Source organism: Phenylobacterium sp., from assembly GCF_041691455.1.
Taxonomy (GTDB): domain Bacteria; phylum Pseudomonadota; class Alphaproteobacteria; order Caulobacterales; family Caulobacteraceae; genus Phenylobacterium.
This window is the reverse complement of record NZ_JBEPUO010000017.1, coordinates 1-55182: the sequence shown is the minus strand read 5'-3', so window position 1 is coordinate 55182 and position 55182 is coordinate 1. Positions and strand designations below refer to the sequence as shown.

Sequence of the window (55182 nt, the reverse complement as noted above, 5' to 3'; positions counted from 1 at the left end):
TAGGCCTCGCCCTCCCAGCCCAGGCCGTTCAGCCCGAAAGCCTCGATCATCAGCTCGTTGCGCTCGTGGGCGATCTTGGCGCCGGCGTACTTCATGATCGCCGCGGTGTTCGACGGCCCGTTGGAAGACCGCGCGTCGTCGGCCGCCCGCTTCATGGTCAGCTGGAAGGCGCGGTTCTCCATCAGGTGGTCGGTGATCCGCCGCCGCAGATCCGCATCGGCGAGCCGGCCGTCCTCCTCCACGCCCAGCGCGGCCTTGGCCGCCTCCGGGATCGTCGGCATGGCCACGGTCTGGCCGATATTGCCCGCGCCGAGGGAGCCCGCGATCGAGTCCCGCTCGAACTGCATCAGCCGCTTGGCGATCGTCCAGCCGCCGTTCAGGGGCCCGAACAGCTGGTCCTTGGGCACCTTCACATCGGTGAAGAAGGTCTCGCAGAACGGCGAGGCGCCGTTGATCAGCAGGATCGGCCGCACCTCGACGCCCGGCGCCTTCATGTCGATCAGCAGGAAGCTGATGCCCTCATGCTTCTTGGCCGTGTCGGTCCGCACCAGGCAATAGCAACGGTCGGCATGCTGCGCGCCAGAAGTCCATATTTTTGAACCATTTACGAGGAAGTGATCGCCCATGTCCACGGCCCGGGTTTGCAGGCCCGCCAGGTCCGACCCGGCGCCCGGTTCGGAGTAGCCTTGGCACCACCACACCTCGCCGTTCACGATGCCGGGGAAGTGCTCTTTCTTCAGCGCCTCGGAGCCGTACTCCATGAGCGTCGGGCCGAAGAACGAGATGCCCATGCCGCCGATCGGGCTGCGGGCGCCGATCGCGGCCATCTCCTCGGCCAGCACCTTGGCCTCGGCGCGGCTCAGGCCGCCGCCACCGACCTCCTTGGGCCAGGTGGGCGCGCCCCAGCCCTTGGCGCCCAGGGCGAGCCGCCAGGCCTTGGCCTCGGGACTTTCCGGCCGCGCCTGCAGCTTGGCGAGCTGACCCATCGGGTCCTTCGCTAGGCCCTTGGGAAAGTTCGTCCCCAGCCACGCCCGGGCCTCGGCCCGGAAGGCCTCAACGTCGCCGCCAAAATCCGCCATCGAAATTCTCAGTCCTAAAAATCAAAAGTCCCGGCGCCGCTCGAAATAGAACGCCGCCGCTGTCGCCCTACTTGGGATCGGGCAGGCCCAACACCCGCTTGGAGACCACGTTCAGATTGATCTCCGAGGTGCCGCCCTCGATCGAATTGGCCTTGGCGCGCAGCCAGCCGTGCACCGCGGCGGTCTCCGCCGGGCTGAAGACCTCGCCCTCCCAGCCCAGGCCCTGGCCGCCCATGGCCTCGACCATCAGCTCGGAGCGCTCCTTGGCGAACTCGGCCGCCGCATATTTGATGATCGAGGTCGCCGCGCTCGGCCCGTTGGCCGCCCGCGACTCCGCCGCCGTACGGCCTATGGTTTGCCGCAGGGCCTGGAAGTTCATCTTGTTGAGCGTGATCCGCTGGCGAAGGTCGAGGTCGGCGAGCTTGCCGTCCTCGACGCCGACGTAGCGCTTGGCCACATCGCCCAGGTCGCCCGAGGCGCCCCCACCGACGCTGCCGCCCTCGCCGAAGCCCGCCGAGATGTTCTGCCGCTCGTACTGCAGGAGCCGTTTGGCGATCTCCCACCCGCCGTTGATCTTGCCGACCAGGTTGTCCTTGGGGATCTTCACGCCGGTGAAGAAGGTCTCGCAGAACGGGCTCTCGCCGGAGATCAGCTTGATCGGCCGCGTCTCCACGCCCGGCGTCCGCATGTCGATCAGCACGAAGGATATCCCCTCGTGCTTCTTGCTGGCGTCGGTGCGCACCAGGCAGAAGCACCAGTCGGCCTTGTCGGCGTAGCTGGTCCACACCTTCTGGCCGTCGATCTGCCAGTGGTCGCCCTTGTCCTCGCACTTGGTGGCGAGGCTCGCGAGGTCCGAGCCCGCGCCAGGTTCGGAATAGCCCTGGCACCAGCGGATCTCGCCGCCCACGATCCGGGGCATGTGCTCCTTCTTCTGGGCGTCGGTGGCGTACTCGAGCAGCACCGGTCCCAGCATCCAGATCCCGAAGGAGAGCAGCGGCGGGCGGTAGCGGCCGGCGGCGATTTCCTGCTCGACCACGCGCGCCTGTTGGGCGTTCAGTCCTCCGCCGCCGTACTCTTTCGGCCAGGTCGGCGCGGTCCAGCCCTTCTCGGCGGCGCGGCGCATCCAGACGCTTTGGGGATCCTCGGATCCTGCGAAGGCGCGGCCGCCCCAGACGGCCTCGGGGTCGGTCTTGGCGGCCGGGTCGCGCAGCTCGGCCGGATAGCTGGCTTCCAGCCAGGCGCGGACTTCCGAACGGAAGGCGTCGAGGTCGGCGGCGCCGAAATCAGCCATGGCGGTCTCCAACACTCAAGGACAGGCGGCCACCTTAGCGTTGCGCCTTGCGAGAGCAAGCGGGACTAAACAGACGTTTGAGCGACGATCGGGCGCGATTTGCGGCTATAACCCGCGATCCCTTTGGCAGACCGACAGGCCTGGATGCGCTTCTTCAACGACCTTCGACCGGCGGCCTTCGCGCTCGCGCCATGGACGGCCGCCATCCTGACCCTGGCGGCCGGGGTGATGCTTCTGGCCTCGGGCGCGACGCCGTCGGAGCCGGTGCGGTTCATGCGGCTGATCCAGATCACCCCGGTCTACCTCATCGAGGCGAGCCACTTCCTCTCCAGCATCCTGGGCCTGGCCCTGGTGCTGCTGGCCTTCGGGCTGCGCGCGCGGCTGGACGCAGCCTGGGGCGCCACCATGGGCGCGCTTCTGCTGGCCGCGACGCTCGCCCTGCTCAAGGGCTTCAACTGGGAGGAGACGGCGGCCCTGGTGCTGCTGGCGATCCTGCTCGCGCCCTTCCACGGCGCCTTCCCGCGCACCTCTCGGCTGACCCGCATGGAGATCACCCCCGGATGGCTATTCTCGGCGGCCTGCGCCGTGCTGGGGACGGGCCTGCTCGGCCTGTGGTCCTTCCAGCATTCCGACTACGCCGACCGCTCCTGGTGGCGGGTGATGGCCGACGCCGACGCCGAGCGGGCCATGCGCGCCTGGGCGGCCGCGGCCCTGCTGCTCTTCGCCTTTGGCCTCTGGCGGCTCTTCGTCTCGGCCGCCACCCCGCCGGTGGTGGGCGAGACCGATCCCGACTTCGAGCGGGTCCGCTCGATCCTGGCCACGGCGGAGGCGGCCGAGCCCGGCTCCAACCTGGCCCTCCTGGGCGACAAGCGCTTCCTGTTCTCGGGCTCCGGCGAGAGTTTCCTGATGTTCGGGGTTCGCGGCCGCGCCTGGGTGGCCCTGGGCGCGCCGGTCGGCCGCCGCGACGAGCGCCAGGAACTCCTCTGGCGGTTCCGCGAGCTTGCCGACTCCCACGCCGCGCGCCCAGGCATCCACGGCCTCAATGCCGAGGATCTGCCGGAGATCGTCGAGCTTGGCTTCTCGATCCAGAAGGTCGGCGAAAGCGCCGCGGTGCCGCTGGAGACCTTCTCCATGGACGGCCGCAAGCGCGGCACGGCGCGCCGTGCCTGGCGCAAGCTCGGCGAGGCGGGCGCCACCTTCGAGGTGCTGCAAGGCGAAGCGGTCACCGCCATGCTGCCGACCCTGCAGGCGATCTCCGACGATTGGCTGGCCCACCACGCGGGCGGCGAGAAGGGCTTTTCGATGGGCGGCTTCTGGCCGGGCTATGTGCAGGAGTTCCCGGTGGCGCTGGTCCGCGTCGACGGCAAGCCCATGGCCTTCGCCACCCTGTGGACCACGGCCCGGCGCAGCGCCTTTTCCATGGACCTGATGCGCTATGCCGACGACGCGCCCAACAACATCATGGACTACCTCTTCGTCGAGCTGATCAACTGGGGCCGCGAGCAGGGCTACGAGGCCTTCGAGTTCGGTATGGCCCCGCTGGCAGGGCTCGATGACCGGCCGTTGGCCCCGATCATGTCGCGGGTCGGACGCCTGCTCTTCGAGCGTGGCGAGGAGATTTACAATTTCCAGGGCGTGCGGCGGTACAAGGACAAGTACGACCCGCTGTGGCAGCCGCGCTATTGCGCCGCCCCCCAGAAGTGGTCGATCCCCTGGCTGATGGCCGACGTCGGCCTCTTGTCGTCCGGCGGGGTCGCCGGCCTCTCCAAACGGCCCAAGAAGGTCGAGGAGCCGAGGGAGGCGAAGGACGAGGTCCCGGCCGCGGCCTAGTCCCTCACATTGCGGTCGATCAGGCGTCCGAGGTCGCCGTGGTCGCCTTCGGCGCCGTTGTGCCGAAGGGTGGAGCGGAACTCACCAACCACCAGCGGGCCCTTGACCGGTCCCTTGGCCACATAGCCGACGGTGCGGTAGCCGGAGGCCGCACGCCGGTCCGCCGCCAGCACATAGACCAGGGAGGCGTTGGTCCGCCCGATATCCTCGGCCAGCACCTCGGCGCCGTTGACGCCCACGTGGACCACCGTGTGCTTGTGGCCGTGGCCGACATTGACGTCGGCGTTCTCGCCCTCGCTGTGGACCTTGATGCCGAACATCTTCACGTCGGCGCGGCCGCCCGCGGTGTGGACGTGGAAGAAGGGCAGGTCGATATCCGCGCGGTCGCCGGACTCGTCCCGATCGGCGGAGACGGTGGACTGGCGGTAGACCGGCACCAGGGTGTGCAGCTCGACCTTGGTCGGCGACATGGCCTCCGACGCCGAGCGGCCCTCCAGGGCGACCAGCTTGAGCCGAACCGTTTCACCGGCGGCGCCTTGGTAGTCGCAGCTCATGCCGTCCGCCGCCCGGGCGGTCCGGGTCAGCGCGCCCTGGCTCGCGGGGCAGTCGAGGGGGCGTAGCGCGGCGCCATCGGCGGAAGCCGCCGTCGAGAGGCCCGCGGCCGCGCCCAGCGCCGAAACGGCCAGGGCGCCGAGGAGAAGTCTACGCGTCATCCGATGTCCCAAGCTCCGCAATTTTGCAGAGGCGACGTCACGGTCCGGCGGGCTGAAAGTCCAGTGAACTCGCGGTAACGAGCCCGCCGTTCTATCGGTTCGGCCCCGTGGTCATCCCCAGGAGGTTCACAACGTGGACCAGCATGGCCAGCAGGCCTGCGGCCGCCAGCAGCATGAGGAAGCGCCAGGGCATGAGCCGGGGTCCGCGATGCGGATTGGGCGGTCGCGCGCCGCGCCAGCCGGCGAAGACCGCGAACGCCAGGAAGGCCGCGCCGATCGTGAGCGTGAGGGGAAGATCCATCTGCGACGCCATATCGCAGGCGGGCCCTCGGAACGGAAGCACCGCCCCTCGCGGGGACCGAACCGTCCACAGCTCAAGGCTTCAAACCACTACATCTAGCGTTAAGCGCTAATTTACACCCTAGGGAACGGTGCTAGCGTCGATCAGTCCAAGGAGGGGCTGATTCGATGACGGCGGCGGCGCCATGGAGCGTCAAAGGCATCGATCCGAAGGCCCGTGAGGTCGCCAAGGAGCTTGCCCGCCGTTCGGGCATGACGCTCGGCGAGTGGCTGAACCGGGTAATTCTCGAGGACGATGTTCCCGAAGAAGTAACTTCGGAGGCGCACTTTAGCTCGCGGCCGCAGCGCGCCGTGACCGAAACGCCGAAGTCCTTCATGCCCACCTCTCCGAGCACCTCGGGGCCCGATGACCTGGGACGGATCGCGTTCGCGCTCGATCTGCTGACTGACCGCATCGAATCCTCGGAGATGCGGACGGGTCTGGCGATCTCCGGCGTGGAGCACTCCGTGCGCCACGCCATGGCGAGGCTCGAGACCGCGGAACGCGAGCAGCTGGCGGTGGCCAGCCGCCAGGACGCCGCCGCCGAGAAGCTCGCCGCCGAACAGGCCGCCGCCGCCGAACGGCTACGGCGCATGGAGGAGGAAGTTTCCGGCCCCCGCTCGACCGAAGCGCTGCGGGCTCTGGAAAACGCCATCTCCCGCGTGGCCGGCCAGGTCGTCGACGGCGAGGAACGCCGCCGCGAGGGCTTGGCGACGCTGGAGGCCCGACTGGCCGCGGCCGAGGCCGGCGACGACCCCAAGGTGCTCATCGAAGAGGTCGTGACGCGGCTCGGGCAGCGCATGGCCGACGCCGAGGCCCGCACCGGCGAGGCTCTGGAGAGCCTGCGGGATTCGCTTGTTCAACTCGATCAGCGTATGCACGCCGCCGACGGCAGCGTTCGCAGCGACATGGATCGCCGGCTGGAGGCGCTGGCTGACCAGCTGACCCAGCGCGTCGAAGAAGCCCGCGCGGAGATCGCCGACCGGCTCGCCTCCGCCGGCTCCGAGCAGATGGAGGTGCGCCTCGGCCAGATGGCCGACGAGGTGGCTGCCGTCGAACAGCGCTCGGCGCGCGCTATTGAGACCATGGGCCGAGAGGTCTTGAGCATGGCCGAAACCCTGAACCGGCGCGTGCAAAGCGCCGAGCAGCGCAGCGCCGAGGCCATCGAACAGGTGGGCGGGGAGATCGCGCGCATCGCCGGGGCCGTGGAAGGCCGCCTGGGACGCACCGACCAGCTTCACGCCGAGGCGCTGGAGCGCCTCGGAGCCGAGATCGGCCGCATCACCGACCGGCTCACCGACCGCATCCTCCAGTCAGAGCGGCGCGCCGCCCAGGCCATCGACGACGTGGGCGAGCAGGTCGCCGCGGTGACCGAGCGGATCGAGCAGCGCCACGAGCGCGCCGCCAGCGACCTGGCCGAACGCCTCCGTCAGAGCGAAGAACGCAACGCACGGCTGCTTGAGGCCGCGCAGGACCGGCTACGCGACGAGCCCATCGCCCTGCCGTTCCGCGAACCGGTTGCGGAGCAGCAGCCCGAGGAGCCGACGCCCGAACCGTTCAGTAGGGCGCCCACTGAACTGGCCGCCGAGCCCCGTGTCGAAGACGCGGGCGAACCGGAGCCGGCCGCCGCGCCGGTCCAGGCCGAGGCCGTGGCCAGCGACGCCCTGGCCACGCCGATGGTGTTCGGCGCCGAACTCTTCTCGCGCGCCGAGTCGGTCAACCAGCCGGCGCTCGATCCGGGCAATCCGGCCTTCGACGAAGAGGACTTCGCCGCCGTCGACGCCTTCGCGCCGATCTCCGAGCAGGAGCGTGAGGAAGACCCGCTCGACCTGGAGGCCCCCAAGTTCCGCGAGGACGCACGGTCGCTTTCGACGCGCGAAGTGATCGAGCAGGCCCGCGCCACGGCGCGCGCCGCGGCCGAGGCGCGCCGCGATGCGACCGTTCATGCGCCCGAACCCTCGCCGCGCCGCGCGCGCCGCGGACTGTTCGCCGCGCTCAAGCCCGGTCGTCCGACCTCCACCTGGCAGACCGCCCTGATGGTTGCGGGCGGGGCCGCGTTCCTCAGCGTCGGGGCCGCGGGCGTCGTCCTGATGGAAGGCCCCCACGCCGCGCGCCTGGCGCCCGAGGCGCGGGCGATCGAAGGCACCGCGCGGGCCGCCCTGGCCCTGAGCCCGGGAAGCGACGCGACCGCGCCGCCGCCGGCCGCCATAGAGACTCCGCCGGCGCCCGTTGCGTCCGCCGCCGCCACGGCCGGAACCGATCCGGTGGCGACCGACTATGTGGAAACCGTGCGGGCGGTCGAGGCGAAACAGCCCGGCGCGCTCGCCCATATGAAAACCCTCGCCGACGACAGCTGGGCGCCGGCGCAGCTCTACCTGGCGCGGCTCTACGAGACCGGCCAGGCCGGGGTCGTCCAGAACCTCGCCGAGGCCCGCCGCTGGACCCAGCGCGCCGCCGAGGCCGGCGATCCGCCGGCCATGCACAACCTGGCGCTCTACTATTTCCGCGGCGAGGGCGGGCCGCAGGACGCCGCCGCCGCCGCCCAATGGTTTAAGAAGGCCGCTCAGCACGGCGTGGTGGATTCGCAATATAATCTGGGCCTGCTCTACCAGTCGGGGTCCGGCGTGCCGCGCGACCTCGCCCAGGCCTATCGGTGGTTCAGCATCGCGGCCAATGCCGGCGACCCGGAGGCGAAAGCCAGCGCCACCGACCTGGCGGGCAAGCTGCCGGCCACCCAGCTGGCCGCCGCCGAAAGCCAGGCCGCCGCGTTCGAACCGGCCCTGGGCGTCACCGCAACCCCCGCCTCCGGCCTCTCCGTCCTCGCCGCCCAGAAGGTCCTGGGCCGCCTCGGCTACTACAAGGGCCGGCCGGATGGCGCCGTCTCGAGCCAGCTGAAGCTTGCCGTGACCGCCTATCAGCGCGATCAAGGCTTGGCGGCCACCGGGTCGCTGGACCCGGCCACCGTTTCCCGGCTCTCCGTCCTCACGCGTTGAGCCGGGTGCGGGCGCGCCGCTCGTAACCCCCGAGGCGCTGAACGTTGGACCTCTACCTGCCCATCGCCGAGGTGTCGGTGAACGCGCCGCTCCTGGTGGCGCTGGGAGCGCTGGTGGGCTTCATCTCCGGCATGTTCGGCATCGGCGGCGGCTTCCTGATGACGCCAGTGCTGGTGTTCCTAGGCATTCCGCCCGCCGTCGCCGTGGCCAGCATGTCGAACCATGTCGCGGCCTCGTCGATGTCGAGCGTGATCTCCTACGGCCGCAAACGCGCCGTCGACTTCCGCATGGGCGGCGTGTTGGCGGGCGGCGGCGTCGTTGGCGCCGTGGCGGGGGTGGAAATCTTCCGCTGGCTGCGGCTCTTGGGCCAGGCCGATCTGGTGGTGGCGCTCTCCTACCTGATCTTCCTGGGCGTCATCGGAAGCCTGATGTTCTGGGAATCGATCGGGGCGATCCTGCGCCGTCGCAGCAACGTGCCCGCCCCGCCCCGCCGCGACCGCCGGCCCCCCTGGCTCTACGGCCTGCCGCTGAAGATGCGTTTCCCCCGCTCGCGGCTCTACATCAGCGTGATCCCGCCCATCGCGCTCGGGGCTTTCGTGGGCGTGCTCTCGGCGATCATGGGCGTGGGCGGCGGCTTCGTGCTGGTGCCGGCCATGGTCTATGTCCTGCGGATGCCGGCCAGCGTGGTGGTCGGCACCAGCCTCTTCCAGATCATCATCACCACGGCGCTCACCGGGGTGCTGCAGGCCGGCCGCAACCAGACGGTCGACATCCTGCTGGCGACCCTGCTGCTGGTCGGTGGCGTGCTGGGCGCCCAGTTCGGGGCCCGGGCCTCCTCCCGCTTCCGCGCCGAGGAGCTCCGCGCGCTCCTGGCGCTGATCGTGCTGCTGGTGGGCCTCAGGATGGGCCTCGGCCTCTTCTTCACACCGCACGAGCCCTTCGTGCTGATGTCCGGGACCGGCGGCTGATGGCGCTCGCCCTCCCGCCCGCCGCCCTCCCGCCCGCTGCCCCGGCGCCGGCCAGCTCGGCCGTGATCTCGGCGGCGCTGACCGAGACCAATGTGCGGGTGAACTCCGACTTCCGCGGCGACCAGATCGTGCTCTACGGCGCGGTCTTCGATCCGCTTTCGCGGCCCAGCGATGTGGTGGTCATCGTGCGCGGGCCCGATCAGCCGGTGCGGATCGCGCGCAAGAGCCGGGTGGCCGGCGTCTGGGTGAACAGCCGCCCGGTGGTCTTCCAGGGCGCGCCGGGCTTCTATATCGCCGCCTCGACACGACCGCTGGACGACATCGCCCGCTTCGGGGTGCTTCGCCGGCTGGGCGCGGGGGTCGACCACCTGGCGATCAACGCCCCGGCCGAGCAGCGCACGGAGACCCGCTACGGTGTGCGCGACGTGGTGGTGAGCCGACTGGGCGCCGACTACCTCGACTGGCGCCGCGCCGTGGTGCGCCTGAAAGAGGCCGAGCACCTCTACGACGTCGACGAACGCGGCGTGCGGTTCGTCGACAAGAACCTGTTCCGCGCCGAGATCGCGCTGCCCGCCGAGGCCCCGATCGGCCGCTACGACGTGCGCATCCTGCTGTTCCAGAACGGCCAGCCGGTCTCCGAGAAGGACCGTACACTTACGGTTGAGAAAGTCGGCGCTGAACGCAGCCTTTACCTTTGGGCCCATGAGAGGCCATGGTCCTATGGTCTAGCTGCGATGGCCTTCGCGCTGGCGGCCGGTTGGGCGGCTTCGTCCGCGTTTCGGAGAGACTGAATGGTGACGGACATGCCGGAACCCGCAGCTCGCCACGATTCCATCCCGCCGGCGCTCTGGGGCATTGCACTGAGCGCGCTCGCGCCTTTCCCGGTCTCGGCGATCGCCTATGGCTGGGGCGCCGCCGACGTCGCCCGCCCCGCGCTCACGGTGATCCTGACCTGGTCCGGCGTCGTGCTGGCCTTCCTGGGGGGCGTGCGCTGGGGCATGGAGACCGGCCGGCCGCAGCCCCGAGCCGAGCGCCTCTTGATCTCGGTGCTGTCTCCGGTGGTGGCCTGGAGCCTGCTGGCCGCCCGCCACCGCATTCCCGACGGCTGGATCGTCGCCGGCTGCATCGGCGCTTTCCTGGTCCAATGGCTGTTCGACCACCAGGCGCCGGACGTGCCGTCGCGCTATCCGAAGCTGTCGACAGCGCTCACCGCCGGGGCTTGCATCTCGCTCGCCGTCTGTCTCGACCAGGCGATGAAGACCGGGCACGTCTAGTCGCCGGCGAGCGACCGCCAACCCACCGCGTGCACTCGGCCGTTTCCGAGTGCGCCCGCCAGGGGCGGTCGGACGAACAGGCCGTCGAAGGCCTTGTCCCGCACATTCAGTCCTCCGGCGTAGGCGCCGAAGGCCGGCAGGATCATCCGCTCGGCGTCGGTGACGAAGCAGCGCCTGCGCACCGTGCCGCGCGTCGCCTTCACGCGGGCCGCGGGATGCAGGTGGCCGGAGACCTCGCCCGGCTGCGGGCCGGCCCGGGGTTCGTGGCGCAGCGTGAGGCCTAGTAGGTCCAGCTCCGCGGCGACCTCGCCGGGGAGCGCGCGGGGACCGTCCGCGTCATGGTTGCCGATCACCCAGACCAGCGTCCGGCCGCGCGCCAGGTCGCGCAGGCGCTCGGCGTCGTCGTCGGCCAGCCGGGCCTCGGACTTGCGGTCGTGGAAGGTGTCGCCCAGCAGGATCACTGTCACGGGCGCCAGGGCCTCGACCTCAGCGGCCAGGCGCTTCAACGTCTCGCGGGTGTCGTAGGGCGGCAGCATCTGGCCGCGCGCGGCGTAGGAGGAGCCCTTCTCCAGGTGGAGGTCGGCCACCACCAGCGCCCGCGCCGCCTCCAGCCAGAGCGCGCCGGAGCAGCGCAGCATGGCCCGAACCGCGCCGATCGGCGTCCACAACGAGCCGCAATCGGCGACTGCGTGGTCGTAGACAAAGGACTTGGCGGCCAGGGCGTTCATCCCAGCGCCTCGGCGATCAGGTCGTCCTCGGCTTCGCGCAGGATCATGGTCTCCCCCGTTTGCCCCGGCGCGCGCTCCTTGCCGATCTCCAGCAGGATGGGCACCGAGAAGGGCGACAGATGCTCCAGCGCCGCATGCCGGATCCGCCCCTTGATACGGGCCAGCATCTGCCCCAGCCGCGCCACATCGATGAGCCCGGTCGCCGCATCGTCGCGCGCGCACCGCAGCAGGAGGTGGTCCGGCTGATGGCGGCGAAGGGTGTCGTAGATGAGGTCCGTGGAGAAGGTGATCTGCCGCCCCGATTTCTGTTGCTCGCCCGGGAAGCGCCGCTCGATCAGCCCCGCGATGATCGCGCAGCCCTTGAAGGCGCGCTTCATCATGAAGCTTTCGGCGAGCCAGGCTTCCAGGTCGTCGCCCAGCATGTCCTCGTCGAACAGGGCGCCGAAATCGAGGCCTTCGAGGGGGTTAAGCGCCCAGATCGCCATGGCGTAGTCGTTGCAGACGAAGCCTAGCGGCGCGGCGCCGATCCGCTCCAGCCGCCGGGTCAGCAGCATGGCCAGCGTAGTGTGCGCCAGGCGGCCTTCGAAGGGGTAGCAGACCATGAAGTTGCGCCGGCCGCGTGGGAAGGTTTCCAGCAGCATCTCGTCTTCCTCGGGAATGACGGAGCGGTCGCGCTGCGCCTCCAGCCACTCGCGAACGTCGGTGGGCAGCACCTGCCAGTGGGCCTGGTCGTACATCAGCTGGCGCACGCGCTTGGCGAGGTAGGTGGAGAGCGCGAACTTCGAACCGCCCCAGGACGGCATCTTCGGGTCTGCCGAGGGCGCGGGCTGGACGAGGACGTCGAGGTTGGTCACGCCCACCAGCCGCCAGACCTGGCCCGCGAAAACGAAGGTCTCGCCGGGCTCCAGCATCTCGATCATGCCCTCTTCGATCTCGCCGACCTTGCGGCCGCCGCGGCCGCCCCGCATGGCGATCCGGACCGACAGCATGGCCGGCGAGACGATCGCCCCGACGTTCAGCCGATGGCGTTGGGCGGTCTCGGCGTTGCGCACGCGCCAAAGCCCATCCGGGCCTTTCACGATCCGGCGGAACTTGTCGTAGTTCTTCAGCGCATAGCCGCCGGTCGAGACGAAATCGACGACCTGCTCGAAGTCCTCCCAGATCAGCTCGCGATAGGGACCGGCGCTGCGGACCTCGTCGTAGAGCGCCAGGAGATCGAAGGGCTCGGAACAGGCGCAGCCCATGACGTGCTGGGCGAGCACGTCGAGCGCGCCGACGCGGGGCGGGTCGCCGTCGAGCTTGTTCTCGGCGATGGCTTCGCGGGCGGCCTGACACTCCAGCATCTCGAAGCGGTTTGCCGGCACGAAGATCGCGCGGCTGGGCTCGTCCAGCCGGTGGTTGGCCCGGCCGATCCGCTGCACCATCCGCGAGGCGCCCTTGGGCGAGGCGAGCTGGATGACCAGGTCCACGTCGCCCCAGTCGATGCCGAGGTCGAGGGTCGAGGTGCAGACCACGGCGCGCAACTCGCCCCGCGCCATGGCGGCCTCGACCTTGCGCCGCTGCTCCGCGGCGAGGCTGCCGTGGTGCAGCGCGATCGGCAGGCTGTCCTCGTTCAGGCGCCAGAGCTCCTGGAAGGCGAACTCGGCCTGGAAGCGGGTGTTGACGAAGACCAGCGCGGTCCGCGACTTCTTGATGACGTCATAGACCTCCTGCATGGCGTGCTGGGCGGTGTGGCCGGCCCAGGGCACCTTCCCCTCCGACAGCAGCACCTCGACGATCGGCTCCGCGCCGGCCGGCCCGCGCACCAGGTCGATGGAGCTGTTGCCGCCGGCGCTGTGGTTGGCCATCCAGGCCTTGATCACCTCCGGGTCGTCGACGGTGGCCGAGAGCCCCACGCGGCGCAGGTTCGGCGCGAACTGGGCGATGCGGGCGAGGTCGAGCGCCAGCAGGTCGCCGCGCTTGGAGGCGTGCAGGGTGTGAATCTCGTCGAGGATCACGCACTCCAGGCTCTCGAAATAGAGCCGCGCCCCCTCCCACGCGCAGAGCAGGGCCAGTTGCTCAGGCGTGGTCAGCAGGATCTCCGGCGGCTTCATCCGCTGCCGCTGGCGCCGCGAGATGCCGGTGTCGCCGGTGCGGCTCTCCGCGGTGATCGGCAGACCCATCTGCAGGATGGGGGCGCCCAGGTTCCGCTCCACGTCCACCGCCAGCGCCTTGAGCGGCGAGATATAGAGGGTGTGGAGACCGCGGGGCGTGTTGGCCGGCGGCCGCTCGGCAAGCGCGATCAGGCTGGGCAGGAACCCGGCCAGCGTCTTGCCCCCGCCGGTCGGCGCGATCAGCAGGGCGTCGCGACCCGCCTGCGCCCGCTCGATCATCGCCAGCTGGTGGACGCGCGGGCTCCAGCCCCGGCTGGCGAACCAGTCGGCGAACCGCGGGGGCAGGAGATCGGCGGCAGGGACCGCGCTATCGGCCATCCTCGCCCTATAGCATGTTCATGTTACGTTTCACGCCCAAACAGGCTGCCCTCAAGCCCGCGCCGGGTTCTCCAGGCGGGTCATCCAGTGGTCGGCGTCGAAGGTGGGGTCGCCGCTCAACCGGCGCCAGAGCTTGATGCGGTTCACATATTCGAGGCGCCCGGTATCCTGCTCGAACCAGGGCTCCGGCGTCATCAGGATGCTCTCCACGGTCTCCGGCTGCGGCGTCTTCACGAAGAAGATCGGCCGCTGGGCGGGTTCGGCCGGCAGGGTCGCCATGTCCCACAGGCGCACCTGCGGAACGGTGGGGTTCATGCGGATCTTGAACATGGTCCGCGTGCGGTCCGACAGGTTCACCCCGCCGCCGTGCCAGATGCCGTTGTGCAGGAAGAGCAGGGTTCCGGCCTCGCAGACCATGTGCTGCTGGCCGGCGATGTTCTGGTAGCGGCCGAGCGCCACCTCGCTGACCCGCCGAAGGTGGGTGCCCGGGATGAAGCGGGTGCCGCCCATCTCGCGGGTCACCTTGTGCGGGTAGTACATGACCTGCAGGTCGAACCCCTCGGAGGGGTCGATCGTTGAGTCCTGGTGGGTGTGCTGGGAGACGTTCTCGCCACCAGCCGCGTCGTAGTAGGCGGGCGGGAAGGTGACGTGCAGGAAGTGGTGGTCGAAGACCGGGTCGGGGCCGGCGAGACTCTGGATCGCGCCCCGGACCAGCGGCAGGGCGAGCAGCCGCTCGACGGCGCTGCCCTGCGGATAGGCGGCGGCGAGCGGGCCGCCGGGCGGAACCTCGGGAATCTGGGCCCTGGCGAGCAGCTCGCCGTAGGTGTGCATCATCTTGCGGCCGGGCTTCGGGTAGTCCGCCTCGCCCGCCTCGGCCAGGAACTGGTCGTTGATCTCGGCCGGCACGACGCCGTCGAAGCGAAGGAAGCCGCGGGCGACGAAGCGGGCCATTTCGAGCGAGCTGAGCAGTGGCAGGGCGGTCACGCGGCGGCCTCCACGAGTTTCTCGAAGAAAAACTCGTATTTCAGGTAGGCGAGGTCGAACTCATCGCCGCGGGTGTGCGGCAGGATCTGCGCGGCCTGGAAGAGCCGCCAGCCGTCTTTCAGGGCCTCGACCCCAGTGCGGTAGGGCGCCTGGTCGTCGTCGCCGGCCATGGGCCGCGTCTCGCCGGTCCCGTCATAGACCGCCCAGGCCACGGTGGGCGCGTCGAGCGCCGAATTGGCCAGATATAGAACCAGCACCTTTTGGCGCATTCGTTTCCTCCCGCCCGCCGCCGGATGAGGCGCAGGCCGCCCTCGCGCAAGCCTGCCATGCGGACGATTTACTTACGACGTAAATTATAGGCAAGGTGCCGCCGCCTCATTCAACGGAGACCCGCGGGCCATGAACCCCAACGCCGAGTTCGACATCATCGTCTATGGCGCCACCGGCTACACCGGCCGCCTGGTCGCCGAATACCTTGCCCAGCGCTACGGGATCGGCGGCGAGGTGAAATGGGCGATGGCCGGGCGCAGCGCCCAGAAGCTCGCCGAGGTGCGCGACGAGATGAGCCTGCCGGCCGAGACGCCGCTTGTGGTCGCCGATGCCGACGACCGGGGCTCGCTCGACGCCATGGTCCGCCGCGCCAAGGCGATCATCACGACGGTGGGGCCCTATCAGCTCTATGGCGACAACCTGGTGGCGGCCTGCGTCGCGGCCGGGACCGACTGCCTCGACCTGACCGGCGAGCCCAACTGGATGGCTCAGATCATTGGCGCCCACGACGCGGCGGCGAAGAAGAGCGGCGCGCGGATCGTCCATTCCTGCGGCTTCGATTCCATCCCCTTCGAGCTCGGCGTCTTCTTCGCGGAAGAGACCGCCAAGGCGAAGCTCGGCGGGCCGGTCCCGCGTGTGAAGGGTCGCATCCGCGGCATGCAGGGTGGGCTTTCCGGCGGCACGGCGGCCAGCGGCGCTGCGACCATGGCGGCGATGCAGAAGGATCCCAGCCTGATCGCGCTGATGATGAACCCCTTCGCGCTTACCCCCGGCTTCCAGGGCCCCGAGCAGCCTCCGGGTAATGCGGTGGAACATGATCCTGACGTGGGCGCCGACGTCGGTCCGTTCATGATGGCGGCGATCAACACCAAGAACGTCCACCGCTCGAACGCCCTGATGGGGCATCCCTGGGGCGAAGACTTCAAATATGACGAGATGTCGATTGTGGTCCCGGGCGCGCCAACCGAGTTCACCGGCATGGGCCCCAATGCGCCGAAGCCCGGCGAAGGGCCCTCGAAGGCCGAGCGCGAAGCGGGGTTCTACGACATCGTCTTCGTCGGGATCGCCGACGACGGGCGCAAGGTGAAGGTCTCGGTGAAGGGCGACCGGGATCCGGGCTACGGCTCGACTTCGAAGATGCTGGCCGAGGCGGCGATCTGCCTCGTCAAGGACGCGCCGGACGTTCCAGGGGGTGTCTGGACGCCCGGCGCCGCCATGCGGACGAAGCTCATCGACCGGCTCCAGGGGAACGCCGGTCTGACGTTCACGGTCGAGGGCTGAGCGAGGGTTGAGGACGCGCTCTAGGTCGCGTCCTCAGCGCCGCGCCGCGGTCAGCAGGCGTAACGGCTGGTCACCGGCACGCGACGGCCGATGTAGGGGTCCCAGACCCAGCGGGTGCTCTCGCAGGTCCGATAGCCGCCGTCATAGGCGTAGTACCCGTCCGGATAGTAGCCACGGTCATAATAGCCGCGGTTGTAGTTGTAGCTGTGGCCGTTGCTGGCGATCGCCGCGCCGAGCGCGAGGCCCACGACGCCGGCCGCGAGGGCCGCGCCGCCGTTGTTGTTGCCCCGGTAGTAGTGACCGCCGCCGTAAGAGCCGCCGTAGTAGCCGCCGTGCGGCCGGGCTTCGGCGGGCGCCGCCGTGGCGCACACCGCGCCGCCCAGGGTGATCGCCGCCATCGCGGCCGTGAGAAGCTTTCTCATCTTGGCCTCCTTGTGAGTGGGTAACGGCCCGAGGGCCGAAGTGTTCATGCTCACAAGGCTATGAATTGGCGACTGAATGCAGCCTGAACGGGCCTGTTAGGAAGCCGCAGGCTCGGCGAGCCCCTCGTGCTCCAGCGCCAGGCGCACCGCCGGCCGGGCCTTCATCCTGGCGACGAAGGCCGGCAGCGGATCGGGCAGGGCGATCGCCGTCTTCTGCGCCCACAGGCACATCACGAAGAGGTAGGCGTCGGCGACGCTGGCCTGGCCGCCGAACAGGTAGTCGTCCTTCAGGCGCTCGGCGAGATGGGTCAGCCGCTTGCCGATCATTTCCCCCGCGGCGGCTTTTTCGGCTTCGCTGGCGTCCGGCTTGAAGAAGGGTTTGAAGCTCTTGTGGATCTCGGTGGAGATGAACGCCAGCATCTCCAGCAGCCGGTAGCGGCCCATGGGCCCTGACGGCGCCAGCGAGGGGTCCTGGTCGGCGATCCAGCTCAGGATGGCGATGTTCTCCGTCAGGACCTGGCCATCGTCGAACTGCAGGGCGGGCACATAGCCCTTCGGGTTGATCGTCAGATAGTCGCGGCCGTCCTCGGTGCGCTTGGTCTTGGTGTCGACCTTGACCCGCTCGAAGTCGAAGCCGGCCTCATGCAGGGCGATGTGATCGGCGAGGCTGCAGGCGCCGGGTGAGAGATAGAGTTTCATGAGGTCCATCCGTTCTGGCGTGCGTCTTCGAAAACCCCCGCCGCGGCCCGCCCGTTCCCCGGCGTCACGGTGGACGCCCGGCGGCCGGCGGGTCAAGCTGGCGGCGAGCCATCAGGGGAAGCGCTATGCAGGACTTCGCAGGCAAGATCGCCGTCGTCACCGGCGGTGGCACCGGCATGGGGCGCGAACTCGCCCGCCAGCTGATCGCCGAGGGCTGCAGCGTCGCCATGTGCGACGTCTCGACCCGCAACATGGCCGAGACCATCGCGCTCTGCGAAGCCGACGGTGTGCCGCAGGGCGCGCGGATCACCGCCCATCAGGCCGACGTGTCGGACGAGGGTCAGCTGATCGCCTTCCGCGATGCGGCCGCCGTGGCGCACGACACCGACAAGATCCACCTCCTGTTCAACAACGCCGGCATCGGCGGCGGCGGCTCGATGATCGCCGACAGCCGCGAGGAGTGGGAGCGGACCTTCAACGTCTGCTGGGGCGGGGTCTATCTGGGCGTGCGCACTTTCCTGCCGATGCTGCAGGCCGCCGACCAGGCGCACATCGTCAACACCTCCAGCGTCAACGGCTTCTGGGCGAGCCTCGGCCCCAGCGTCAGCCACACCTCCTATGCGGCGGCGAAGTTCGCGGTGAAGGGGTTCTCGGAGGCCCTGATCACCGACCTGGCGCTCAACGCCCCGCACATCAAGGTTTCGGTGGTCATGCCGGGCCACATCGGCACCTCGATCGTCGCCAACTCCCGCAAGGTGATGACGGGGCGCGACGAGGATACGCTGAGCGAGGACGACCTGGCCCGCGCCCGCGCCCGGATCGCCCGGATGGGCATCGACGTCACCCAGATCGCCGACGACGCCCTGCAGGCCATGGTCGCCGAACAGGCGCGCCGCTTCCTGGAGGAGGCTCCGATGACTGCCGCCGCCGCCGCCACGGTGATCCTCGACGGCGTCAAGGCCGACCGCTGGCGTATCCTGGTGGGCGAGGACGCGCACAAGATGGACACCCTGGTCCGCAAGGATCCCGAGGCGGCCTACAGCCCCGAGTTCTTCGCCGTCCTGGCCACCGAAGTCGGCTGGCGGCTGGGCGGCAGCTAGCGGTGGCGACCGTCCTGGCGGTCCACGCCCACCCCGACGACATCGAACACCTGGCGGCCGGCGCTCTGGCGGTGCTGGCGGCGGGGGGCCACGCGATCCGGATCGCCACCCTCACCGCCGGCGAGTGCGGCTCGACGGAGACCGACCTCGCCGAGACCGCGCGGGTCCGCAAGGACGAGGCGGCGCGCGCGGCCGACCTCATCGGGGCCGAGTATCGCTGCGCGGACCTGCCGGATCTCGGGGTCTTCAACGATGACCGCTCGCGCCGGGCGGCCACCGAGCTGATCCGCTGGGCGAGGCCCGACGTGGTGCTGGCCGCCTCGCCGGCCGACTATCACCCCGACCACGAGGCCGCGAGCCAGCTCATCCGAGACGCCTGCTTCGCCTCGTCCGTGCCGAACTACCGAACGGGGCCGTCCGCGGCGCTGGAGGCCATCCCGCACCTCTATTTCATGGACCCGATCGGCGGCCGCGACCGGGAGGGAAACCGCATCCTCGCCGATTTCGGGGCCGACATCGCCCGCGGCTTCGCGCTCAAGCAGCAGATGCTGGCCTGCCATGTCAGCCAGGCGGAATGGGTCGCGCGCCAGCACGGGATTTCCGATCATCTGGCCTCGATGGAGGCCTGGTCGCGACGTCGCGGCCGCGACTTCGGCGTGCCGTTCGGCGAGGGCTTCCGCCAGTACCGGCACGAGCCCTATCCCAAGACGCCGCTGCTTCAGGACCTGCTGGGCGAGGCGCTGGTCATGGCCGCGTCGTAGCGCGCCCACATCGGCCGGCAGTCGAGCACCTCGCCCGACCCCATCGCCTCGTCGATGGCCATCACCGTCAGGCCGGCCTCCAGGCTGTCGAACGGCGTCACGGGAAACGCCGCGCCGTCGCGCAGGCTCGCCAGCAGGTCGCGGGCCATGTCCTGGTCGGCGCCGTTGTGGGCGTCCGCCGTGCGGTTCGCATAGTCGATCCGCTCGGGCTTGGCGCGGGCGAGGGCGCGGCGGACCATCAGCTTGTTGCGCACCAGGTCGGCGATCAGCGTCCCCTCGGTCCCGGCCACGTACCAGCGCCGCTCGGTCAGGCCCACGTGGCTGTTGGCGTGGAACGACAGGCGAACCTGGTTCTCGTATTCGACGATCGCGGTCTGGTGGTCGGTGACGTCCATGTCCGACTGGAAGGCGTCGTTCGCGCCCGCCCAGCCGGCGTCGTGCAGGGCATAGGCCGCCTCGCCGGTGTCCCAGGTCTGCGGCGCCGTGGCCGCCCGCTCGGCGGTGAAGATCCGCCGTCCGCCGAAGCTCGCCACCCGCGCCGGCCGTGCGCCGGCGATGCGGCCGAAGATATCGAAATCGTGGCAGACCTTGTCGAGCAGATAGGAGCCGCCCCACGCGGCCCTGCGCCGCCAGTTGCGGGCGAGGTAGCCGCCGTGCTCGGGCGGCAGGTGCTCGGTGGCGTCGATGGAAACGATCTCGCCCAGCTCGCCGCCATCCACCCGGGCGATCACCTCGCGCACGATGGGCATCGAGCGCATGACCAGGCCGATGTAGAGCGCCGGCATCCCGCCCGCGGCGAGCCGGCTCGCCAAGGCCAGGCTCTCGGCCTGGGTGCGGACGATCGGCTTCTCGGCGAACACCGGCCAGCCGGCGTCGAGCGCCAGGTTGATGTGCTCGAAGTGCAGGTGATTGGGCGTGCCAACCATGACCAGGTCATAGGGCCCGTGCGCGAGCAGCTCGGCGGCCGTCGCGAAGACCGGCCCTTCGGCAATCCCGGCGGCGGCGAGGATCGGCGCGCCGACCGGGGCGGGATCGACCTGGCCCGCCACCTCCAGGCGCCAGCCGACCTCCTGCATGGCCGCCAGCACATGGGCGATCCGCTGGCCCAGGCCGATCACCCCGATCCGGTAGGTCTTCATCGCCGCGCGTCGCCCCCGCTATCGAGGCACCTCAGCATGTTCCACGGCGATGGGCCACCGGACCGGCGGCGGGCGGCTACTTCTTTTCGGGCGCGGCCGGGGGCGCGGCGGTCGTGGTGGTCACCGGGCCCGAGCCGTCGACCGGCGTCGAGGAGGCGGTGGCCGCCTGTTGGGCCTGGGACTGCAACTGCGAGTCCGGAACAACGCTCGCCGGGGCGTCGGTGGTGACGGTCGCCTTGGCGGTGCCGGTGTCGGCCTCCGCCTTGCGGTCCTTGCTGCAACCCGAAACGCCGAGCGCGAGAACCACCGCGGCGGTCAGGGCCAGGTGAGTTGATTTCATGTTCGCCGTCCTTCTTGAGGAAATCTCGCTTCCTCAACTACAGGCTTCGCGGTCTTGTTCCGGCCCCCCATGGAGCCCCGGGCCATGCTGAAGACCGTCGACTACGACCAGCGGCAACACACCGTCTACGCCCAGGGCCGCGCGATCGCCCCGCAGGTGACGCTAGCGTGGATGGAGGTCTTCGCCCGCCATCTCCCCCGCCGCCGGCCGCTCGAGCTGATCGACCTCGGTTCGGGTTCGGGCCGCTTCGCCCCGGCGCTGGCCGACGCCTTCGGCGGTCCGGTTCGAGGCGTTGAGCCCTCCGCGGGGATGCGCGGGCTGGCCGAGGCGTCCGCGGCCCATCCCCAGGTGGCCTATCTGGAGGGCGACGCCGCGCGCATTCCGTTGCCGGACGCCAGCGCCGACGGTGTGCTGATGTTCCTTTCCTACCACCACGTGCCGGACCGAGCCGCGGCGGCCGTGGAGATCGCCCGGGTGCTGAAGCCCGGCGGCCGGCTGCTGATCCGCAGCACCTTCGCCGACACCATGCCGCAGCTCTGGTGGCACCAGTTCTTCCCGAGCGCGCGGCGGATCGAGCTTGAGATGTTCCCCTCGGTCGCCGAGGTGGCGGCGGCCTTCACCCCGGTCGGCCTGATGCGGGTCGCCTTCGACAGCCTCGAGGAGCGGTTCGCCGGCAACGCCGCGGAGATGGCCGCGCGCCTACGGCTGAGGGCGATCTCGACCTTCGAGCACATCGGCGAGGCGGAGATCGAGGCCGGCTTCGCCCGCCTCGACGCCTATGTCGCCGCCGACGATGGCGTCCAGCCGATCGTCGGGCGCAGCGACCTGCTGGTCCTGGGCTAGGCCGGCGCCGTCGGCTGCGGCGCGGCGTCGGCGGGCGCGGCCGGGCCGGTGATCGGCGTCGGCGTCACCGGCAGGGGCGGCGGCGGCCCGGGCGGGATCGGCCCGTTCGGCAGGCGCTTCAGGGCCTGGACCATGTAGCTACGCCAGATCTCTGACGGCGCGGTCGCCCCGGTGATCCGCTTCATCGGGGTGGCGTCGTCGCGGCCCGTCCAGACCACAGTCACCAGGCCGCCGGTGTAGCCGCAGAACCAGGCGTCCTTGTAGTCGGACGTCGTGCCGGTCTTTCCGGCCAGGTCGTAGCCGGGGATCGCCGCGTGGGTTCCGGTGCCCGAGGCCATCACCGTGCGCATCATCCGCTGCATTTCGCCGAGCGGCGGGTTGAGGATCGCCTGGGCCGGGGCCGGCGCGCGGCGCTGGAAGAGCACTTGGCCCCCGGCCGTGCGGATGCGTTCGATGCCGTAGGCCGCCACGCGGTAGCCGCCGTTGCCGAATGCGTCGTAGGCCTGGGCCATCTCCAGCGGAGAGACCAGGGTCGTGCCCAGCGCCATGGCCGGATCGGTGTTGACGGTGGAGACGATCCCCAGCCGCCGGGCCGTCGCCGCCACGTTCTCGCGTCCGACCTCGTCGGCGAGCCGGGCGGCCACCGTGTTGATCGAGTGCGCCAGGGCCTGTTCGAGGGTGATCGGGCCCAGGAATTCCGGTTCGAAGTTGCGCGGGGACCAGCCGTTGATGGTCACCGGTTCGTCGACCACCTGCACGTCGGGCGTACGGCCGGCTTCCATTGCGGTCAGGTAGACGAAGGGCTTCCAGGCCGATCCCGCCTGACGGTGGGCGTCGACGGCGCGGTTGTAGGGCGCCTTGGCGTAGTCGACGCCGCCGACCATGGCGCGCACCCGGCCCGATCCGTCCAGTGTCACCACGGCGGCCTGGCTCACGCCCTGCTTGGCGAAGCGGATGGAGACCGCCTTGGCCGCATCGCCGGCGGCGATTTCGGTGGGCAGGTCGAGCGTGGTCTCCACGATCAGGTCCTGGCGGACGGCGCCGACCGCCTGGCGGGTCTGGCCGTCCAGCCAGTCGACGAAATATTGCGCCGGCGCGGTGGGCGCGGTCTTCCAGACCTTCGGCGTCGCGGCCAGCGCCCGGTCGCGTTCGGCGGCGCTGATCGCACCGCTCTCGACCATGGCCGCCAGCACCAGCTTAGTCCGCTCGGCTGACTTCTCCGGCTGGTCGGCGGGGTCGTAGTGGGTCGGCGACTTCAGGATGCCGGCCAGCGTCGCGGCCTCGCGCACCGTCAGCTTCGAGGCCGGCTTGTTGAAGAACCGCTGCGAGGCGGCTTCGAGGCCGTAGGCGCCTTCGCCGAAATAGACCCGGCTCAGGTAGAGGGCGAGGATCTGCTTCTTCGAATAGGTCCGCTCGAGCTGCACGGCGTACATCAGCTCGGTCGCCTTGCGCTCGATCGTCTGGTCGGCGGTGAGGTAGAGGTTGCGCGCCAGCTGCTGGGTGATGGTCGAGGCGCCCTGGCTCTTGCCGGACGAGAGGTCGGCCACCAACGCGCGCGCCATCCCGACCGGATCGAAGCCGGAGTGCTCGTAGAACCGCCGGTCCTCGATGGAGACAAAGGCGGCGGGGACATAGGCCGGCAGCTTCGCCAGGTCGACCGGCGGCGCGAACCGGCCCCCGCGCACGCCGATCACCGCGCCGGCGCGGTCGACGTAGGTGATCTGGGCTTCGCGGGTGATCGGCGGCAGACGCGGAAGGTCCGGCGCGGACAGCGAGAAGGTGGCGGCGGCGAAGAGGGCGAGCACCAAGGCGTAAGACTCCTAGCGGATGCGCGGCCCCTCAGCGCACATCCATCGCAGGCTCCTTGTGTCGCCGCTCGGCCTTACAAGAAAGATAATTCGCGGTAATGCGGCGACCGGGCGCGCCTACCAGCCGCGGCCGCGCGCGGAGATGACCAGGTGCGGGGCGGTGACGGGATCGACGGCGCCGGCCGCGAGCGAACGGATCACCGCCTGGGTCGCGCCCAGCGCGCGGAGCTGATCGACGACGGCCTTGGCGCGACCCTCGGCGAGTTCCTGGCGGTGCGCCGGCGTGCCGTGATTGTCCCCCTTGGGAAGGATCACCACCTCAACGCCGGGATTGCAGGTCAGCCAGGCCGCCGCCTTGACCAGGTTCTGACGGGCGGCGTCGCCGATCTCCGTCTCGTCGAACCCGAAGCCCACGTCTATCGGCGAGACCGAGGCGAGCGGCCCGCCCGAGCAAACCGCCGGCTTGGCCCCGATCCGGGCGCGGGTCTCGAGGACCGCCGGGCTGGGCGAAGGCTTCATCCGCGGCGTCGTGCAACCGGCCAGGGCGAGGACGCAGATCAGGCCGGCGGCGAGGGCGGGCGCGGATCGGCTGTGGAGCGGAGCATGTCGGGACATGTCTCGCCAGCTACCACCGTGTCTCCCGGGCGCCTAGTCGGGCTTGGCCCCGCCGCTTGCCTGCCGCATCGTCAAGGCGCGCCCAATCGGCCTTAGGAAACGCGCGGGAAGACGCCATGAAGATCGACCTCCTGTCGCCGGCGAGCTTCGCCGACGGCCAGCCGCACGAGCAATTCCGCTGGCTTCGCGAGAATGCGCCGGTCCGCTGGCATGACGAGCCGGGCGACGGGGCGGGCTTCTGGGCGGTCACCCGCCACGCCGACGTCTGGGCCGTGGACCGCGACTTCCAGGCCTTCTCCTCCGAGCCCACCATCATGATCCCCGACCCGCCGCCGGGGCAGGGGCAGGGCTTCGGCCCCTACAAGATGATGTTGATGATGGACCCACCGGAGCACACGGCGTTCCGCAAGCTGATCCGCCAGGAGTTCACCCTGCCGGCCGCGCGCCTGCGCGAAGAGCGCATCCAGGCCCTGGCCCGGCAGATCGTCGACGCCGTGATCGACAAGGGTGAATGCGATTTCGTGGGCGAAGTGGCGGGCGAGATGCCGTCCTTCGTGATCGCCGAGCTGATGGGCCTGCCGCTCTCCGACGGGCGCGAGCTCTACAAGCTCACCGAGACCATCCACACCGCGCCGGAAGCCCTGCCGCCGGGCGCGGGCGGGGCCGCGGTCGCCAAGATGTTCGAATATGGCTCCGGTGTGATCGCCGAAAAGCGCGCCCGGCCGGGCGACGACCTCGCCTCCAAGCTGCTCGCCTGCGAGGTGGACGGGCGAAAGCTGGAGGATGTGGAGTTCCTGCTGTTCTTCCTGCTGCTGGTGGACGCGGGCGGGGATACGACGCGTAATCTGCTGTCCGGCGGGCTGCTGGCGCTGATGGAGCATCCCGGCCAGTTCGCCTGGCTGATGGCCAACCTGCCGGATCGGCTGCCCGTGGCGCGCGAGGAGCTGCTGCGCTGGACGAGCCCGGTGATCTACATGCGCCGCACGGCCCGCCACGATGTCGAGCTCGGCGGCCAGCGGATCAGGGAAGGCGACAAGGTCGTCATGTATTTCGGGGCCGCCAACCGCGACCCGGCGGTGTTCGAGCGGCCCGACGCGCTGGACCTCGCCCGCGAGCCCAATCCGCACATCGCCTTCGGGACCGGCCCGCACGGGTGCCTCGGCCAGCACATAGCCCGCATCGAGATCGACGCCATGCTGACCGAGGTGCTGACCCGGATGACCGACTTCGAGCTGCCGGCGCCGCCCGAATGGCTGCCGTCCAACTTCATCTCCGGCCCCAGGACCATGCCATTGAGGTTCCGGGCCCGCTGAGCTGACCCAGGGCCCGGGCGCCGCCAGCGTTGACAACTGCGGGTTGCCACGCCCCAATGACCGGATCGCCGGGGGGTGTTGTATGCCGTTGGGTAGCGAAACCGTCACCCTTGCGGGGAGCGGGCTTGTCTTCAACAATACCTACGGCGCCGGTGTCACCGACGCCTATCGCGGTGCGGTGTTGGAAGCGGAGCACTTCCTCCAGGGCCATTTCGTAAGTCCGGTCACAGTCAACGTCAGCTTCGACTTCCAGTCGCTGGGCGATGGCATCGCCGAGAACCGGTTCTCCGTCTACGCGGTCAGCTATGCGGATCTGGTCGTCGCGCTCACGGCCCATGCGACCACGGCCGACGACGCATTGGCGGTTGCAGGCCTTCCGGCCATCGATCCCTCCGGCGGGCGGGGCTTCGAAATCAGCGCCGGCGAGGCGCAGGCGCTGGGCCTCTTCGGCCCGACCGGAAGGGTCGATGACACGGTCACCCTGAGCACCACTGAGCCCTGGACCTTCGGGTCCGACGCGGTTGGCGCACTGGAGCACGAGCTTACCGAAGGGGTCTTCGGGCGTGTGCAGAGTCTGGGCCTCAGCAGCCGCTTCGCCCCGCTCGATCTCTTCCGCTTCTCGCTTTCGGGCCAGCGCGATTTCACCGGCGGCCAGGATGGCGCCATTACGGTGTTTGGGGTCGACTCCAACCATCTGACGACCTTCGCCTATCACAACGCGATCAACGCAGCGGGCGTCAACGACGGCGGCGACCTCGGAGACTGGGAGTTCACCTTCTCCGACTCCTTCGGTGGGGGCGGCGGTGGGATCCCCAGCTTCATGTCGACGGTCGACCTGCGGGTGCTCGACGTCCTGGGCTGGACGCCGCCCGCCACGCCGCTACCCGGCTTCGGCGACGATTTCGCGAGCACGCTCGGCGACCCGGTAAGCCCGATGGGGCAGATCACCGTCGGCGTCGCGACGGTCGGCAACCTGGAACTGGCCGGCGACCGCGACTGGTTCCGGGTGCAGCTCAACGCAGGGACCGACTACGTCATCAACCTGACCGGCCAGGCGGGCGGCCTCGATGACCCGACGGTCTATCTCCACGGGAGTTCGGGCGGAGTGCTCGCCGTCGACGACGACATCTCCTACCCAGGCAACCTGGACTCCCGCCTCATCGTCCATGCGACCACCAGCGGGACCTTCTACGTCGAGGCGGGTTCCTTCGGCGACGAGACCGGCGGCCGCTACACGGTGAGCGTCCAGGCGGGCGCCACGGCAGCCACCGCCGGGAACGACGTGCTGGTCGGCCAGGCGGCGGGCTCGATCATCATGGCCCAGACCGGCAATGACACGATCACCGGGGACGACGCCCAGAACTACCTGCGCGGCGACGAAGGCGACGACTCCGTCTCGGGCGGCTCAGCCTTCGACGATATCAACGGCAACATGGGCAACGACACCCTGCACGGCAACGACGGCAACGATTGGGTGGTCGGAGGGAAGGACAACGACTTGCAGTTCGGCGACGCCGGCGACGACGTGGTCTGGGGCAATCTGGGCAACGACACGCTGGACGGCGGCGACGGCGCCGACCAGGTGCGGGGCGGCCAGGGTGACGACGTGCTGACCGGCGGGGCGGGCAATGACTACATCTCCGGCGACCGGGGCAACGACACCGAGAGCGGCGGGGCCGGGGCGGACCTGTTCCACGGCTCGCAGGACGCCGGGATCGACCGGGTGCTGGATTTCCATCTGAGCGAAGGCGACCGGGTGATGCTCGACCCCGGCACGACCTACACGGTGACCCAGGTCGGCGCCGACACGGTCATCGACATGGGGACGCCGGGCAACCAGATGATCCTGGTGGGCGTCACCATGTCGACCTTGCCACCCGGGACGATCTTCCTGGGCTAGCCATTCACTCCGCGGCGGGATGAACGGACAGAATCACCAATTGAGATCGGCGATCAGGCCGGCGTAGACCTCGATGCCGTCCCAGAGGTTGCCCAGCCGCAGGTTCTCGTTCTGGGCATGCTGGTTGTCGTCGTAGTTGGCGATGGCGACCCCCACCATCGGCGCCTTCATCTGGTTGACGATCTCGGCCATGCCGGAACTCGCGCCCATGAACGGCAGGCGCAGCACCGGATAGCCCACCGTGCGCGAGATCGAGGCGGCCACGGCCTTGGCGCCCGGCCCGTCCATCGCCGATTCCGTGGCGACGGAAGAGCCGGCGTCCCAGATGATCCGCGCGATCTTCGGATGCGCCAGCCGGGTCGCGAGGTCGGGCGCGTCGCGCACGATGAACCAGCCTTGCCGCGTCAGGTGCGCCTCGGTCAGCTCGCGCACGCGCGCCGGGGTCTCGCCGGGCGCAAGGCGGAAGTCGAAGGAGGCCTCGCCCTCGGTGGCGATGGCGTTGGCGGCGTTGGGTCCCTCGTCGCCGGCGTGGATGGCGCGCACGTTGAGCGTCGGGGCCATGTAGCCGTCGGCCAGCCGCGGCGGGCCGATATTGCGGCCCAGGCCCATGGCCCGCTTCAGTCCAGTCTCCACATCCGGCAGGGCGGCCAACGCGGTCTTGTCCGCCGCCGAGACCGGGGCCACGTCGTCGTAGAAGCCGGGGATCAGGATCCGACCCTCGTCGTCGCGCAGGCTCATCACCAGGGAGGCGATCATCACGGTCGGGCTGGGCGCCCAGGAGCCGTAGTGGCCGTCGTGCAGCGGCTTCAGCGGCCCGTAGACCGTGGCGGTGAAGCCGGTGATCCCGCGGTTGCCGAAGTTGATCTCCTGCTTGCCGGACTGGTGCATCGGGCCATCGCCCATGATCAGCAGGTCGCCGCGCACCAGCTCCAGGTTCTTGGCCACCAGCCGGGCGAAGTGCGGCGAGCCCTGCTCCTCCTCGCCCTCGTAGAGCAGCTTGATATTGACCGAGGGCTTGATGCCCGCGGCCTTCAGGGCGTCGAAGGCCGAGATGAAGGCCTGGATGGTCCCCTTGTCGTCGCCGGCCGAGCGGGCGAAGAGCCGCCAGTCCGGATCGAGCGGCCCTGTCGCGGCCTTCCAGTCCACGGGCCTGGCTTCGGGCAATGCCGTGCGCATCGACGGCTCGAACGGCGTCGAGATCCAGCCCTTCTGGCCGATCGGCTGGCCGTCATAGTGGGCGTAGAAAACCACGGTGCGCTTGGCGCCGGGCGTCTTCAGCGCCGCGAGGATCGATGGCGGCGTCCTGGGTTCGGCGGTCAGCAGCTGCGTCTTGAATCCGCGCTTCTGCAGCAGGGCCGAGATATAGGCGGCATTCTTCTCGACGTCGGGGACGGTGGTGGCGACGTTCGGCACGGCGAGCATTGCGGCGAAGTCCGAGACGATCTCTTTCTCGTGCGCCTGCCGCCAGGCGCGCACCGCGCCCGTCGGCGACGCCGCGCCGGCGGTCCCGGCCATCAGCAACACGGCGGTCATCGCCGCCACTCCCAGTCCCCGCAACGTCATGACGCCCCCCAAAGCCCGCAAACCCTCGGCCGGAGGCAGACCTAGCAAGTTCTGGCCGTGGATGCGCGCCCTTGGAGCCCCGCCCGCGTCTAGCCGGCGACGGGCAGGGACAGGAAGTCGGTGACAGCCTCGATCACAGCCAGAATCTCGGTGTTGGTGTGGGTGCTGTTCAACGGCAGGCTCAGCACATCGCGCGCCCACATCTCGGCGACCGGGAACGACTGGCCTTCCCACCGGCCCGCGTAGCAGGTCTGCTGATGGATCGGCGTGGGGTAGTGGATGTTGGCGTCGATGTTGCGCTCGGCGAGGTAGCGGAAAAGCTCGTCGCGGCGGCCCGGGCAGCGCACGGCGAAAACGTGCCAGACCGGCCGGCCGTAGGGATGGATCTGCAGCAACTCGAGCCCGTGCAGGTCGGCGAGGTTCGCGAGATAGAGTTCCGCCAGCTCGCTGCGCCGGGCGTTCAGCCGATCGAGCCAGGGCAGCTTGGCGCTGAGCACCGCGGCCTGCATCGGGTCCAGCCGCGAGTTGCCCCCGATGACCTCGTGCTCGTATTTCTGCATCGACCCGTAGCTGCCGAGACGACGCACGGCGGCCGCCAGCTCGGGATCGTTGGTCACCACCGCGCCGCCATCGCCGAGCGCGCCGAGGTTCTTGGTCGGATAGAAGCTGAAGGCGGCCGCGTCGCCGAGCGCGCCGCACCGGCGGTTGCCGTAGAAGGCGCCGTGCGCCTGGGCCGCGTCTTCCAGGATCTTGATGTCGCGGGTCCCTATGACCGCGCGGATCGCCTTGATGTCCGCCGCCTGGCCGTAGAGGTGGACCGGAATGACCGCGCGGGTGCGCGGCGTGATCGCCGCCTCGAGCAGGGTCGGGTCCAGAAGGCCGGTGCCGGCCTCGACATCCACCAGCACCGGCGTGGCGCCCACCCGGTCGACGGCCAACGCCGTGGCGATGAAGGTATGGGCTGGCACGATGACTTCGTCACCGGGCCCGACGCCCCAGCCGGCCAGGGCCATCGCCAGAGCGTCCAGCCCGTTGCCGACCCCCACCGCGTGGGTGGTCCCGCAATAGTCGGCGAACTGCGTCTCGAATTCCGTGAGCAGCGGGCCGCCGATGTAGACGCCCGACCGGATGACCTCGTGGACAGCGTCGGTGACCGCGCGTTCCATGTCGGCGTGTTGCCGTCCGAGGTCGATGAAGGGAACCGACGAGGCGCTATGCCGGCGCTCCCATTCGAGGAATTCGGAATGGTCGCGGATATAGTCCGGCTCGGTATAGGGCTGCGAGGCGAGGACCAGGACGAGGGCGTCCGAGGAGAAGTCGTAGAGGTCGCGCCAGCAGGCGGCGTCAACGACCAGGGCCTTGCCGTAGCCGGCCAGTCGGGTCCGCAGGATCTCCGCGCCCTTCGACACCGCGATCGTCACCTGTCCGCGCAGACAGATGAAGCATTGGCGCATGGTCTTGTGCGCATGGCCGCCGCGGCCCTTGCCGTTCGGGACGCCAGTCAGGAAATAGGCCCGCAGGACGGGGAAGCCGATGTGGGTCGCCGCGTCGGCCACGCCGAGCGTGCCGGTCTCGCTTTCGATCAGCTGGAGGTCGACCAGGCGCGCAAAGGACGCCGCTCCAGAGGTCGAAACCTTATCCGACCGAACTCGACCATCGTCCAACATGGAACACTCGACCCCCTGTGCTGCCGCAGTGCTGCAACGACCGCGCCAACTCCACCGCCTTCTGGATATCATGGTGTTGCGAAATCGAAACGAGCCAAGTCGTCGCGCCACCTTTTGAACACAATCTGCCCGGGTGTCGCGCAGCGTCTCGCGCGGGACGGTCGTCCGCAGCTCTCGCGGCCTTAGGCGAGGCGGAAAACGTGGCGTTTGATGATGCCGGCGGAGTTGCGCAGGGTCAGGCCTTCGGCCAGGCCACGCAGGGCGGCCAGCAGGGCGTAGATGCGCGAGCGGTCGTAGCACTCCACATCGTAGTCCTGGAGCTTCATCCGCCGGCCAAGCGGCTGCTCGAAGGCTGCGTCGTCGCGTCCTGAGAGACTCCATGCGCGCCGCCAGTCGCGAGAGATGGCCCGCCAGCTTCGCGCCCAGCGCCGCCGGGACTCGCGCCCCCGCGGCGGCTTGCGCCCTGCGAACAGATTGGCGTCATGCACCCGATATTCGACCAGTTGCTCGTCCACCACCCGGATCCCGCGCTCCAGCAAGGCGCGGAACGGCAGCACCACGTCCTCCTGCAGCACCTCGGCGTCGATCGGCCCATATTTGGTCCAGAGTGAACGCGAATAGGCGCTGGCGCAGCCCAGCGCGCTGATCGAGCCGCGGTTCAAGGCGCCTTCGAGGGTCATCGGCACGACCGGCGGCAGGCCCCATTTCGGCAGGGCCTTTCCCTCGCCGTCGATCACCGAGACATTCGAGCAGACCATGTCCACCGGCGTCGGCTCCAGCGCGGCGCGCGCCAGCTTGGCCACGCGGTCGGACCGCGAGATGTCGTCGCCGTCCTGCACCACGATCAGGTCGCCGGAAGCCAGGCCGGCGGCGCGGTTGTAGTGCTGGGCCACGCCCAGGTTCGTCGGATTGCGGTTGAGGATGATCTTGTGCGGGCCGGTGTAGGCCTGGGCCTCTTCCTGCATGATCTCGAAGGTCCGGTCCGACGAGCAGTCGTCGGAAAGCACGATCTCAAGCGGCGCATAGGTCTGCGCCAACGCACTGCGCACGGCCGCCCGGACGTAGGGCTCCTGCTTGTAGGCAACGACGATAACGCTCACCAGCGGTGTGGCGCTCATGTCGGAAACGGCCGGCGCCATCCACCCCCCAGAATCACAAGGCGCCCGGTCATCCAGCCCCCATGCCTGTGTACATATACTAGCAACAAAGGAGCTAACGCACCCTGAGCACGCATTCCACCCCTCGAAGATCGTGTTCGGTGATCAAGTTCTATCTCGGCGCGACGCGCCGCGAGGGGTCCTCAGTACTTTCCCTGAAGGATTCGACCGGAGTTCCAAGCGCTCGGAACGCGGCTAAGACTCCAGATTCCCGCAGTTTCCTGCATTTGGCTCGACGCTGGCGGGGCGGACGATCGCGCGATGGCGCCCCAACCGGTGATCTATATCGTCGATGATGACGACGCGGTGCGCGATTCGTTGTGCGTCCTGTTCGGCGTCGAAGGTCTGGCGGCGCGCGGTCATGTCTCGGCCCAGGCCCTGCTCGACGACCTGCCGGGGGTGCCCCACGGCTGCATCGTCACCGACATGCACATGGCCGAAATGACCGGCCTGGAGCTGCTTTGCCGCCTGAAGGCCCTGGGCGTCGCCCTGCCGGTGATCGTCATGACCGGGCGGGGCGGGCCGGCGCTGGCGGCCGAGGTGATGGCCGCGGGCGCCGCCGCCTTTATCGAAAAGCCCTTCGGACCCGAAGACATCATCGAGGCGGTCCGCACGGCGATGCGTGAGAGCGGACGGGTCACCGGCTAGACCCGGCTCTCGACGCGCCAGGCCATACGCACCAGGTCCGAGAGGCTTTCGGCGTGGGTCTTCATCATGATGTTGGCGCGGTAGGACTCGACGGTGCGCGGGCTGATGCCGAGCGCGCGGGCGATCTCCTTGTTGGAGGATCCCGCCACGACGCCGGCCAGGACGTCGCGTTCGCGGGAGGAGAGGCCGGCAATGCGCTTGGCGTGGTCGGCCCGCGAGCTAGTCCGCGCCTGGTCTTCGGCGAGCGTGGCCTGCGCCGCGCGCACCGCAGCCGTCAGTACATCGCCGTCGAAGGGCTTTTCGATGAAGTCCGCGGCGCCGTTCTTCAGGGCTTCGACCGCCATGCTCACGTGGGCCAGGCCGGTCATGACGATCACCGGGAAATCGGCGGTCCGGCCGTTCAGCCGCGCCAGCAGCTCCAGGCCGCTCATCCCCGGCATCCGCACGTCGGTGACGACGCAGCCCGGCTTGAGGCCATCCAGCGCATCCAGGAAGGCCTGGGCCGAGGGGTAAGTCCGCGTGTTGAACCCGGCAGCCGAGAGCATGGCGGCGATCGCGTGGCGCAGGGCGTCGTCGTCGTCGATGATGTGGACCAGGCCCTGGCCGCTCATGACCTCTGCGCCTCCGGCGCCCGCCGTAGCGTGAAGTGGAAGAATGCCCCGCCGTAGGGATCGGTTTTCCCGCGGATCGTCCCGCCATGCGCCTCGACGATACTGCGGCAGACCGCCAGGCCAATCCCCATGCCGTCGGCCTTGCCGCTGACGAAGGGCTCGAAGAGCCGCTCGGCGAGGTCCGCCGGCAGGCCGGGCCCGCTGTCGGCGACGAAGGCCTCCACGAGGCCCCCGGGGCCGGCCCGCCCGCCGATCCGCAGCTCGCAGCGCGGTGTCCCGGCCATGGCCTCCACGGCGTTGCGGATCAGATTGACCATCACCTGCTGGACCTGGAGCCGATCGGCGAGCACCCGGTCGGCTGCGGCCTCGAACTCGCGGCGCACGCTGACCGCGCGCCCGGCGCCGGCCATGGCCATGGCGAGCGACTCCTCGAACATCTCCGAGAGCGACTGCGGGGCGAGGGCCAGTTCGTTCCGGCTCACCTGCCCGCGGATGCGTCCAATGACGTCCCGCGCCCGGGCGGCCTGGCCCGCGACCTTCTGCAGGAGGTCGGGGACGCTGTCCGGCGGGGCGTTCTCGCGCTCCACGAGGCGTTGGGCCGCGCCGGCGTAGCTGGCGATGGCGGTCAGCGGCTGGTTGAGCTCGTGGGCCAGGGTCGCGGCGATCTCGCCCATGGCGTTCAGCCGGGCGACGCCGGCCAGCCGCCGCTGCATGTCGCTGAGCCGCTCGGCGTCGGCGGCGGCGCGCCTGAGGCCGAGCTTGCGCATGCCGCCGGCGATCGAGAACACCAGGCCGAAGAGCAGGAAGATCAGGACGCCGCCGGGCCCGAGCGGGGCTTCGCCGGCGGTCCGCAGCGCCCACTGGCCGACCCCGAGCCCGAGCAGGGTGACCGCGACCGCCGGCCAGAACCCGCCGATGAAGGCCGCGATCATGATCGCGGGCCAGGCCAGCAGAAACGGCGATTTCGCACCCAGCGCCTCCTGTAGGGCCATGCGCGACAGGATGATGAGCCCGCCGAGGCCGGCAGCCAGCAGCGCGGGCGGCGCGGCTCGCGTCCATTCACCCCCGGCATTCGGAACGCTACGCTTCACCGAGCCCATACCCCGTGGCCCCCAAGGCCCCACCATACCCCAGCCAAGCGTCGCTGCAATCGGTGGTTGTTGTCGCAGGCGAGAACTACCTTTCAACCGCGGCGCGAACCCGCTTTCCCGGATGACAGCGAGCGGGGAGAGGCCTTAGGCTCGGCTCGCACAACGCGGTTCCGCCGCCTCAGGAGACCTCCGATGCGCCAACTGCTCGCCGCCACCACCCTGCTGGCGCTGGCCGCCGCCGCCCCGGCCCGCGCCGACACCCTGACCGAGATCACCACCCACGGGATGATCGTGACGATCGCGGGCATGGACTACGACCTGGTCTTCACCCCCGACGGCAAGTTCACCAGCGCCGCGGTGCAGATGACCGGGACCTGGAAGGTCGACGGCGACAAGCTCTGCACGACCAACAACTTCGACCCCACCGAGCAGTGCGCCGCCTATCCGAAGGACAAGAAGTCGGGCGACACCTTCGAGCTGGTCACGCCCCAGGGCTCGGCGACGGTCAAGATCAAGTAGCCCCCATCGACGTGAACATGGACGCGGGGCGCCTGTGGCGGCGCCCGGGCGATTGGCGACGGGACCCGCCGCGGCTTGAGAAAGACCGGCGGCCCGCCGGGCGGGCCAAATCCAACCGGAGAGTCTAGGCGCGGCGTCCGGCTTGACCAAAATTTCGGTGTTCACGATTTGTTTCAAGCGGAACAATCGGGGCGCTGGATCGCGGTCCCGCCCCGTGACATGCAGGAGGCAACAACAAACCTGACTTCAGAGGGGACGGCTGTGCGCAAGGATCTTCGGGCTTCGAGGGCGGTGACGGGTCTGGCGCTGGCGATGGCGCTCGCGCCCGGCGCGGGGGCGTGGTCGCAGACCGCGCCGGCGGCGGCGGTCCCGACCTATGCGCCGGGGCCGGACTATGCCGGCGTGGCGGGTTCGGCGGCGGAGAACGCGCGGATCGAGACGCTGTGCGGCGCCAACCGCAACGCCAGGGACGGCTACTTCGCCCCGCCGGCCCGGCCCGACCAGGCGCGCGCCCCGCAGATCAAGTCGAAGGCCGGCCTCAAGGTCGAGGTGGTGGCGAGCCTCGACCGGTCGGTCGGCCTGGCCTTCCTGCCGGGCGGCGAGCTCCTGGTCTCGCAGCGCGCGGGCGGCCTGCGGGTCGTCGACGCCAAGGGCCGCGTCTCCGAGCCGCTGAAGGGCGCGCCGGAGATCGCCGGCGTGGTCGGCACCAGCAACACCGGCCCGGTGCTCGACCGCGACTTCGCGAAAAACCGCACCCTCTACTACGGCTACACCGCCGCCCCGCCGGCCAAGGGCGAGCCCTTCATGGGCCGCATCCTGAAGGCCCGGCTGTCGGCCGACGCCCGCAGCCTGGAAGACGCCAAGACCATCTATGAGGCGCCCTACCTGTCGCCGCGCCGCCTGGTGCAGGCCCGCGACGGGACGCTGCTGATCGCCTCGGGCGAGGTGGCCTCCGGCGGGCCCAACCCGCAGTCGATGACCGACCCGCGGGGCAAGGTGCTGCGGATCAACGCCGACGGCTCGATCCCCAAGGACAACCCCTTCGTGGGCAAGAAGGACGCCAACCCGGCGCTCTATGCCGTCGGCTTCCGCGACATCCAGGCCGCGGGCCTGAACCCGGCCACCGGCGACCTCTGGGTCGGCGAGAACGAGCCGATGGGCGGCGATGAACTCAACCGCATCAAGTCCGGCGGCAACTACGGCTTCCCGGTGATCAGCTATGGCCGCCAGAACTCCGGCGCCCTGATCAACGGCGGCAAGACCGCCCAGGACGGCATGGAGCAGCCGGCCTATTTCTGGACGCCCTCGATCGCCCCCTCCGGCCTGACCTTCTACGACGGCAAGGCCTTCCCGGCCTGGAAGGGCGACGTCCTGGTCGGCGCCATGTCCGGCCGCCAGCTCGTCCGCCTGCGGATGAAGAACGGCCGGGTGGTGGGCGAGGAGAAGCTCCTGATGGACCGCTGCAAGCGCGTGAAGGACGTACGCGAGGGCCCGGACGGCCTCGTCTATGTGATCACCGACGAAAGCCCCAGCGAGATCCTGCGGCTCGCGCCGGCGAAGTAGCGGACGCGGTTCAGCCCTTTGGCTCAGCCTTCGGCGGCTCGGCCGTTCCGGGTTCGTAGCGCAGCGGGATGTTGATCACCCCGCCGACCGTGGGGAGACCCTCCGCGGTCCAGGTGGTCAGGCGGAAGTGCGGGGCGAGCGTCAGCGCCGCCGCGCCGACGCCCTGGCCGGCCGGCTCCTCGGTCAACACTTTGCAATCCGTCACCGACCCGCCCTGCTGGACCGTGCAGGCGAGCTTCACCCGCGTCGTGCCGCTCACCGACAGCTTGCCGAAGGCCGCCGAGGTGTCCTCGGCGCTCGGCAGGCCCGCCCAGGCCGCCTTGCCGATCAGCGGCTGGCCGGCCTCCAGCATGGCCGGGTCGAAGACCACCGGGAGCTGGATGCGGACTCCGCTGATCGTCTTGCCGTCCGGCCCGGTGGGGAGTGCGCGGAACTGCTTGGCGAGCGCCCTGGCGGCGTCGGCGAAGCCCTCGTGCTTCGGGTCCTCCGCCAGGGTTTCGCAATTGCCGATATTGCCCTGCCGGTCGAATTCGCAATTGAGCGTGGCACGGCCGCCGAGCTTCGCCTCGCGGGCTTTCTTCGGGTAGGCGGCCACGACGTCGGCGTAGCTGGGCGCCTGAGGCCAGGCGGTCGCGGCGATGGCCACGCCGACGCTCCGGCCCATGGGCGGGGCCGAGCCGCTGGTGCCCCGCGGCATCTCGAAGTTGAACGGGATCATGACCGGTGCGACCCTGGGCTTGCCGCCGATCACCGCCGGCGCCATCAGCAGCTGCGGGGTGAGCGTCAGCGCCGCCCCGGCGAAGTGCGACCCGTCGGGCGCTTCGCTGACCGCCCGGCAATCGAACAGCGCGCCCTGCAGGCTGACCAGGCAGTCGATCGTGGCCTTGCCGCCCTGGCCGTGGGCCCAGGCGTCCTTGGGCCACACGCTCATCAGATCGCTCGGCGTGGGTTTGCGCAGCCAGTTGGGCGGCTTGTCGTACTTGATGGACGCGTTGCTGAAGACGTAGACGTCGCCGCCCACGGCAGGCGCCTGGGGCCCGGACATGTTCACGCGGAAGCGTGGCGCCAGGTCCAGGAGGTGCTGGCCGAGGCCTGCGGGGCGCTCCAGGATCAGCCGGCAGGCGTCGAGCCCACCGTCCGAGCGCGCCTTGCACTGCATCGAGATTTCGACGGTCGGGTCCTGCTTCAGGGCCTCGGGCCAGGTCGACATCAGTTCGGCGCTGGTCGGGCGCGCGACCCAGTAGTTGACCTGGGGCGGCGCCTCGCCCGCCGCGCCCAGCAGCACCGCGCCCGCGACCGCCAGGCCGACCCGCGTCCTCGACATATGCCCCACTCCCCAATACTCAACTGGAGCGTGCCACGCGCACGGGCGGGGGAAAAGATGGGTTGCGGGGCGCGGGCTTGACCGCGCTGAACCCTTCCATGGCCGCGCCCGTTAACCTTTGTGACCGTCAGAAGGAGGTCCCATGAAAAGCCACGAACCGCGCCGCATCGACGTGCCCGAGGTGATCGAGGTGTTCGTCGACCAGTTGAGGTTCCTGACCTTCGACGGCCACCAGCTGCGCATGGAGTTCGACGTGGTGCGCAAGGACGGCGCGGCCCCCGAGGACGAGAGCCGCCACTGGACCTATACGGCGAGCCGCCTGGTCATGTCGGCCCACGGCGTCCCGGCCATGCTCGACCAGATGGCGAGGCTGCAGGCCGCGATCGCCCCGCGGGCGGCGGCGGCCGCGCCCGAGCCGGAGCATGAGGTTGAGGCGGCGGAGCCAGTGCTGAAGTGGAAGGGCCGGGAGACGGTGCGGGGATAGGGGGCTTCGGACCCGGCTATTTCAGCGTCAGCGGGATTTCGCCGTCTTCGTCGCCGCTGTTGATGCGCAGCGAGAGGGTCTTGGCCGTCAGCGGCAGGGCGAAGACCAGGTCGGCTTCCTTGGCGCTGCGGGGGTCGACGGAGGAGTTAAGCCAACTGGTCGGCGCGCGGGGGACGCCGTCGACCGCCAGGCGGAAGCTGTCGTTCCAGAAGCCGATATCGTTGGGCCCCGCGTTGGTCAGGCGGACCTTCAGGGTCAGCGTGCCCGCCTCGGCCGTCCGCCGCTCGACCCCGGCCGACAGCAGCTCATAGGTCCCACGTCCGCGATTGTTGCCGAGCGTCACCTGGGCGCCCGGCGCGAAGCTCACGGCCGGCGCGCCGGCGGCGGGCGCGGCCTGGGCCTGAGGCGGCGGAACTTGCGGCGTCTGGGCCTGCGGGACGCCCGGCGCCTCGGCCGACGCCGCCGCGGCAGAGCGGTGCAGCAGGCCCGCCTGGCTGAGCGCCAGGATCAGCCCGCCGATGGCGGTGAGCAGCGCCGCAACGGCGGTCACCATGCCCGGCAGCGTCTGCCACCAGGACGCTCGGCTCTCGGCCTTGGGCTCTGGGTCCTGCGGCATGATGGCCCTGCTCCACTGTGCGCTGCGGTCAGTTGACGCCTAGCGGACGGCGGGGAGCAAGGGCGGAGGTATTTCCACCTTCCCCGGAGAGTGCGCTAGCGAGGAGATGGCTTGGCTTTGGGTACCCGATTGGATTTCAAAAGGTCGGCTTCGATACGTCGTGCCCGTTCTCGGGAGGGAGTTTGCCGCTACGCTCCATCATTTTAGCGGTAACGTCTAAAGCACCTAGAAGCGGCGCTGTATTGATACGTATTGCGGCCGGAGAACAGCTCATGACGTATCCGGCGAAGCCGGCGACAACGTAAATGGTTTCGTGGTCAGGCTTTCCGGCCTGCAAGGCCGCGGTAGCCGCATTGTATTTTGCTTCAATTGGCTTTAGGAATTCCTCGATCGCGCGAGGTTCTTCAAGGTATTTGTTAGTGCTGCCCTCGTCGATTCGACAAACTGCTTTTGCTGTCGGGGTGAATGACTTGAGGTCACTCTTGCGGACGGCGTGCATTAGCCCATTCAACGCGGGAGAGTAGAAGCGCTTGAGGTGGACCTGGGAAACGTAGTGGTCGAGAGCCATGGCGTGAAAACAGAAACCGCTCAGTTGATGAGGCGTGATCTTACCACAGTACAAGTTCCCATTTTGTTCCGGTCTCGATCCCCCCCTCTGTCGCCAGGCTTCTCCTGCCGCAGCTTCGGCGCGGATCGCGCATGTCGCCTCCCGCCCCGCCCACACAGTTTGAGCCCTCCGCTCCCTGCGCCAATATGTCGGACTCGGGCCGACTTGACCCGCACCGTCCCCTCCGCGAGACCCCGCATGACGCTCGACTTCCGCCCCCATGACGCCATCGTGGCGCGTACGGACCTCGTCGGGGCCGAGGGGTCTCCGGTGATGGTGTTCGACAACTTCGCGGCGGAGCCGGAGGCGCTGGTGGACTATGCGGCGTCGGTGGCGCCGTTTCCGCCGGCGGCGCAGAGCTTCTATCCGGGGGTGCGGGCGGCGGTTCCGATGCCGTTCGTGCGCGGGGCGCACGGCTATCTGGACGGGGCGTTGCGGGCGGTGTTCGGGCTCGGCGACCAGGCGGTGGTGAGCGGCGGCTGGGAGTTTTCGCTGGTCACGCAAGGCCCGGAGACGCTGAGCCTTCGCCAGCGGATGCCGCACATCGATTCCACCCATCCCGGCAACCTGGCGCTGCTGCTCTACCTGGCGCGCGAGGGGCAGGGCGGCACGGGCTTCTATCGCCACCGCAGCACCGGCTATGAGACCATCACCGAGGCGCGGTTCGACCGCTATGAGGCGAGCCTGAAGGCCGAGGTGGCCGCGCTCGGCGAGCCGCGGGGCTATGTGTGCGGCGACACGCCGATCTTCGAGCGCATCGCCGACTATGAGCCGGTGTTCAACCGGATGATCGCCTACCGCAGCCGCAACCTGCATGCGGCGAGCCTTCGGCCAGGGTTCGCGGGCGATCCCGATCCGCGGACCGGGCGGCTGACGCTGAACCTGTTCCTGCACTACCGGGCGAAGAGTTCTTGACCACGGAAAACACGGAAAGAGCACGGAAAGGAGGATGGCCGCAGAGGCCAGGATGAATGAGCGATCACGCTGCCGGCGCGATCAATGGAGTCCGCTGCTGTGGTGGGGCAGGCGCCCTTCCGTGCTCTTTCCGTGTTTTCCGTGGTTCCAAAAATAGAGTCGCGCTTGCGCCGCGGTGTGACGCGAAGTTCCCATTCCGTTCCGGGGTGAATCCGGCTAGCAACGCCAGGTGAGTTTTCCCCCCGCCACCCTCGATCTCGCGCCGGCGCTGGTGGTGCTGCCGGGGCCGCGCGCGGCGGTGGCGGATGCGACGGGGCCGCAAGGCTTGCGGGCGCCGGATGCGCGGGACCTCTTCGAGCAGTGGCCGGTGCTGGTGGCCCATGCGGCGATGACCGCGCGGCGGCTGGGGGTGGCCGTGCCGCCGCGCAGTCCCCGGGTGTTCGATGCGCTGGAGCTGTTCGCCTTCGTGCGGCCGGGGCGGTTCTGCGCGCCGTCGGCGGCGGGTCTGGCCCAGGCGCTGGGGCTGCCGGAGCCGAAGGGGGCGGCGGCGCAGGCGGTGGCGCTGCGCGAGGTCTGCGGCCTGCTGCTCGGCGAGCTGGGTTCGGCGCCGGAGCCGTCGCGCGAAGAGGCGCTGGCGGTGGCCGAGACCCTGGCGCGGGGCGGCTGGCCCTGGGGCGCCGCGGCGATCGGGGCGCTGCGGTCGCAGCCCGTGGGCAACATGTTCCGCACCTCGGGGCTCGACGCCTGGGCGCGGCTGACGGAATGGGAGGCCGAGGCGCCGCCCGGGGAGCCGGGGACCAAGCCGGTCGAGCCGGCAGCGGCGGCGGCGCGGCTCGCGGAACTCTTGGTCCGCTCGGGGCTCGACGAGGCGCGGCCGGCGCAGGCGGAATATGCCTCGGAGGCGGCCTACGCCTTTTCGCCCCGCGACAAGGAGGGCGAGCCGCGGATGATGCTGGCCGAGGCCGGCACGGGGATCGGCAAGACGCTGGCCTACCTCGCGCCCGCCTCGCTGTGGGCGGAGGCCAACGGGCCGGCGGTCTGGGTCTCGACCTATACCCGCGCGCTGCAGCGGCAGATCGAGCGGGAGAGCCACGCGATCTATCCCGACCCCAAGGTCCGGGCGAAGAAGGCCGTGGTGAGGAAGGGGCGCGAGAACTACCTCTGCCTGCTGAATTTCCAGGAGGCGGTGAACGCCGCGCAACTGGGCGGTGGCGACCTGGTGGGGATGGGGCTGGCGTCGCGCTGGGCGCGGGCGACCCGGGACGGGGACATGACCGGGGGCGACTTCCCGGCCTGGCTGCCGACGCTGTTTTCGGTGTCGCCGGCGGCGCAGGCGAGCCCGGCCAATCTGGTGGACAGGCGCGGCGAGTGCATCCACGCGGGCTGCCAGCACTACCGCACCTGCTTCGTGGAAAAGGCGATCCGCGGCTCGCGGCGGGCCGACATCGTGATCGCCAACCACGCGCTGGTGCTGACCCAGGCGGCGTTCGATGGGGCGCGGGCGGCCCGGGGGTCGAAGGCCGACGGGGAGACGACGCAGCTCAAGCGCATCGTCTTCGACGAGGGCCACCACCTGTTCGACGCGGCGGACTCGGCGTTCGCCGCGGCGCTGTCGGGGGCGGAGGCCGCGGAGCTGCGGCGCTGGATCCGTGGGCCGGAGGGGCGCGGCCGGCGCGGGCGGGGGCTCGAGGCGCGGCTGATGGAGGTGCTGGGCGACCACGAGGAGGCGCAAGGGGCGCTGATCGAGGCGACGCGGGCGGCGGCCGTGCTGCCCGGCGAGGGCTGGTCGGGCCGCATCGCGCCGCCGAACGGGGAGGTCAATCCGCTGGGGCCGGTGGAGCAGTTCCTGGTGGCGGTGATGGAGCAGTTGCGGGCGCGGGCTGCGCCCAGCGAGGTCGGGATGGAGTGCGCGGCCAGGCCGGCGCTCGACCTGGTGCGGGAAACCGCGCGGGCGGCGGCCGAGGGGCTGGCCAAGGTCGAGGCGCCGCTGGTGGCGCTGGCCCGGCAGCTCGAGGACGTGCTGGACGCCGAGGCCGCGACGCTGACCACGGCCGACCGGGCGCGGATCGAGGGGGCGCTTCGCGGCTTGGACAGACGCGCCCGGATGACCTTGCCGGCCTGGCGCTCGATGCTGCGGGCCATCGACGAGGACGCCGAGGACGACCCGGACTTCGTGGACTGGTTCGACGCGACGTTCCTGTATGGGCGCGTCGTGGACGCCGCCTGCCGCCGCCACTGGGTCGACCCGACCGAACCCTTGACCAATGCGGTGATCGCGCCCGCCCACGGGGTGCTGGTGACCTCGGCGACGCTCGCCGACGCGACGCTGGACGACCCCTTCGCGCTCGCCGAGATGCGCACCGGGGCGGCGCGGCTGCCGGACCGGCCGAAGACCCTGAAGCTCGCCTCGCCCTTCGACTATGCCAACCAGGCCCGGTGCTTCGTGGTCACCGACGTCGGCCGCGAGGATCCGCGCCAGGTGGCCGCGGCCATGCGCGAACTGTTCCTGGCGGCCGGCGGCGGCGGGCTCGGCCTGTTCACCGCGATCCGGCGGCTGCGCGCGGTGCACGAGAAGATCGCCGGGCCCTTGGCCGACCAGGGGATCGCGCTCTACGCCCAGCATGTGGACGGCCTGGAGGTGGGCGCGCTGGTGGACATCTTCCGGGCCGAGGAGGACGCCTGTTTGCTCGGCACCGACGCGGTGCGCGATGGCGTGGACGTGCCGGGCAAGTCGCTGCGCCTGCTGGTGTTCGACCGGGTGCCGTGGCCCAGGCCCGACATCCTGCACAAGGCGAGGCGCGTGCGGTTCGGCGGCAAGGGCTATGACGACGCCGTGGCCCGCGGCCGCATCGCCCAGGCCTTCGGCCGCCTGATCCGCCGCGCCGACGACAAGGGCTGCTTCGTCATGCTCGACGCCAGCTCGCCCACCCGGCTGTTCTCCAGCCTGCCGGAAGGCGTGGCCCTGCAGCGCGTCGGCCTGGTGGAGGCGATCGAAGGCGTGCAGGAATTCCTGGGGACCGCGCCGCGCTAGGCCAGCGCCTTGGCCAGCCCGTCCAGGATCATCGCCCAGCCGGATTGCGTCTGCTTCACGTACGCTTCGAAGACGCCCTGGTGGGTGAGGGTGAGTTCGCAGCCGGAGCCGGACGGGGCGAAGTCGAGGGTGATGCGGGTGAGCGTGGGTTCGTAGGCCGGGACCGCGAAGTCGAAGACCAGGCGCCGGGGGCGGTCGATCTCGATGTAGGTCCCGACGTGCTCGACATCGCCCATGTCCGGGCGGCGGTCGGTGAAGGTGAAGCCGCCGCCGACCCGCGGGTCGATCTCGGCCTTGATCATCCGGCCGGTGGGCGTGGCGAACAGGAACTTGCCGGCGATGGCCGGGTCGAGCCAGGCGTCGAACACCCGCTCGGGCGCGGCGTCGTAGCGGTGGGTGGCGCGGACGGTTCCGGTCTTCTGGGTCATGACGCGTCCTTCAGGAGGTCGTCCAGGCGGGCGAGGCGATGGGTCCAGAGGCCCTGCTGGCCCTCGATCCACCGGGCGGCCTCGTCGAGCGGCGCAGGGTTGAAGCTCAGGATGTGCTCGCGCCCCTCGACCCGGCGGCGGACCAGGGCGGCGCGCTCCAGCATGCGGATGTGCTTGGAGACCGAGTTGAGCGAGATCTGGAAGGGGGCCGCGAGCTCGGTGACCCTCGCCTCGCCGGCGGCCAGCCGGGCCAGGATCGCGCGGCGCGTGGGGTCGGCCAGGGCGGTGAGCGTGTCGTCGAGCATCATTCACCCATAGAGGTGAATAGAGCCGGACGCAAGCTAGGCGGCGATCCGCAACTGCTCGAAGAGGTCGGCGGGGAAGGGGGAGACGTAAGGGGTGACGCCGAGCCTGGCGCGCACCTCGGCGAGCGGCAAGTCCCAGATGGCCTCCCAGTTGACGCCGAGCAGCGGCGGGGTGCGGCGGCCGTGGGCCCAGGCGGTGAGGATGGTCTCCAGCATCAAGGGGCCGCCCTCCGGCCGCTCGAAGGCGACGCGGGTCAGCACCATGCCGAGGAACATCGAGGAATAGTGGTGGCCGAACTGGGCGAGCTGGAAGGCCGAGATCGCCACCTCATGCAGCGCGGTCGTCCGGTAGCCGGCGACGATGTGCCAGAGGTCATGGCACTGCAGGATGCGGGCGTTGAGGTAGGCGAGCGGGGCCGGCAGCTTGTCGAGACCCAGCGCCTTGCGGTCGAGCACCTCCAGGTCGAAGCCGTTGTCGACGATCAGGCTGTGGAACTCTCCGCCCAGCGAGTCCTTCGGGCAGGCGGCGAGCGCGGCCAGGGTGAACTTCTTCGGATAGCCCTGGGCGACGGCGGCGGGGACGCCCGGATAGGCCAGCGACGCCAGGCCGACGCGGGCCTGCATCTTGGGCGAGATCAGGCCGGTGAGGGCGGCGGTCTTGGTGGTCAGGTTGACCGCTCCCAGGCCCTCGCGCGGCTCGTCGAGCAGCTCCCAGAGCGCGGTCCAGAAGGCCGGCGGGATCCGCTCCGCCTGGTCCGGGGTGGCGATGGCGACCGGGCGCACCCCCAAGGGCTCGCCGAGATAGCCCTCGGCGACCGCGTCATAGACGCCGGGCAGGGTCTCGGGCGCCGCGGCGGCGGCGTGCAGCCAGAGCGCCGAGAGCGCCTTCAGGTCCTGCGGCTTGGGGTCGGCCTTCAGCCGCGCCCCCAGCCCGCGGACCGCGTCCTGCTCGTCAGCGCCATGCGCCGCCAGAGCCTGGAATCCGGCCCGTTCCTGGTCGTCGGCCATGGGCTGCGATCAGCCGCCCTGGCGCTGGCGCATCGCCGCCATGGCCGCGGCCAGTTCTTCGGCGGTGATCTTGCCGTCCTTGTTGGCGTCGACCATGTCGAAGCGTTCGGCGGGACGGCCGGCGGCCACCCACTCGTCCTTGCTGACGGTCCCGTCCTTGTTGGTGTCCCACTGCTTGATGATGTCGGCCGCCGACGGCATGGCGCCGCCGGGCGCCGGGGCGGGTTGCTGGGCGGCCGCGGACGTCGCGCCGATCAGGAGCGCGGCCGCGGCCGCGGTGAGGATGACGAGGCGCATGAGGGAATCTCCCGGTGGGTGTCGCTGACCGATGGGACCCTAAGACTGTTGCGCGTTTGTGTCCGGATCGGCGGGCGCGCGATGGTCGCGGCCGAAGTTCGGCTCGGCGCTTTCCTGACCCGCCGCGATGATCCCGCGGCGGATTTCGCGGGTGCGGGAAAAGAGCTCGAACAGCTTGTCGCCCTCGCCCCAGCGGATGGCGCGCGAGAGCGCCTGCAGGTCTTCGGTGAAGCGGCCGAGCACCTCCAGCACCGCGTCCTTGTTGGAGAGGAAGACGTCGCGCCACATGGTCGGGTCGGAGGCGGCGATGCGGGTGAAGTCGCGGAAGCCGCCGGCCGAATATTTCATCACCTCGCCGCGGGTGACGCCCTCGAGGTCGGCGGCGGTGCCGACGATGTTGTAGGCGATCAGGTGGGGCAGGTGGCTGGTGACGGCCAGCACCAGGTCGTGGTGGCGGTCGTCCATCAGCTCGACGTTGGAGCCCAGCGCGCTCCAGAAGTCGCTCAGCCGCTGGAGGGCGTCGGCGTAGGGCTCGTCGTCGCGGGCCTGGGGCGTGAGGATCACCCAGCGGTTCTGGAAGAGCTCGGCGAAGCCGGCGTCGGGGCCCGACTGCTCGGTGCCGGCGATCGGGTGGCCGGGGATGATGAAGCAGCTTTCCGGCAGCGCCGCGGCCAGCGCCTCGCCGACCGCGGCCTTCACCGAGCCCACGTCGGTGACGGTGGCGCCGGGCTTCATGCCGGGCGCGGCGGCGCGGGCGGCCTCGCCCATGGCCATCACCGGCACGGCGAACACCACCAGGTCGGCGTCGCGCACCGCCTCGGCGGGGTCGGCGGTGACCCGGTCGGCGAAGCCCAGCTCGACGATCCGGGCGCGGGCGGCCTCGGAGGCGTCGGCCACGGCCACCTCGCCCACGGCGCCGGAGGCCCGCGCGGCATGGATCACCGAGGATCCGATCAGCCCGCAGCCGATCACCGCTATCTTCGCGTAGACGGGCGCGGTCATTGGGCCATGAAGTCGGCGAGCGCGTCGACCAGGGCGCGGTTATGCGCCTCCAGGCCAAAGGTGATGCGGATGTGGTCGGGCAGGCCGTAGTTGCCGACGCCGCGCACCAGCAGGCCGCGCGCGGTCAGGAAGGCGTCGGCGTCGGCCGCCGTCCTGCCCGGCGTCTTCGGGAAGCCGACCAGCACGAAATTGGCCGCAGAGGGGCCGACGATGTCGAGACCGAGGCCGCCGAGCTGCTGGGTGAGCCAGGGCCGCCAGGTCTCGGTCAGCTCCAGGGAGGCGCGCTGGAAGTCCTCGTCGCCGAGCGCGGCCACGGCGGCGTGCTGGGCGGCGATCGAGGTGTTGAACGGCAGGCGGATGCGGTCGACCGCCTGGGCGATCTCCAGCGGCGCATAGCCCCAGCCGATGCGCAGCGCGGCCAGGCCGTGCAGCTTGGAGAAGGTGTGGGTGACCACGACGTTGGACGCCGTCCGCGCCAGGTCGAGCCCGTCGTCGAACGTCGGGTCCAGCGCGAACTCGCCGTAGGCCCCGTCCAGCACCAGCACGACGCTGGGCGGCAGCTCCTCGTGCAGGCGGCGGACCTCCGAGAACGGGATCCAGGTGCCGGTGGGGTTGCCGGGATTGGCCAGGAAGACCAGCCGTGTGCGCTCGTCGACGCACTTCAGCATCTCGTCGACGTCGATGCGGAAGTCCGGCTCCTTGGCGCGGCGCACCTCGGCCTGGACGGCATAGGCGCCGATGGCGAAGGCCGCGAAGCCGAACTCGCCCTGGACGATGTTGTCGCCCGGCTCGAGGAAGGTGGTGTTGAGGAGCTGGAACACCTCATCGGAGCCGCAGCCGAAGATCAGCCGCTCGGGCTCCAGGCGGTAGCGCTCGGCGACGGCGGCGCGGACGATCGAGGCGCGCGGGTCCGGGTAGACGTGCAGGCTCTTCCCGGCGGCGGCGTAGGCCTCCTGCGCCTTGGGGCTCGATCCCAGGGCGTTCTCGTTGGCCGACAGCTTGACCGGCTCGGCGATCCCGGGGGCCTTCGACTTGCCGGGCACATAGGCATGGATTTCCAGGATGCCCGGCTTGGGAAGCGGCTTGTCCGCCTTGGAACGGTCGAGGGTCGGGGCGTCGTCGGACATCGTCGGATTTGGCTTTGGTGGGGCGCGAAGGCCGGGCCCGCCTCTTACACGCCGCCCGCTATGCGTCCAAGGCCGGCCTTGGACCTCCGGAGGGCCAGGAGCGCCGGAACCCGGGTAGCAGTTTGACAAACAATGGTACGTCATATTCCCAGGGGCAGCGTACGTCGCGATGGGGGGGGCGAAGTATGTCATCACGCGAATACCCGGCTGCGCGCGAGCGCGCGCCGGCCGACACGACGGTGTCCGCCGCACGCGACCTCCCCCTGGGTCTGGGCGCGATCTTCTTCTGGGCGGCGACGATCTTCTACGGCGCCTGGGAGGTCTGGCGCACGTTCCTGCCGCTGGAAGTCGACTACGACGAGGCCTGGGACGCCTGGAACACCCAAGCGGCCCTCGGCGCGGGGCCGCTCTATCCCGCGCAGGACGCGCTGATCAGCAACAACTATCCGCCGCTCTCCTACTACCTCGTGGGCTTGAGCGCGAAGCTCAGCGGGATCGACTTCATCCTGGCGGGACGGCTCGGCTCCCTGCTCGGCCTCGGCGCCAGCGCCGGCGCTCTGGCGATGATCGTGCGTCAGTTCGGCGGCTCGCGCGTGGCCGCGGCGCTCGGGGCGGGCTGGTACCTGGCGACCATGGTGCGGTCCTGCTCGGGCTTCATCGGCATGAACGATCCCACGCTGTTGGGCCTTGGCGTCATGTCGTGGGCGCTCGTGCTCTTCATCCATCGGTATCGGGCCGGCCGGTCCACCGACATCGCCATATTGCTCATGGTCGCCGCCGGCTTCGTGAAGCACTGCCTGATCGCCACGCCCGCCAGCGTGCTGATCTGGCTGTGGCTGCAGGGCGACTACCGCAAGGCCATGCGGGCGACCCTGGTGGGCGGCGTCAGCGCGGCGATCGGTCTGGCGATCTGCACCGCGGTCTACGGCGGGGCCTTCCTGGAACAGCTGTTCCTCTACAAGCGCCACTTCTATTGGCGCCCGGCATGGCTCGCGCGGCAGACGATCATATTGGCGGTCGCGCTCGGCTGCGGCCTGTTCTGGACCTGGCGGCGGCGCACCAGAGAGGCCGCGTTCGTGTTCATCTTCCTCGTCGCGGCGCTGGCCGTGTTCGTCGGAGGCCGCAGCGCCGGGGCCGTGGGGATCAACGCCATATTCGAACTGATCCTGGCCTGCGCGATCGCCGTCGCCCTGGCGCTGGATGGGGTCGGGACCTGGATTCCCAAGTGGCTCGGCCCCCGGACGGCGAGATGGGGGATCGTGGCCGGGCTGGCGGCGCTCATGCTGCATTCCCACAATGCGAAGGCGCATCTGTTCTGGATCAGCCCGGAGTTTCACCGCGCGACGGCCCGTCAGATCCAGGCCGCCGACGCCGAGGTCGCGCGCGTTCGGGCGCTCCCGGGCCTCGTCTACTGCTCGACGATGACGGTGTGCTATCGGGCGGGCAAGAGCTTCGTCTATGACCAGACGGCCGTGGACGAGCGGGTGTGGTCGGGTTTCTGGACGCGCGCCCAGGTCGATCAAAAGGTCAAAAGCCTGGGCATCGTTACGGCTCCGGGGACCGACGTGGGCGCCTGGAACGCCAGATGCCAGTGCGACGAGTGACGGCGGCCTAGAGGTCCAGCGGCTGCGGAGCCGCGCCGATGACGCCGGAGAGCTTGCCGGGCGCCCGGACGAGCCGCGGGTCGTCGGGCTGGTAGTAGCCGGAGAGCAGGAAGAGCTTCAGCCCGCCGGTCTCGACCAGCAGGGTCGCGGCCACGCCGTCGCGGCTGAGCGCCTGCTCGACGGCCTTGGCGCTCTCGCCGGCGTCGGTCACCCAGAAGGTGTTGTCCGCGCCGGTCGGCTCGACCTCGACCTCGGCCACCGCCAGGGCCGACAACGGGCCCCAGGCGGCGAGGCAGGGCAGGGCGGCGAACACCCGCAGCTTCGGCTCGGCCAGCAGGCGGCCCCACCAGGCGCTGTCGGGGGGGAGCGCGCAGACCGCGACCCCGCCGAGGGCGCGGGCGGCGGCCAACGCGTCCTCCGGCTTGGCGACCTGGCGCAGCGACGGGGCGATCCCGAAGCGCAGGCGGGCGACCTCGACGGCGCGGCCGGCGTCGCGGCCGCCCCAGACGGAGAGGTGGAAGGGTCCCTGCGTCGCCAGGCTGTCACCGATCAGCTCGCGCCAGATGCGCACGATCAGGCCGGGCTTGGCGCCGTTGCGCGGGCCGGCCAGCAGGCGGCGCAGCAGCATGGCCTCGCGCGCCGGGCGCAGGCCGAACTTGCCGCCATCGCCGGCGGCCTCCTTGGCGGCCTTGACCACGTGGGCCAGGCTGGCGCGCTCGACCACCAGGCGCAGCAGGTCGGCGTCGATGGCGTCGATCCGCTTGCGGACCTCATCCAGCGACGGCGGCGGTTGCGGTGTGGCCTCGGCCATTTTCTCCCCCAAAGCGAAGGATCGCGACCTAGGTCATTGCGGCCAGGGGCGCAATAGGCCCGCGCGCCGCAAGAAAGTTGCCAATGAAACCAGATGCGTCGGCAAGGCCGGCGGCGGCTGAAGGTGAACCTTCGCGTTGAGACGGTCGGACGATGGAGTCTCACTCATTGCGGAAGTTTGGCACGTCCGCTTCTGGGCACGCGCCCGATGTCCGCTTTCGACCCTTGTCGGAAGTTCGCAGCGTCTGTTTCCAGGATGACACCCATCACCGCCAAGTCGACCGCTCGCGCAGGTTGCGCGTGATTGACCAGTATCCTCGCGTGGGTTCTCATCCAAGCTGGTCGCGATAGTGAACCAATCAGATTGGATGGCACACATGCTCAAGGTGTTTTTGAAGGCTACGCCATTCGCGATGGTAATTGCTTGTATCTGTAGCGCATCAAGCGCCGCCACTCTGGTTCAATCACGGTCGTGTGCGGGATCGACTGCCTCCGGACCACTCGGGGCGGGCTTCTCAGAGGTCACGTTCAGCTGTCCCGTCACGTTCAACAAGTTTGACGGGGCGTTGGGAATTCTCACGGCCGTTCAGTTGTCTGTCAGCCTGTCCGACGACGTCTCCGTCACAGGCCACAACCCAACGGCGGAATACCAGACCATCGACTTCCAGGGCGACAATCACACTATTCAGGCCGATTTGACGGCGATCTCGGGCTTGCCCGATTACCATATCGGGACAGGGCACAGTGGCGGCCAGCCTACCGTTGTCGCGCCAGGGAGCGACTACACGTTCTCCGAACCTTTCCCCCTTGGTTTTCCGGCTCAGATCTCGTTCGTTGATCCGGCCGGGTTTGTCGGCTCCGGCGCTTTCGAGTTCTTGGGAGTAACCGACCTAAAATTCACTTTCGTGATGAGCGACCCTTCGCTGTCATATGACGTTTTCGCCTCCAACGACTTCAGTGTAGATCTTACCTATTTCTATGCTCCGCCCAGCCCTGTGCCAGAACCGCAAATTTGGATGTGCCTTGTCCTCGGTCTCGGCTTCCTAGGCGTACGGATGCGGTCGCGAAGTCGGCTGATGTTTATGGCGCCTAGGGCCTAAGAGCACCCCAGACCTGCGGCCGGACATTCGGCGCGGCACGCTGAGCATTGGAGGCCTGCCCACAGCCAATGTCTGCTTGCGCCAAGCAACCCAACGTCTGCAACCCACCCGTTGGCGAAGATTGGAGAGTCCGGTTACGGGTAGCTACTGCGTAAACCGCTGGGGGGCGGCATGGACATCCACAAGCCCAAGCCGTGGCACGGCGCGCGCGAGTTCCTGAAGGAATATCTGATCATTGTCATCGGCGTGCTGACTGCGCTGGCGGCGGAGGGCGCGGTCGAGGCCGTGCGCCACCGGCTGGAGGCCAACGAGGCGGCCGAGGCGATTGGCGGCGAGATCGTAAGCGACGTCACCCGCATCCAGCAGCGCGACTTCGCTCACGCCTGCGTGCAGAAGCGGCTGACCGAACTGGAAGCTATCGTGGACGCCGCGACGCCGGACGGGCGCATCCGCGGGCCAAGCTGGGTCGGCCGCCCGCCGCGCTACGCCGTCGAAACCGCGCGCTGGGAGGCGGCCTCGCAGAGCGGCAGGGTGAGCCTGCTGCCGGCGGATCGGCAGTCGCGGCTGGGGTTCCTCTACACAACCCTCCGCTACTACTACGACCTGAACAACGCCGAGCAGCAGACGTGGTCAAGGCTGGACGGGCTTACGGGACTGGATCGGCTGGGGCCGGAAGGGAGGCTTTCCATCAAGGGCGAGATTGAACAGGCGCGGTTCTACGACGGCTCCATGAACCAAGTCGCTGGGCTCCTACTGAGGCGCGCCGCCGCGGAAGGCCTAAGGCCGATGAACCGACACGATCCGGCGTGGGCCATCTGCCTGCCGATCACGGCATCCGCGGCCGAAGCCCGAGCCTCGATGTTCAAGAGCCACGGCGACCACCCGCAACGCTGAACGTCCGCTCCCCACCCGTGGATGACCTCCATCGGGTCCGCTCCTCTCCCAGATGCGGAGCATCGTGGGAGAGGTTGGGAGAGGGCGGCGCCGTCGGCGATTACGGCCGCGTTGTTGAATCAATGGCCCGCGGACGCCGATTTCAGCCAAGGCGTTCGATGCGCCGTCCGCAGGCGGCGCGCTGTGCCGCGCCGGAGCTTGGAGGTGACGGCGACGACCTTTGCCGTGGAGGTCCTCGATCCAAGCGGAGCGCGTGGCCCCAAGCCTCGGCGCCGCCCTCTCCCAACCTCTCCCTCTCGCTTCGCGGGGAGAGGAGCCTCGAATAAAAGGCCGCGTTTGGCGCATCTCGACCTTCGGGCGGCCGAACATCCGCTGGGTACCGCGGCGGACGCGCCCCGCCATCGGGTCAGGGCCCGACCGGTCAGGTGATCAGCCACCGGGTCACGTAGATCTGGGCCTTGCGGGCCAGTTCCGGGGGGCCGGTGAAGTAGAATTCGCTGCCGAAGAAGGTCCGCCGTTCCCGCCACCGCAGCTCGCCGGTGTCTTCCGTCGACAGGGTCTGCCGCAGCAGGTCGCTTTTCTTCTTCGGGACAAACGACACGAAGGTGGCTTCGATCATCTCATCAACTCTTAGCGCCCCCTCGCAGATAGGGCGACGAGTCTCGAAATCCGCCAAGAGATACCGTTGTGACGCTTGTTCATCACAGGCGGACGGTCGCGGGACCTAGCCGGCGTGGGCGTTCGGATCCTGGCCCAGGGCGTTGAGCAGTCCGTCGATCGAATAGGGCTTCTTGAGCAGGAGGAAGCCGTGCGTGCCCTCCTCGGCGATCACATGGCTGTAGCCGCTGGTCAGGATGACCTCGAGGTCCGGCCAGCGCGCCCTGATACTCTGGCCGAGCTCTATGCCGCTGATGCCGGGCATCACCACGTCGGAGAACACCAGGTCGAACTCCGCGGCGCGGTGTTCCAGGAGTTCCAGCGCGGCCTGCCCGTCGCCGACCCAGGTCACCGTCTGGCCGAGTTCGCGCAACAGGCCGGCGGCGAAGTGGCCGACGCCCTGGTTGTCTTCGACGAGCAGGATGTGGCGCACCGGGACCGTCGTCGGATCGACGCTGATGGCCGCCTGCGCCGCCCCGACCTCGGCCAGGGTGCGCGGCAGGTAGAGCGTGAAGGTGGCGCCCTGGCCGAGCTCGCTCCTCACGTCGATCTCGCCCCGCGACTGCTTGGCGAAGCCGTAGACCTGGCTCAGGCCCAGGCCGGTGCCCTTGTCCACCGGCTTGGTGGTGAAGAACGGCTCGAAGATCCGCGCCAGCGTGTCCGGCGGCATGCCGGTTCCGGTGTCGGCGATGTCGATCGCCACGAAGTCGCCGCTCGCCTCGGCGTGGCCGCGCACGGCCGGCACGCCGGTCGCCGAGCGGATGGCGATGGCGATCTGGCCCCCGCGCGGCATCGCGTCCCGGGCGTTGATCACCATGTTCAGGATCGCCGTCTCGAACTGGCTGGGGTCGGCCTGGATGCGATGCGGAACGCTCGGCGCGTCCACCGTGACGGTCACCGAGGAGCCGACCGTCGTGCCGATGATCTGCTGCAGGCCGCGCAGGCGGTCGCCGACTTCGAACACCTCGGGCTGCAGCGGCTGGCGCCGCGCGAAGGCCAGGAGCTGACCGGTCAGCACGGCGGCGCGTTCGGCCGTCTCGGCGATCGCCTCGACGTAACGCACGCGCTTCTCCTCGCTGAGGTTGGGGCGGCGCAGAAAGTCGGCCGAGGCGCGGATCACCGTCAGCAGGTTGTTGAAGTCGTGGGCGACGCCGCCGGTGAGCCGGCCGATCGCCTCCATCTTCTGGGCCTGCACCAAGGCTTCGCGCGCGCGCTCGATCTCACGCTCGGCGTTGCGCTTCTCGGTGACGTCGCGGGTGATCTTGGCGAAACCGAGCAGCTGACCGCGGTCGTCGTGGATCGGGTCGATCAGCACATTGGCCCAGAAGCGTTCGCCGTTCTTGCGCACCCGCTCGGCTTCGCCTTCGAACTTGCCCTCCCGCAGGGCGGTTTCGAGGGCGTAGGCCGGCTTGCCGGCCGCCCGGTCCTCCGGCGTATAGAACAGCGAGAAATGGCGGCCGACGATCTCGCCGGCCTTGTAGCCCTTGATGGCTTCGGCCCCGGCGTTCCAGTTGGTGACGTTGCCCTGCGGGTCGAGCATGTAGATGGCGTAGTCGCGGACCCCCTGGACCAGCAGGCGGAAGGCCCGCTCGCTCTCCGCCAGGGCCCGGTCGGCGGCGCGTTTCTCCGAGACGTCCCGGGTGATCTTGGCAAAACCGATCGTCGTACCGTCCGCGGCGATCACCGGGTCGATGACCACGTGGGTCCAGAACCGCGTGCCGTCCTTGCGCAGCCGCCAGCCTTCCGACTCGAACCGCCCCTCGCGCGTCGCCGTCTCCAGCGCCCGCTGCGGCAGGCCGGCGGCGCGGTCCTCCTCGGTGTAGAACACCGAGAAGTGCCGCCCGACGATCTCCTCGGCGGTGTAGCCCTTGAAGAGCTGGGCGCCGGTGTTCCAGGTGGCGACGCGGCCATCGGCGTCCAGCAGGTAGATCGCGTAGTCCTTCACCGCCTCGATCAAGAGCTGGAATCGCTCCGCCTGGGCGAGATCGGTGAGCTGTCGCGGCGGTGGGGGCTTGGACATCGGGACGCCTGAGTACTCTGTCCTGGCCAGGCTGCCGGCCAGGTCGCACGGTGCAGGAGATTTGACTAGCACGTCATCTGCACCTGCGCGCGCCGTCGCGACGTCAGCAACCTGCCACGCCCTGCTGTCGGATCAAGCGCTAAAGTCGGCGTGGGCCCGGGTGCGCCGCAACGTGAAGAGAAGGCCCCTCCGGCCCGCCAGAGTTCGCAAATAAAGGCGGCGGCGCAGCTTGGAACAAGCCTTCGGTCAGTTCGTTGAGCCCACGCAAAACGAAAGGGAGATCGAATGAAAAACCTGCAGAAGACCTTGGCGGCCGGCGCGTTCATCGCGTCCGTAGCCGGCGGCGCGCTGGCGCTTTCCGCGACTTCAGCCTCGGCCGACGTGGCCTGCAACCGCTACGGCGAATGCTGGCGGGTGGCCGAACGCTACACGACCTATCCGACCAACCTGGGCGTGGTGTTCCACGACGACGCGTGGCGCCAGCACAACCGCCATGGGCGCTACCACTGGCGCAAGGATCGCAGCGACGACCACGGCTACTATTCGCGCGGCCACTGGAACCGCTTCGACAAATAAAGAGGGCTGAAGAGCCGGCGTCAGGCCGCGGCGACAGCCGCGGCGGCGTCGGCGGCTTCGCCGAGCGCCTCCTGCAGGGCGGCCAGCAGGTGTTCCGGCTTCATCGGCTTTTCGACGACGCCGTTCATGCCGGCGGCGAGGTAGCCCTCGGCGTCTTCCGGCTCGGCGTTGGCGGTGAGGGCGATGATCGGCACCAGGCCCGGCGGGCCCGGCAGGGCGCGGATGGCCTTGGTGGCGGCCACGCCGTCCATCACCGGCATCTTGATGTCCATGAGGATCAGGTCGAAGCGTCCGGCGCGGGCGGCCTCGAGCGCCTCGGCGCCGTCGTTGGCGCTTTCGCTGGTGCAGTCGAACATCTCGCACAGCGCCTGGGCGACCATGCGGTTGGTGGCGTTG

The 55182-nt window shown here is 69.8% G+C and carries 53 protein-coding genes (1 of these 53 only partly in view); 21 read left to right on the top strand and 32 right to left on the bottom strand.

The window, feature by feature from the left end:
• Positions 1-1079, bottom strand: the 5' portion of a protein-coding gene (locus ACESMY_RS16985; protein ID WP_372785801.1) for an acyl-CoA dehydrogenase family protein. Its footprint begins 130 nt before the window's first position; 1079 of the gene's 1209 nt are visible here — the first part of the coding sequence; it begins with the start codon at positions 1077-1079; the stop codon falls past the left edge of the window.
• Between the two features lie 67 nt (positions 1080-1146).
• Positions 1147-2370, bottom strand: coding sequence for an acyl-CoA dehydrogenase family protein (locus tag ACESMY_RS16980; protein ID WP_372785800.1), 1224 nt, complete (start codon positions 2368-2370; stop codon positions 1147-1149).
• A gap of 144 nt (positions 2371-2514) precedes the next feature.
• Here ACESMY_RS16980 and ACESMY_RS16975 point away from each other — a divergent pair, with 144 nt between their 5' ends.
• On the top strand, positions 2515-4200 hold the full coding sequence (locus tag ACESMY_RS16975; RefSeq protein WP_372785799.1) for a GNAT family N-acetyltransferase: 1686 nt from the start codon (positions 2515-2517) through the stop codon (positions 4198-4200).
• Here ACESMY_RS16975 and ACESMY_RS16970 read toward each other — a convergent pair.
• Both ACESMY_RS16970 and ACESMY_RS16965 read right to left on the bottom strand, forming a co-directional pair.
• The gene (locus ACESMY_RS16970) at positions 4197-4913 is read right to left on the bottom strand and encodes a hypothetical protein (RefSeq protein WP_372785798.1); all 717 of its coding nucleotides are present in this window, start codon (positions 4911-4913) and stop codon (positions 4197-4199) included. The two genes, ACESMY_RS16975 and ACESMY_RS16970, sit on opposite strands and share 4 nt — an antisense overlap.
• 91 nt (positions 4914-5004) lie before the next feature.
• The gene (locus ACESMY_RS16965; RefSeq protein WP_372785797.1) at positions 5005-5214 is read right to left on the bottom strand and encodes a hypothetical protein; all 210 of its coding nucleotides are present in this window, start codon (positions 5212-5214) and stop codon (positions 5005-5007) included.
• Between the two features lie 167 nt (positions 5215-5381).
• Between ACESMY_RS16965 and ACESMY_RS16960 the strand changes: the two genes are divergently transcribed.
• From ACESMY_RS16960 to ACESMY_RS16945, 4 genes are read left to right on the top strand one after another with little or no spacing between them, the layout of a single operon-like run.
• Positions 5382-8246 carry a peptidoglycan-binding protein gene (locus tag ACESMY_RS16960; protein WP_372785796.1) on the top strand — a complete coding sequence of 955 codons (2865 nt, stop codon included), beginning with the start codon at positions 5382-5384 and terminating at the stop codon, positions 8244-8246.
• A gap of 44 nt (positions 8247-8290) precedes the next feature.
• A complete protein-coding gene (locus tag ACESMY_RS16955) occupies positions 8291-9214 on the top strand; it encodes a sulfite exporter TauE/SafE family protein (RefSeq protein ID WP_372785795.1) in 924 nt (307 codons plus the stop codon).
• Positions 9214-10005, top strand: coding sequence for a TIGR02186 family protein (locus ACESMY_RS16950; protein ID WP_372785794.1), 792 nt, complete (start codon positions 9214-9216; stop codon positions 10003-10005). The genes ACESMY_RS16955 and ACESMY_RS16950 overlap by 1 nt, the downstream gene beginning before the upstream one ends.
• Positions 10006-10488: a DUF3429 domain-containing protein gene (locus ACESMY_RS16945; RefSeq protein WP_372785793.1), complete on the top strand. Its 483-nt coding sequence runs from the start codon at positions 10006-10008 to the stop codon at positions 10486-10488.
• Here the strand turns inward: ACESMY_RS16945 and pdeM are convergent.
• The 4 genes from pdeM to ACESMY_RS16925 are packed head-to-tail and all read right to left on the bottom strand — an operon-like array spanning position 10485 to position 14940.
• The gene (gene pdeM / locus ACESMY_RS16940) at positions 10485-11216 is read right to left on the bottom strand and encodes a ligase-associated DNA damage response endonuclease PdeM (RefSeq protein ID WP_372785792.1); all 732 of its coding nucleotides are present in this window, start codon (positions 11214-11216) and stop codon (positions 10485-10487) included. The two genes, ACESMY_RS16945 and pdeM, sit on opposite strands and share 4 nt — an antisense overlap.
• Positions 11213-13687: a ligase-associated DNA damage response DEXH box helicase gene (locus tag ACESMY_RS16935; protein WP_372785791.1), complete on the bottom strand. Its 2475-nt coding sequence runs from the start codon at positions 13685-13687 to the stop codon at positions 11213-11215. The genes pdeM and ACESMY_RS16935 overlap by 4 nt, the downstream gene beginning before the upstream one ends.
• Before the next feature lie 51 nt (positions 13688-13738).
• The gene (locus tag ACESMY_RS16930) at positions 13739-14671 is read right to left on the bottom strand and encodes a phytanoyl-CoA dioxygenase family protein (RefSeq protein ID WP_372785790.1); all 933 of its coding nucleotides are present in this window, start codon (positions 14669-14671) and stop codon (positions 13739-13741) included.
• Positions 14668-14940 carry a hypothetical protein gene (locus ACESMY_RS16925; RefSeq protein WP_372785789.1) on the bottom strand — a complete coding sequence of 91 codons (273 nt, stop codon included), beginning with the start codon at positions 14938-14940 and terminating at the stop codon, positions 14668-14670. The genes ACESMY_RS16930 and ACESMY_RS16925 overlap by 4 nt, the downstream gene beginning before the upstream one ends.
• A gap of 130 nt (positions 14941-15070) precedes the next feature.
• On the opposite strand from ACESMY_RS16925, the gene ACESMY_RS16920 reads away from it, so the two are divergent.
• On the top strand, positions 15071-16222 hold the full coding sequence (locus tag ACESMY_RS16920; protein ID WP_372785788.1) for a trans-acting enoyl reductase family protein: 1152 nt from the start codon (positions 15071-15073) through the stop codon (positions 16220-16222).
• 50 nt (positions 16223-16272) lie between these two features.
• Here the strand turns inward: ACESMY_RS16920 and ACESMY_RS16915 are convergent, their stop codons facing one another.
• Both ACESMY_RS16915 and gstA read right to left on the bottom strand, forming a co-directional pair.
• Positions 16273-16644 (bottom strand): hypothetical protein, encoded by a 372-nt coding sequence (locus ACESMY_RS16915; protein ID WP_372785787.1) that lies wholly within the window; start codon positions 16642-16644, stop codon positions 16273-16275.
• 96 nt (positions 16645-16740) lie between these two features.
• Complete coding sequence (gene gstA / locus ACESMY_RS16910) at positions 16741-17343, bottom strand: glutathione transferase GstA (RefSeq protein WP_372785786.1); 603 nt, start codon at positions 17341-17343, stop codon at positions 16741-16743.
• 125 nt (positions 17344-17468) lie between these two features.
• On the opposite strand from gstA, the gene ACESMY_RS16905 reads away from it, so the two are divergent.
• Complete coding sequence (locus ACESMY_RS16905; RefSeq protein WP_372785785.1) at positions 17469-18443, top strand: SDR family NAD(P)-dependent oxidoreductase; 975 nt, start codon at positions 17469-17471, stop codon at positions 18441-18443.
• 2 nt (positions 18444-18445) lie between these two features.
• Entirely contained in the window at positions 18446-19204 is a 759-nt protein-coding gene (locus ACESMY_RS16900; protein WP_372785784.1) for a PIG-L family deacetylase, read from the top strand.
• Here the strand turns inward: ACESMY_RS16900 and ACESMY_RS16895 are convergent.
• Together ACESMY_RS16895 and ACESMY_RS16890 are read right to left on the bottom strand one after the other, a co-directional pair.
• Positions 19162-20343, bottom strand: coding sequence for a Gfo/Idh/MocA family protein (locus tag ACESMY_RS16895; RefSeq protein ID WP_372785783.1), 1182 nt, complete (start codon positions 20341-20343; stop codon positions 19162-19164). The two genes, ACESMY_RS16900 and ACESMY_RS16895, sit on opposite strands and share 43 nt — an antisense overlap.
• Before the next feature lie 76 nt (positions 20344-20419).
• The gene (locus ACESMY_RS16890) at positions 20420-20683 is read right to left on the bottom strand and encodes a hypothetical protein (RefSeq protein WP_372785782.1); all 264 of its coding nucleotides are present in this window, start codon (positions 20681-20683) and stop codon (positions 20420-20422) included.
• 84 nt (positions 20684-20767) lie between these two features.
• Here ACESMY_RS16890 and ACESMY_RS16885 point away from each other — a divergent pair, with 84 nt between their 5' ends.
• Complete coding sequence (locus tag ACESMY_RS16885) at positions 20768-21526, top strand: class I SAM-dependent methyltransferase (protein WP_372785781.1); 759 nt, start codon at positions 20768-20770, stop codon at positions 21524-21526.
• Here the strand turns inward: ACESMY_RS16885 and ACESMY_RS16880 are convergent.
• Together ACESMY_RS16880 and ACESMY_RS16875 are read right to left on the bottom strand one after the other, a co-directional pair.
• The gene (locus tag ACESMY_RS16880) at positions 21523-23331 is read right to left on the bottom strand and encodes a transglycosylase domain-containing protein (RefSeq protein ID WP_372785827.1); all 1809 of its coding nucleotides are present in this window, start codon (positions 23329-23331) and stop codon (positions 21523-21525) included. The genes ACESMY_RS16885 and ACESMY_RS16880 overlap by 4 nt on opposite strands.
• Positions 23332-23451: 120 nt before the next feature.
• Positions 23452-23949: an OmpA family protein gene (locus ACESMY_RS16875; protein ID WP_372785780.1), complete on the bottom strand. Its 498-nt coding sequence runs from the start codon at positions 23947-23949 to the stop codon at positions 23452-23454.
• A 116-nt stretch (positions 23950-24065) separates the two neighbouring features.
• Here ACESMY_RS16875 and ACESMY_RS16870 point away from each other — a divergent pair, with 116 nt between their 5' ends.
• Together ACESMY_RS16870 and ACESMY_RS16865 are read left to right on the top strand one after the other, a co-directional pair.
• A complete protein-coding gene (locus ACESMY_RS16870) occupies positions 24066-25262 on the top strand; it encodes a cytochrome P450 (RefSeq protein WP_372785779.1) in 1197 nt (398 codons plus the stop codon).
• 82 nt (positions 25263-25344) lie between these two features.
• The gene (locus ACESMY_RS16865; protein WP_372785778.1) at positions 25345-27162 is read left to right on the top strand and encodes an NF038122 family metalloprotease; all 1818 of its coding nucleotides are present in this window, start codon (positions 25345-25347) and stop codon (positions 27160-27162) included.
• Between the two features lie 33 nt (positions 27163-27195).
• Here the strand turns inward: ACESMY_RS16865 and ACESMY_RS16860 are convergent, their stop codons facing one another.
• From ACESMY_RS16860 to ACESMY_RS16850, 3 genes are all read right to left on the bottom strand, one after another.
• Positions 27196-28695 (bottom strand): M20/M25/M40 family metallo-hydrolase, encoded by a 1500-nt coding sequence (locus tag ACESMY_RS16860; protein WP_372785777.1) that lies wholly within the window; start codon positions 28693-28695, stop codon positions 27196-27198.
• A gap of 119 nt (positions 28696-28814) precedes the next feature.
• Complete coding sequence (locus ACESMY_RS16855) at positions 28815-30392, bottom strand: DegT/DnrJ/EryC1/StrS family aminotransferase (RefSeq protein WP_372785776.1); 1578 nt, start codon at positions 30390-30392, stop codon at positions 28815-28817.
• A 182-nt stretch (positions 30393-30574) separates the two neighbouring features.
• Positions 30575-31531 (bottom strand): glycosyltransferase, encoded by a 957-nt coding sequence (locus tag ACESMY_RS16850; RefSeq protein WP_372785775.1) that lies wholly within the window; start codon positions 31529-31531, stop codon positions 30575-30577.
• Positions 31532-31810: 279 nt separating this feature from the next.
• Here ACESMY_RS16850 and ACESMY_RS16845 point away from each other — a divergent pair, with 279 nt between their 5' ends.
• Positions 31811-32197: a response regulator gene (locus ACESMY_RS16845; RefSeq protein ID WP_372785774.1), complete on the top strand. Its 387-nt coding sequence runs from the start codon at positions 31811-31813 to the stop codon at positions 32195-32197.
• On the opposite strand, the gene fixJ is transcribed toward ACESMY_RS16845, so the two are convergent.
• Both fixJ and ACESMY_RS16835 read right to left on the bottom strand, forming a co-directional pair.
• Complete coding sequence (gene fixJ / locus ACESMY_RS16840) at positions 32194-32808, bottom strand: response regulator FixJ (protein WP_372785773.1); 615 nt, start codon at positions 32806-32808, stop codon at positions 32194-32196. The two genes, ACESMY_RS16845 and fixJ, sit on opposite strands and share 4 nt — an antisense overlap.
• The gene (locus ACESMY_RS16835) at positions 32805-33899 is read right to left on the bottom strand and encodes a sensor histidine kinase (protein ID WP_372785772.1); all 1095 of its coding nucleotides are present in this window, start codon (positions 33897-33899) and stop codon (positions 32805-32807) included. The genes fixJ and ACESMY_RS16835 overlap by 4 nt, the downstream gene beginning before the upstream one ends.
• 192 nt (positions 33900-34091) lie before the next feature.
• On the opposite strand from ACESMY_RS16835, the gene ACESMY_RS16830 reads away from it, so the two are divergent.
• Both ACESMY_RS16830 and ACESMY_RS16825 read left to right on the top strand, forming a co-directional pair.
• Positions 34092-34418, top strand: coding sequence for a hypothetical protein (locus ACESMY_RS16830; protein WP_372785771.1), 327 nt, complete (start codon positions 34092-34094; stop codon positions 34416-34418).
• A gap of 261 nt (positions 34419-34679) precedes the next feature.
• Positions 34680-35981: a PQQ-dependent sugar dehydrogenase gene (locus tag ACESMY_RS16825; RefSeq protein WP_372785770.1), complete on the top strand. Its 1302-nt coding sequence runs from the start codon at positions 34680-34682 to the stop codon at positions 35979-35981.
• A gap of 10 nt (positions 35982-35991) precedes the next feature.
• On the opposite strand, the gene ACESMY_RS16820 is transcribed toward ACESMY_RS16825, so the two are convergent.
• On the bottom strand, positions 35992-37305 hold the full coding sequence (locus ACESMY_RS16820) for an energy transducer TonB (protein ID WP_372785769.1): 1314 nt from the start codon (positions 37303-37305) through the stop codon (positions 35992-35994).
• A 142-nt stretch (positions 37306-37447) separates the two neighbouring features.
• Between ACESMY_RS16820 and ACESMY_RS16815 the strand changes: the two genes are divergently transcribed.
• Positions 37448-37789: a hypothetical protein gene (locus ACESMY_RS16815; protein WP_372785768.1), complete on the top strand. Its 342-nt coding sequence runs from the start codon at positions 37448-37450 to the stop codon at positions 37787-37789.
• Positions 37790-37805: 16 nt separating this feature from the next.
• Here ACESMY_RS16815 and ACESMY_RS16810 read toward each other — a convergent pair whose 3' ends face one another.
• Complete coding sequence (locus ACESMY_RS16810; protein WP_372785767.1) at positions 37806-38405, bottom strand: hypothetical protein; 600 nt, start codon at positions 38403-38405, stop codon at positions 37806-37808.
• Positions 38406-38541: 136 nt separating this feature from the next.
• Positions 38542-38973, bottom strand: coding sequence for a hypothetical protein (locus ACESMY_RS16805; RefSeq protein ID WP_372785766.1), 432 nt, complete (start codon positions 38971-38973; stop codon positions 38542-38544).
• Between the two features lie 237 nt (positions 38974-39210).
• On the opposite strand from ACESMY_RS16805, the gene ACESMY_RS16800 reads away from it, so the two are divergent.
• Both ACESMY_RS16800 and ACESMY_RS16795 read left to right on the top strand, forming a co-directional pair.
• Positions 39211-39927 carry a DUF6445 family protein gene (locus ACESMY_RS16800; RefSeq protein WP_372785765.1) on the top strand — a complete coding sequence of 239 codons (717 nt, stop codon included), beginning with the start codon at positions 39211-39213 and terminating at the stop codon, positions 39925-39927.
• Between the two features lie 229 nt (positions 39928-40156).
• Complete coding sequence (locus tag ACESMY_RS16795) at positions 40157-42958, top strand: ATP-dependent DNA helicase (protein ID WP_372785764.1); 2802 nt, start codon at positions 40157-40159, stop codon at positions 42956-42958.
• Here ACESMY_RS16795 and ACESMY_RS16790 read toward each other — a convergent pair.
• From ACESMY_RS16790 to ACESMY_RS16765, 6 genes are read right to left on the bottom strand one after another with little or no spacing between them, the layout of a single operon-like run.
• Positions 42955-43386: an SRPBCC domain-containing protein gene (locus ACESMY_RS16790; RefSeq protein ID WP_372785763.1), complete on the bottom strand. Its 432-nt coding sequence runs from the start codon at positions 43384-43386 to the stop codon at positions 42955-42957. The genes ACESMY_RS16795 and ACESMY_RS16790 overlap by 4 nt on opposite strands.
• A complete protein-coding gene (locus tag ACESMY_RS16785) occupies positions 43383-43694 on the bottom strand; it encodes an ArsR/SmtB family transcription factor (RefSeq protein ID WP_372785762.1) in 312 nt (103 codons plus the stop codon). Before ACESMY_RS16785 ends, ACESMY_RS16790 begins: the two co-directional genes overlap by 4 nt.
• A 33-nt stretch (positions 43695-43727) precedes the next feature.
• Positions 43728-44699, bottom strand: a complete 972-nt coding sequence (locus ACESMY_RS16780; RefSeq protein WP_372785761.1) for a Coq4 family protein — start codon at positions 44697-44699, stop codon at positions 43728-43730.
• 9 nt (positions 44700-44708) lie between these two features.
• On the bottom strand, positions 44709-44996 hold the full coding sequence (locus ACESMY_RS16775; RefSeq protein ID WP_372785760.1) for an EF-hand domain-containing protein: 288 nt from the start codon (positions 44994-44996) through the stop codon (positions 44709-44711).
• A gap of 39 nt (positions 44997-45035) precedes the next feature.
• The gene (locus ACESMY_RS16770) at positions 45036-45998 is read right to left on the bottom strand and encodes a prephenate/arogenate dehydrogenase family protein (protein ID WP_372785759.1); all 963 of its coding nucleotides are present in this window, start codon (positions 45996-45998) and stop codon (positions 45036-45038) included.
• A complete protein-coding gene (locus ACESMY_RS16765; RefSeq protein ID WP_372785758.1) occupies positions 45995-47125 on the bottom strand; it encodes a histidinol-phosphate transaminase in 1131 nt (376 codons plus the stop codon). The genes ACESMY_RS16770 and ACESMY_RS16765 overlap by 4 nt, the downstream gene beginning before the upstream one ends.
• Positions 47126-47310: 185 nt before the next feature.
• On the opposite strand from ACESMY_RS16765, the gene ACESMY_RS16760 reads away from it, so the two are divergent.
• On the top strand, positions 47311-48729 hold the full coding sequence (locus ACESMY_RS16760; RefSeq protein WP_372785757.1) for a hypothetical protein: 1419 nt from the start codon (positions 47311-47313) through the stop codon (positions 48727-48729).
• A 7-nt stretch (positions 48730-48736) separates the two neighbouring features.
• Here the strand turns inward: ACESMY_RS16760 and ACESMY_RS16755 are convergent, their stop codons facing one another.
• Complete coding sequence (locus ACESMY_RS16755; RefSeq protein WP_372785756.1) at positions 48737-49540, bottom strand: chorismate mutase; 804 nt, start codon at positions 49538-49540, stop codon at positions 48737-48739.
• A gap of 376 nt (positions 49541-49916) precedes the next feature.
• On the opposite strand from ACESMY_RS16755, the gene ACESMY_RS16750 reads away from it, so the two are divergent.
• Positions 49917-50639: a hypothetical protein gene (locus ACESMY_RS16750; RefSeq protein ID WP_372785755.1), complete on the top strand. Its 723-nt coding sequence runs from the start codon at positions 49917-49919 to the stop codon at positions 50637-50639.
• A 171-nt stretch (positions 50640-50810) separates the two neighbouring features.
• Positions 50811-51533 carry a hypothetical protein gene (locus ACESMY_RS16745; protein WP_372785754.1) on the top strand — a complete coding sequence of 241 codons (723 nt, stop codon included), beginning with the start codon at positions 50811-50813 and terminating at the stop codon, positions 51531-51533.
• A gap of 421 nt (positions 51534-51954) precedes the next feature.
• On the opposite strand, the gene ACESMY_RS16740 is transcribed toward ACESMY_RS16745, so the two are convergent.
• On the bottom strand, positions 51955-52152 hold the full coding sequence (locus ACESMY_RS16740) for a hypothetical protein (protein ID WP_372785753.1): 198 nt from the start codon (positions 52150-52152) through the stop codon (positions 51955-51957).
• A 105-nt stretch (positions 52153-52257) separates the two neighbouring features.
• Positions 52258-54210 carry a PAS domain S-box protein gene (locus ACESMY_RS16735; RefSeq protein ID WP_372785752.1) on the bottom strand — a complete coding sequence of 651 codons (1953 nt, stop codon included), beginning with the start codon at positions 54208-54210 and terminating at the stop codon, positions 52258-52260.
• Between the two features lie 285 nt (positions 54211-54495).
• Here ACESMY_RS16735 and ACESMY_RS16730 point away from each other — a divergent pair, with 285 nt between their 5' ends.
• On the top strand, positions 54496-54786 hold the full coding sequence (locus ACESMY_RS16730; protein ID WP_372785751.1) for a hypothetical protein: 291 nt from the start codon (positions 54496-54498) through the stop codon (positions 54784-54786).
• 20 nt (positions 54787-54806) lie between these two features.
• Here the strand turns inward: ACESMY_RS16730 and ACESMY_RS16725 are convergent.
• Positions 54807-55182: response regulator (locus ACESMY_RS16725; protein ID WP_372785750.1), on the bottom strand; the 376-nt coding region annotated here is incomplete at its 5' end.

Bases quoted from the DNA above. Each gene is read 5' to 3' on its own strand.
- ACESMY_RS16750 (WP_372785755.1), top strand. From the start codon at position 49,917: ATGCTCAAGGTGTTTTTGAAGGCTACGCCATTCGCGATGGTAATTGCT.
- ACESMY_RS16935 (WP_372785791.1), bottom strand. From the start codon at position 13,687: ATGGCCGATAGCGCGGTCCCTGCCGCCGATCTCCTGCCCCCGCGGTTC.
- ACESMY_RS16740 (WP_372785753.1), bottom strand. From the start codon at position 52,152: ATGATCGAAGCCACCTTCGTGTCGTTTGTCCCGAAGAAGAAAAGCGAC.
- ACESMY_RS16970 (WP_372785798.1), bottom strand. From the start codon at position 4,913: ATGACGCGTAGACTTCTCCTCGGCGCCCTGGCCGTTTCGGCGCTGGGC.
- ACESMY_RS16730 (WP_372785751.1), top strand. From the start codon at position 54,496: ATGAAAAACCTGCAGAAGACCTTGGCGGCCGGCGCGTTCATCGCGTCC.
- ACESMY_RS16765 (WP_372785758.1), bottom strand. From the start codon at position 47,125: ATGTCCGACGACGCCCCGACCCTCGACCGTTCCAAGGCGGACAAGCCG.
- ACESMY_RS16945 (WP_372785793.1), top strand. From the start codon at position 10,006: ATGGTGACGGACATGCCGGAACCCGCAGCTCGCCACGATTCCATCCCG.
- ACESMY_RS16790 (WP_372785763.1), bottom strand. From the start codon at position 43,386: ATGACCCAGAAGACCGGAACCGTCCGCGCCACCCACCGCTACGACGCC.
- gstA (WP_372785786.1), bottom strand. From the start codon at position 17,343: ATGAAACTCTATCTCTCACCCGGCGCCTGCAGCCTCGCCGATCACATC.
- ACESMY_RS16820 (WP_372785769.1), bottom strand. From the start codon at position 37,305: ATGTCGAGGACGCGGGTCGGCCTGGCGGTCGCGGGCGCGGTGCTGCTG.
- ACESMY_RS16815 (WP_372785768.1), top strand. From the start codon at position 37,448: ATGAAAAGCCACGAACCGCGCCGCATCGACGTGCCCGAGGTGATCGAG.
- ACESMY_RS16890 (WP_372785782.1), bottom strand. From the start codon at position 20,683: ATGAAATCAACTCACCTGGCCCTGACCGCCGCGGTGGTTCTCGCGCTC.
- fixJ (WP_372785773.1), bottom strand. From the start codon at position 32,808: ATGAGCGGCCAGGGCCTGGTCCACATCATCGACGACGACGACGCCCTG.
- ACESMY_RS16965 (WP_372785797.1), bottom strand. From the start codon at position 5,214: ATGGATCTTCCCCTCACGCTCACGATCGGCGCGGCCTTCCTGGCGTTC.
- ACESMY_RS16780 (WP_372785761.1), bottom strand. From the start codon at position 44,699: ATGGCCGACGACCAGGAACGGGCCGGATTCCAGGCTCTGGCGGCGCAT.
- ACESMY_RS16980 (WP_372785800.1), bottom strand. From the start codon at position 2,370: ATGGCTGATTTCGGCGCCGCCGACCTCGACGCCTTCCGTTCGGAAGTC.
- ACESMY_RS16805 (WP_372785766.1), bottom strand. From the start codon at position 38,973: ATGGCTCTCGACCACTACGTTTCCCAGGTCCACCTCAAGCGCTTCTAC.
- ACESMY_RS16850 (WP_372785775.1), bottom strand. From the start codon at position 31,531: ATGGCGCCGGCCGTTTCCGACATGAGCGCCACACCGCTGGTGAGCGTT.
- ACESMY_RS16885 (WP_372785781.1), top strand. From the start codon at position 20,768: ATGCTGAAGACCGTCGACTACGACCAGCGGCAACACACCGTCTACGCC.
- ACESMY_RS16800 (WP_372785765.1), top strand. From the start codon at position 39,211: ATGACGCTCGACTTCCGCCCCCATGACGCCATCGTGGCGCGTACGGAC.
- ACESMY_RS16860 (WP_372785777.1), bottom strand. From the start codon at position 28,695: ATGACCGCCGTGTTGCTGATGGCCGGGACCGCCGGCGCGGCGTCGCCG.
- ACESMY_RS16875 (WP_372785780.1), bottom strand. From the start codon at position 23,949: ATGTCCCGACATGCTCCGCTCCACAGCCGATCCGCGCCCGCCCTCGCC.
- ACESMY_RS16735 (WP_372785752.1), bottom strand. From the start codon at position 54,210: ATGTCCAAGCCCCCACCGCCGCGACAGCTCACCGATCTCGCCCAGGCG.
- ACESMY_RS16960 (WP_372785796.1), top strand. From the start codon at position 5,382: ATGACGGCGGCGGCGCCATGGAGCGTCAAAGGCATCGATCCGAAGGCC.
- ACESMY_RS16755 (WP_372785756.1), bottom strand. From the start codon at position 49,540: ATGGCCGAGGCCACACCGCAACCGCCGCCGTCGCTGGATGAGGTCCGC.
- ACESMY_RS16810 (WP_372785767.1), bottom strand. From the start codon at position 38,405: ATGCCGCAGGACCCAGAGCCCAAGGCCGAGAGCCGAGCGTCCTGGTGG.
- ACESMY_RS16855 (WP_372785776.1), bottom strand. From the start codon at position 30,392: ATGTTGGACGATGGTCGAGTTCGGTCGGATAAGGTTTCGACCTCTGGA.
- ACESMY_RS16870 (WP_372785779.1), top strand. From the start codon at position 24,066: ATGAAGATCGACCTCCTGTCGCCGGCGAGCTTCGCCGACGGCCAGCCG.
- ACESMY_RS16775 (WP_372785760.1), bottom strand. From the start codon at position 44,996: ATGCGCCTCGTCATCCTCACCGCGGCCGCGGCCGCGCTCCTGATCGGC.
- ACESMY_RS16915 (WP_372785787.1), bottom strand. From the start codon at position 16,644: ATGAGAAAGCTTCTCACGGCCGCGATGGCGGCGATCACCCTGGGCGGC.
- ACESMY_RS16895 (WP_372785783.1), bottom strand. From the start codon at position 20,343: ATGAAGACCTACCGGATCGGGGTGATCGGCCTGGGCCAGCGGATCGCC.
- ACESMY_RS16745 (WP_372785754.1), top strand. From the start codon at position 50,811: ATGGACATCCACAAGCCCAAGCCGTGGCACGGCGCGCGCGAGTTCCTG.
- ACESMY_RS16830 (WP_372785771.1), top strand. From the start codon at position 34,092: ATGCGCCAACTGCTCGCCGCCACCACCCTGCTGGCGCTGGCCGCCGCC.
- ACESMY_RS16905 (WP_372785785.1), top strand. From the start codon at position 17,469: ATGCAGGACTTCGCAGGCAAGATCGCCGTCGTCACCGGCGGTGGCACC.
- ACESMY_RS16975 (WP_372785799.1), top strand. From the start codon at position 2,515: ATGCGCTTCTTCAACGACCTTCGACCGGCGGCCTTCGCGCTCGCGCCA.
- ACESMY_RS16845 (WP_372785774.1), top strand. From the start codon at position 31,811: ATGGCGCCCCAACCGGTGATCTATATCGTCGATGATGACGACGCGGTG.
- ACESMY_RS16865 (WP_372785778.1), top strand. From the start codon at position 25,345: ATGCCGTTGGGTAGCGAAACCGTCACCCTTGCGGGGAGCGGGCTTGTC.
- ACESMY_RS16785 (WP_372785762.1), bottom strand. From the start codon at position 43,694: ATGATGCTCGACGACACGCTCACCGCCCTGGCCGACCCCACGCGCCGC.
- ACESMY_RS16950 (WP_372785794.1), top strand. From the start codon at position 9,214: ATGGCGCTCGCCCTCCCGCCCGCCGCCCTCCCGCCCGCTGCCCCGGCG.
- ACESMY_RS16920 (WP_372785788.1), top strand. From the start codon at position 15,071: ATGAACCCCAACGCCGAGTTCGACATCATCGTCTATGGCGCCACCGGC.
- pdeM (WP_372785792.1), bottom strand. From the start codon at position 11,216: ATGAACGCCCTGGCCGCCAAGTCCTTTGTCTACGACCACGCAGTCGCC.
- ACESMY_RS16770 (WP_372785759.1), bottom strand. From the start codon at position 45,998: ATGACCGCGCCCGTCTACGCGAAGATAGCGGTGATCGGCTGCGGGCTG.
- ACESMY_RS16760 (WP_372785757.1), top strand. From the start codon at position 47,311: ATGTCATCACGCGAATACCCGGCTGCGCGCGAGCGCGCGCCGGCCGAC.
- ACESMY_RS16925 (WP_372785789.1), bottom strand. From the start codon at position 14,940: ATGCGCCAAAAGGTGCTGGTTCTATATCTGGCCAATTCGGCGCTCGAC.